Origin of the sequence: Pelagibacterium sp. 26DY04, from assembly GCF_031202305.1 — a bacterium.
In the GTDB taxonomy this organism is placed as follows: domain Bacteria; phylum Pseudomonadota; class Alphaproteobacteria; order Rhizobiales; family Devosiaceae; genus Pelagibacterium.
This window is the reverse complement of sequence record NZ_CP101731.1, coordinates 57,672-113,200: the sequence shown is the minus strand read 5'-3', so window position 1 is coordinate 113,200 and position 55,529 is coordinate 57,672. Positions and strand designations below refer to the sequence as shown.

Genomic DNA, 55,529 nt, shown 5'->3' with positions numbered 1-55,529 from the left:
GGCGACGACGCCGCTGTTGTCCGCGAACAGCCCGCAACGGCCCAAAAGCCACAAGGGCAAGATCCGCGCCGAGATGGAGGCGCGGCTGGAGCGGGCGGCGCCGGAGGTGCCGAGCCTGATCCTTAGGGCGGGCGATTTTTTCGGCCCCGAGGCGCGCTCGAACTGGTTCGGGCAGGCCATGGTGGCGCCGGGCAAGCCGGTCAGCCGCATCGTCAACGTGGCGCGCGGGGCGGGGCATAGCTGGGCGTATCTGCCCGACCTTGCAGAGACGTTCGCGCTGCTGCTCGAGAGCCGCGAAAGGCTAGAGCCCTTCGAGCGGGTCCAGTTCGAGGGATTTTACGACGCCGATGGCCGGGGAATGATCGCAGCGATCGAGCGGGTGGTGGAGCGCGAACTGCCGGTTCGCCGCTTTCCCTGGTGGGCGATGCGGCTGCTCTCCCCGTTCGGCGGCTTTCCCCGTGAAGCGGCCGATATTGCCGCGATCTGGAGCCACCCCATGCGGCTCGACAACCGCCGCCTGGTGGAGCTGCTGGGGGCGGAGCCGCGCACCCCGCTCGATACCGCCATGCGCGACACGCTGGTTGCCATGGGCTGCATCGATCGTAGCGACCCGCGCGCAACCGCGTTGCTCAGCGCCTGACGCTTCAGACCCGCGTCCCAGCGGCCATGAGCAGCGGTTCGAGATGATCCTCGAACAGATCGGGCGGAATGGCACCGGGGCGCGGGGCATAGCTTTGCTCGGCGTCGAGCGAGATGGCGAGGAAACGGTCGATGCCGGCCATGCCGTCCGGGTCGGCGAGGGGATAGAAGCCATCGGCGAGGCGTCGGCGCAACTCGTGCTTGGTGGCCACCATGCGCTCGGTGACGCCGGGACCGTTGGAGACCGAGACGGGCATTTTCACATAGTCATGGAGCGGCGTCCCGACGTGAAAACAGGCCGGGACCGTGACGAAGATCTTCAGGAGAAAATCGAGATCGGTCATGCAGGGCAGGGACGGATCGTAGCGCGGATCGGCGCGGCGGCGGTCATGGACCAGCATCGAATCCATGGAAAAATTGACGAATTTGTACTGCCCGGGGGTCAGAAGCCCATCCTCGCCCCTGGCGATATGGCGCAGGTGAGTGCCGTCGGGGAGCGTCACATCGAGCGCGCAGGACGCCAGCCCGTGCCGGGCGGCGAGTGGGACCATAATGGCCAGCTTTTCGGTCTTAAACGCGTCATCGGCATCGAGAACCGCGGCGATGGGATAGCGCGCCGCATCGAGCCCCATATTGCGGGCCGGGGGCGAACCGCCGCCGATCAACCCCGATTCGAGATGGCGAATGCGCGGATCGGCGATGCCGGCGCGGCCCAGAACGGCCTCATAATCGCAGCCATCGTCGGATATGATGATCAATTCGAAGTGAGAATGGGTCTGGGCGAGCGCGGCGGCCACGGCGCGGGCGATGGTCGCCTGCGCCCTATAGGCGGGCATGATGATCGATACGGGCTCGTTGGGCACTCTCGCTTCCCTTGAACGGTTCGGCCCAAAACCCATATCATAGGCAATCGGCGAAAGGCGCCTATGAGAGGGCCAACGCCGCAATATGTTGCTTGGGTATCAAGGACATGAACGACCGATGACACGGGTATCGCTGTTTTCCGCCCCCTTCCTTTTGGGCTTCGATACGTTTGAAGAGCGTTTCGACCGGCTGCAACGCGCTTCCGAGGGCTATCCTCCCTACAATATCGAGCGGGTGACCGCCGAGAACGGGGACGAGACCTACAGGATCGCCATTGCGGTCGCCGGGTTCGCTCGTAACGATCTGGAAGTGATTGGGGAGGATAATCAGCTCATCGTGCGGGGCCGGCAGACCGAAGATGGTGCGCGCCAATACCTGCATCGCGGCATAGCCGCCAGGCAGTTCCAGCGCACCTTCCTGCTTGCCGAAGGCATGAGGATAGAGGGTGCCGAACTGAAAGACGGCCTCCTCGTTATCACCGTATACCGGCCCGTCACCGAACCGGTGACCCGCCGTATCGACATCAGGTCGGTCGAGTAGAAAGGTATGCGTTATGAACAAACCGATTGAAAAAACAGCGTTCACCGACGCCCATCTCGGCGTCTCGGCCGAACCCTTGCGCGCGCTGACGGCGGCGCAGTTTGCCGCGCTGGGCGCGGGCGACATCGTTTTCTGGAAGCAGATGGATGCCGGCGATCTTGTCGACTTCATTCCCCAGGCGGCCATGGCTCCCGCCGATCAGAGGCTCGAACTCCTGATGAGCGCCGATGGCGCTCCGGTACTTATCGCTGATTCACGTGAAGCGATCATGGACTGGATCGAGGGCCACGAGGTGCGGCTGGCCACTTTGCATTAGTGAAGGGCAGGACGGTCGCGGCGGGCACAAACGCCCGCTTCGGTCCCGGAAGCCTTGCGGGTCCCCGGGTCAAGCCCGAGGACGGGGATGGCCGGCAGCAGTGTTCGTGCGCGCGATTAGTCCTATACCCTCCTCGTCATTGTCGGGCTTGACCCGACAATCCGCGACGTCTCACCAAGCTTCCGAAGATGTAATGCAAAAGGCCGCCAATTGGCGGCCTTTTTTATTCTCAAGCGGCGTGGGTGGCTTCGAGCGGGGTTGTGAGGATATCGCGAAGCTTGTCGATTTCCTTGGTGGTGCGCAGCTTTTCCACCACGCCATCGGCACGCAGCAGGCGCGCCACGCGGCTCAGGGCCTTCAAATGATCGGCGCCCGAGCCCTCGGGCGCGAGCAGCATCACCACGAGGTCCACCGGCTGATCGTCCACCGCATCGAAATCGATGGGCTGGGCGAGCCGCACGAACAGCGCCGTGACGTGAGGCAGGCCCTTGATCTTGCCGTGCGGGATGGCGATGCCATTGCCCAGCCCGGTCGAGCCGAGTTGCTCGCGATTCTGGAGCGTTTCGAAGACCAACTGGGCGTCCAGCCCGGTGAGTTCGGCAGCGCGATCGGCCAAAAGCTGGAGAAGCTGGCGTTTGCTCGCGACCTTAGCGCAGGCGATGATAGAGTCCTGCGACAGAATGTCAGCAAGTTCCATTTAACAAACCTTTGGAGTTGTTTTCGCGTCTATGACGGCCGTGCAATCCGTGCTGCGCCCGCACCATGACCAATTGTCCTTTACAAGAGGTTGGGGGCGTTTTCATTGTTCGTCGCGCTCCATGGCAACAATTGTCGCCTCGAACCGCTTCATCGCGCGTCATGTCTCTGACAGGGCCGGATCAATCCATCCGATGTTCCCGTCGGGCCGGCGGTAAACCACATTCATGCCGCCGTGTCCAGCATGGCGGAACACAATTACGTCGGATTGGGCGAGATCGAGTTCCATCACAGCTTCGCCCACGCTCATGGTGCGAAGGTTCTGCGTGGTCTCGGCAATGACGGGCGGCGCGAAATCCTCGTCGAGTTCGATATCGTCGCTAGGCGCCGCCAACACATAGGCGGCATAGCCGCCATCGCCGCTTCCATTGACCAGGCGCCGGTGATTCTTGAGCTTGCGCTTGTAGCGCCGCAGGCGCTTTTCGATATGGGTCGCCATATCTTCATAGGCGGCCGTGGCATCATTGGCCGAGGCGGAAGCCTGCAGCACGATGCCGGTATCGAGATGGATCATGCAATCGGCGCGGTAGCCGATTCCCTCCGGCTCGAGGGTCAGATGGCCGTCATATCCACCATCGAAATACTTGCCGACCACGGCGTCGAAGCGTTCGGTTGCCGTGCCCCTCAATGCATCGCCGACGTCCATGTTTTTGCCAGATACACGCAAGCTCATGATGGCCTCCTGGTCTGGTTGCGTATGCCCGGCAAGGGACTTGGGCCCAACGGTGCCGGGCAGGGCGAGTCTAGACCCCATCGCGGGCCCTTGGCAATCGCAAGAGAAATCGCATCGGGGATTTTGACCCACCCGGTGGATAACCATGAGAGCAAGCCCGGCGTTCCGCCCCGGCACGCAAAATTTCCCGCCCGGAGCGCTGCTTGTTTCCGGGGCCCTTGACCGGTATAGTCCGGGCCAAGAACTTAAACCAAAAGGCGAAAACAAGCCGATGACTGCACCGATCCGGGCCGAGGCGCATCCCTCACGCGGCCCGTGCCTCATGGCCGTGCTGCGCATGGCCGGGCTGCGGCCCACCCGCCAGCGTCTGGCGCTGGCCGAACTCCTGTTTTCCGGCCCCCACCGGCACGTCAATGCCGAACAGCTCCATTCGGAAGCCGAAACGGCGGGCGTTTCGGTATCGCTGGCCACCATCTACAATTCGCTGCACCAGTTCCGCCAGGCCGGGCTGTTGCGCGAAATCTCCGTCGATGCCTCACGCAGCTATTTCGACACCGACACCACCGATCACCACCACTTCTTTATCGAAGACGAGCAGCGGATCGAGGACATCCCTTCCGATTCCATCCGCATTGCCGGGATTCCCGATGCCCCCGAGGGCATGGCGGTGACCCATGTGGACGTGATCGTGCGGGTCAAGAAGGTGGGCCGGAACGGCTAGGGGCGTCCGCCGACTCGCTCAGTCGAAGACTTCTCCGGCATAGACGCCCCAGAGCGTCTCCTGGGCGACAAAGCCCTGATAGGTCGTGGCACGCCCATCGGCACCCGTGTGGCTGAGCCGGATTTCGCAGGCGCTCGCATCGCAGGAATGGACGGCGACCAGCATGGAGGGCGCGAGCCAGGCGCGGACCGCCGCGTCCTGCTGGGGCCCGACGCGCAACGCAATCGAGCCCTCCGCCTGCCAGGGCGCGACCAGCGCGGTGCGATCGCCCACCACAAGGTTCTGATGCACCCAGCCCTCATCGCCTTCCACATCGCGGATGCGGCGCCAGGTATCGAACTCGGCGGTGATTTCGACGGGCACGCCCGGCCGCACGAACGTGAAAGCGATATCGTAATTGGTGCCCGGGCCGACCCGGACATTGACCGGGGCGTTGCGGATGGAGACGAAGCGCGGCACCGGCAGGCCGCTGGACCGGCCGACCTGGGTGGCCTGCGCCTGAGCGGGGGCTATGGTTCCGGGGCTGGCGAAAAGCACAAGCAGGGCACAAAGGGGTGCAAGAAAACGCAAGGGATAACTCATCAAAAACGATACCGGTGCGCCGGGGCAGAACTTGGGAAGGCTTTGCAGCACGGCGCTTTTTCCCTAACAGTACCGGAGCGAACTTAATGGTCGCTGAAAACCGATAAACGGCACTTCGGGTAGGGCGCAAAAATGGTGAAGGTGTGACCCGGGACCGGGCCAAAATCGTCGTTTCGCGACGCCTGCCCGAAGCCGTCGAGGCCCGCATGGCGGCACTATTCGACGTGAGCTTCAACCAAAGCGACGTCCCGCTCGACGCGCCGGCGCTGCTGACCGCGCTCCATGACGCCGAGGTTCTGGTTTCCTCGATCACCGATCGAATCGATTCAGGCCTGATCGCCCAGCTCCCCGCATCGGTCAAACTCATCGCCCAGTTCGGCAACGGGTTCGACAACGTCAATATCGAGGCTGCCCATGCGGCCGGGATCACCGTCACCAACACGCCTTCGGTGCTGACCGAGGACACAGCGGACATGGCCATGGCGCTGATGCTTTCGGTGCCGCGCCGGCTGACCGAGGGGGCGCAGGTGCTTTTGAACGACGGCACCTGGCCGGGATGGTCGCCCACCTGGATGCTGGGGCGGCGGCTGGGCGGCAAGGCGCTCGGGATCGTGGGGCTGGGGCGGATCGGCACCGCCGTCGCGCGGCGGGCGCGGGCCTTCGGGCTGGCCATCCACTATTGCGGACGCACGCGCAAGCCACCGCAGATCGAGGAGGCGCTGGGGGCGACCTGGTGGGATTCGATCGACGAGATGGTGGAGCATGTCGACATCATCTCGCTGCACACGCCCCACAATCGCGACACCTTCAACATCCTTTCCGCCGACCGGCTGGGCCGCCTGCGCGACGGGGCGTTCGTGGTCAACATTTCGCGCCCCGAGCTTGTCGACGAGGACGCGCTGGCCGACCTCGTGGCGAGCGGACATCTTTCCGGCGCCGCGCTCGACGTTTTCGAGCACAAGAAGGGCGCCAATCCCAAGCTGGTGGAGCTGGCGCGGGCCAACAAGGTGATCTTGACCCCGCATATGGGCTCGGCGACGCTGGAATCGCGGATCGAGATGGGGGAGACGGTGATCGTCAACATTCGCACGTTTCTGGACGGACATACCCCACCACATCGGGTTTTGCCCGACGGGCGATCGCCGATTTAGGAGGCTGGAATGGCCCAATTCGACGCCGAACTGAAGCTGCCGGAGGATTTTGCCGCGGCGCTGGAGGCGCATCCTGAAGCCAGGAAGCGGTTCGCCGCGCTGCCCCATGGCCTCAAACGCCACCATGTGCTCGATATCGAGGCGGCCACGACCGAGGAGACACGCCAGCGCCGGATCGAAAAGGCGATCGCGGCGCTGTTGGCGCTTTAAAGGTATCCCACGAGCGCCGGCGCCTGATCCTGCCTGTCATGCAGCCCGTCCTCATAGATGATCGGGGCGGCATCGAGCTCTTCGGGCGTAGCATCGAGCGTCGAAACGTTGACGGCGTGGAACCAGCCATTGAAGGGCGCGAATTCGAGATAGCCGCGGGAAAAGAGCTGCGTGCCGCAGCTTGTGCAGAACATATGGTCGATATGCCCAGCAGGCCATGAGGAGGGCTCGGCGGCATAGTGGCCGATATGCTCCTCCCCTTGCGTCACCGCAACCGAATCCCCATAGGCGAACGCCTTGCGATAGCCGGTCTTGAAGCAATATGTGCAGTTGCATTTGCGGATCCCCTCATCGAGATCGATGGGGGCGGTGAAGTGGATGGAGCCGCAATGGCAGCTCCCCGTATAGATCCTTTCCATCACGCTGCTCCGATCAGAGGGCGAAGAACTCGGCCAGCACCGGCGCGATGATCTCGGCGGCGGGGTCGTGGCCCTGACCCTGCAGGGTTTTCCGCGTGGCGTTCGGCAACGCGGCAGCGGCGGCATCGGCTCCCGCTTCCATGAAAGCAAAGCTCTTGTCGCCATTGACCACCAGAACCGGCTGGGCGATGCCGCGCCAGCGGGTCTTCATGTCACCCTTGGTGGCTTCGGCCATGACGCGATAATCATGGGCAATGGTGGTGCCCACCGCCGCAAAGCCGGCCCAGGCCGGGCTGGCCTTGAACCCCGCGACGTCATCGTCGGACGCTCCCACCGAGCGCATGAAGGCTTCCATGGCCCCGGCGCCATCTCCATTGGATTTGAACGCCTCCATTTCGGCGAGCTCGGCGAAGGCCTCATCGCGCGATTGCGCTCCGTTGATGGGTGGCTCGTAACAGATGACGCGGGTCACCTTTTGGGGCAGGGCCGCGGCGGCTTCGAGCGCGAGAACGGCGCCCGAGCTCATGCCGTAAAGCATGGCAGTACCACCCTGAGCGTCGATCAAGGCCTCGATATCCTCGATCTCGCGCATGGGAGCATAAGGCTCGGTATTGCCGCTTTCGCCCCGGCCGCGGCGATCATAAATGAGCACGGTGAAGCGGTCGGCCAGAAGATTTGCGAGCCTGGGTGTGTCCTGATCGACGGCGCGATACTGCGTGGCGCCGGCAACGCAGATCACCAGCGGGCCGGTGCCGTGCGTTTCATAGCCGATCCTGGTTCCGTCGGCGGACGTGACGATGGGCATGGTTCAAGCTCCCTTCCGGGCGGCAAGCTGGGCGTCGAGCTTTTTGTGCAGATCGTAGCCTTCATCACCCTCGGCGCCGAAATCTTCGAGCTCATGCATCTGGCGAATCTCGAAACGGTCCTGACCGTGGGCGATGGGGCATTTGGCGACCCAGTCGATGGCCTCCTGGAGCGAGGCGCATTCCCATATCCAGAAGCCGGCGATCACTTCCTTGATCTCGGCGAACGGGCCATCGGTGACCAGCGGTTTGCCGTCGATGACCTGCACCCTGGCCCCCTTGGCGCTCGACATCAGCCCGGCGCCGTCGACCATGATGCCGGCCTTGATCAATTCCTCATTGTAGCGGCCCATCTTCAAGAGCAGGCCTTCCTCGGGCGCGACGTCGGCCTCGCTCTCGGCGGACGCCTTGATCATCACCATGAAGCGCATTTTTCTCTCCCTTGTCGGTCATGCACGTCCATAGGACGTGCCCGGTCTCGGCGATCCGACAGCAGAACACGAAAAAATCACAAGGGCGAGAAAACAAAAAACCCGGCGCTCCTTTCGGGGCGCCGGGCCGATGCATTCCAGATTAGAGAAGCCGCGCGATTACTCGGCGTCTTCTTCTTCCTTGGCGCGTTCCTTGCCCGTCTCCTGGTCGACGACCTTCATGGACAGGCGCACCTTGCCACGCTCGTCAAAGCCCAGGAGCTTGACCCAGACCTTGTCGCCTTCCTTGACCACATCGGTGGTCTTGCCCACGCGCTGGTCGGCAAGCTGGGAGATGTGCACGAGGCCGTCGCGCGAGCCGAAGAAATTGACGAACGCGCCGAAATCGGCGGTCTTGACCACGGTGCCCTGGTAGATCTCGCCCACTTCGGGCTCGTCGGTGATCGACTTGATCCACTTGATGGCCGCATCGATCTGCTTGCCATCCGAGGAGGACACTTTCACCGTGCCGTCGTCCTCGATGTTGATCTTGGCGCCGGTCTTTTCGACGATCTCGCGGATCACCTTGCCGCCGGTGCCGATCACTTCGCGGATCTTGTCGGTCGGGATCTTGATGGTCTCGATGCGCGGAGCGAATTCGCCCACTTCCGAACGGGCCGTGTCGATGGCCTTGGCCATTTCGCCCAGGATGTGGGTGCGGCCGTTCTTGGCCTGGCCGAGGGCGATCTTCATGATCTCCTCGGTGATGCCGGCAATCTTGATGTCCATCTGGAGCGAGGTGACGCCATCGGTCGTACCGGCCACCTTGAAGTCCATGTCGCCGAGGTGATCTTCGTCACCCAGGATGTCGGACAGCACGGCGAACTTGTCACCTTCCAGGATCAGCCCCATGGCGATGCCGGCAACGGCCTTCTTCATGGGAACGCCCGCATCCATCAGCGCCAGCGAGGTGCCGCAGACGGTCGCCATGGAGGACGAACCGTTGGATTCAGTGATCTCGGAAACCACGCGCAGGGTATAGGGGAATTCCTCGGCCGAGGGACGGATCGGGTTGATGGCGCGCCAAGCGAGCTTGCCGTGGCCGATCTCGCGGCGGCCGGGGGAGCCCATGCGGCCGGCTTCACCGACCGAATAGGGCGGGAAGTTGTAGTGCAGCAGGAAGTTCTGCTTATAGGTGCCCTCGAGGGAATCGATGAACTGCTCGTCATCGGCCGTGCCGAGCGTGGCAACCACCAGCGCCTGGGTTTCCCCGCGCGTAAAGAGCGCCGAACCGTGGGTGCGGGGCAGGACGCCGACTTCGGCGACGATGGGGCGCACCGTTTCGAGATCGCGCCCGTCGATGCGGGTCTTGGTGTCGAGGATATTCCAGCGCACCACCTTGGCCTGGAGCGACTTGAACACGGCGCCGACCTGCTCGGGGGTGTATTTGGCTTCCCCCTCCTCGAGGATGAAATGCGCCTTGACCTTGGCCTTGGCGGCATCGACGGCGGCGTAGCGGGTCTGCTTGTCGGTGTTCTTATAGGCTTCGCGCAGATCGGCCTCGATCACCGAGAGCATCTCGGCTTCGAGAGCGGACTGATCTTCGGGTTCGAATTCGCGCGGTTCCTTGGCGGCCAGTTCGGCGAGCTTGATGATCGCGTCGATCACCTTCTGGCTCTCCTTGTGGCCGAACATCACGGCGCCCAGCATCACCTCTTCGGAAAGTTCCTGGGCTTCGGATTCAACCATCAGGACGGCGTCGGCGGTGCCTGCCATGACGAGGTCGAGCTTGGAATCGGACTTCTTGTCGATGGGCGTGTTGAGAACGTATTCGCCATCGATATAGCCGACGCGGGCCGCGCCGATCGGGCCCATGAAGGGGACGCCCGAAATGGTGAGCGCGGCGGAAGCGGCGACCATGGCGAGCACGTCGGGCTCGTTTTCCATGTCGTGCTGGAGCACGGTCACGATCACCTGGGTCTCGTTCTTGTAGCCATAGGGGAACAAGGGACGGATCGGGCGGTCGATCAGGCGCGAGATGAGGGTTTCGGCCTCGGTCGGGCGGCCTTCGCGCTTGAAGTAACCACCGGGGATCTTGCCGGCGGCAAAATACTTTTCCTGATAGTTGACGGTCAGCGGGAAGAAATCGATGCCGGCCTTGGGCTCCTTGGCCGAAACGACGGTGGCCAGAACCACGGTTTCGCCAAGGGTGGCGACGACGGCGCCGTCAGCCTGGCGGGCGACCTTGCCGGTTTCCAGCGTCAGGGGCTGACCGCCCCAGTCGAGTTCGACTTTGTGGTGGTCGAAATTGATTGTCATAGAACGTTCCTTTTTATGCGGAGCGGCCTCGACGCGCTCAGTGAAAGCAGCATCGATGCGGCACTCCGCAAATGGCGCCAGAGGCAGCCCTCAGGACTTTTTCGGAACATGGACAAGATGGCGAGAGGCTCCGCCTGGACTGCGTCAGTCCGAAGCCTCCGGCGATCCTGCCATGCCCCGCCCCTTGAGTTAAGGGCGCTTCCGGCAGTTGTTTGCCCACCGGCCCCATTGCCGATGGACGATACGACACGGGGCCGGCCTTACGGCCGACCCCGCACCAGACTTGGCCTAGCGGCGGATGCCGAGCCGTTCGATCAGGCTCTGGTACCGCGCTTGGTCGCCGCGCTTGACATAGTCGAGAAGCGAACGGCGGGTCGAAACGAGCTTCAAAAGTCCACGGCGGGAGTGGTTGTCCTTGCTGTGGGACTTGAAGTGCTCGGTCAGGTTGTTGATGCGCTCGGTGAGGATGGCGACCTGGACTTCCGGAGAACCGGTGTCGCCGGCCTTGGTCGCGTATTCCGCAATGAGTTCAGCTTTGCGCTCAGCAGTGATCGACATCGAAAAATCCTTTCAAATATAAGGAGTTGAGTGACGCCAAAACCGGGATGCCGTCCAGGAATGGCCGTTTTAAATCCAGAGCGGGAACCGCTCCGATGGCGGTCATATAGGGTATCGGGGGGCAAATGAGAAGTTTTTTCTCATTTGCCGTGTGCCGGGTGGCCGCCTCAACGCTCGGGTTTGAGCTCGTCGGGCGTGGGGGCGTCGCGATCGGGGTCGATCTGATCGAGGGGGATGGAGAACACCCATTCGATGCCGTCGGGATGAACGATGCGCTCGACATCGGCCTTGAGCGCGCTCGCGACCATGGTTTCGAGCACCACCGAGCCAAATCCCTTGCGTTCGGGGGGCGGGGTGAAATCGGGCACGGTTTCGCGCCAGACAAGATGCAGCCGGCCCCCGCCCGCCCTGTTCCAGTTGATGGTGAGCTTGCCGCCCTCGCGCGAGAAGGCGCCATACTTGGCGGCGTTGGTGGCCAATTCGTGCGCCGCCATGCCCAGGACCTGGGCGGCCTGGACGTTGAGATAGACGTTGACCCCGGTTTTGGTCACCCGGCTGGAGTCCTCGGGGCGGAAGGGATCGATCTGGGTGCCGAACAGATCACGCAGGCCGATGCCCTGGGTGCCGTGAGCCAGCAGCAGATCTGTGGAGCGGGCGAGCCCATAGAGGCGATTGTTGAAGCTTTCGACGAATTTTTCCACGCTGTCGGCGCCGCGCGCCGTCTGCTTGGCCATGGCGGCGATGACAGTCAATTGGTTCTTGGAACGGTGCGCCACCTCGCGCATCAGGAACCGCGCCTCGGTTTCGGCCTGGCGGCGCCTGTCGCTGGCGTCCGCCAGGGCCTGGGAGACGACGGCGAGTTCGTGGACGGGATAGGGGATCGGGCCGATCTCCTCGCCGGCGCCCATGGCGCGGGCCTGCCGGGCGAGGCCGCGCACCGAGGATGCGATCTGCCGCGCGACGACGGCGGCGGCGGCCGCCGCCAGCCCCACGATCAGAATGGCACCGAGCAGCAGCCACAGCAGCGTCGTGCGCAGGGGTTCGGTGACCACCGAGGTGGGCGCCCAGGCCACCACATACCAGCCCGTGAGGATCGAATATTGGGTGATCGCCCGGTAATCCTCGCCGGCAATGGAAATATCGCGCCAGCCGGTTCCCGATCCGGAGTTTTCGCTCAAGGGAATGAAGAACGGCTCGCCCATGCGGGCGGAATCCTGGGAGGCTACAAGAACGGTGTTATTGGAATCGACAAGGGCCACATGCCAGCCCTGGGGCAATTCCCGCGTCAACAGCGCATTGGTGAGCGAGGCGGCATCCTGGGTCAGGATGGCGAGCTGAGGCGGGGTGATCTCCGGCCTCTGGCGGACAACGTTGAAAACGTAGTTTTCCGCCGTCTGGCCGTAAAAGACGTTGGAAACCACGGCGTCGGGCGTTTCCAGCGCGCGGCGGGCGGTCTCGATCTCGGAGATCGGGCCCAGGGGCGTGCCGAATTCGACACGCGTGTTGAGGAGCTGATTGAAATTCTCATCGGCCAGAATGAAGAACGATCCGGTGCCCGAAAGCGCAGTGCGCGCATGCTCGTGAAATTGCGCCAGATCGCCATCGGAAAGGGCCTCGATGCTCATCAGCACCCTTTGGGTGGTGATCATGCCCGAGATCTCCCTTTCGACCGCCTGCACCACCGAGCGCGTGGTGGCGACGGTGAAGGTTTCGACGGTTTCCTCCTGGGCCACGTTGTGGCGGGCAAGGAGCACGGCAGTGAAAGCCGTGGCCGGCAGGACGATCACCACCACCAGAAAGGCGAGATAGAAAATGATGGGGACCGAACGGGGCGGACGGATAGGCGCCTGCCCAGGCTCCGATACGGCCTTGTCGGTGTCGTTCTCTAGCGCGGACTGAGACATCGTCGAGTGGCCGAACCCTGTGGACACTCAAACCTTTAGCCAATCGGATGGGGTGGGTAAAGAGCGCCGACGCGCCGTCAGCCCAGGATCACCCGGCGCGGCTTGAACTGGCCGGCTTCGACAACACCAAGGGCTACCGCCTCTCCCTTGAGGCTTGCCCAGGCGTCATCGAGGGCGATCGGAGCCTCGCGGCCGGTGAGCAGCACAGGATTGCCCAGGCGCACCGTGGCGGCCTGGCGGGCGTCGAGCCGGACTTCGGGGAGGCCGGTGAGCCCGGCAGCGACGGGGAGCAGAAGGTCATCCCGGCCGGCCTGGTCCGCCGTTTCGACAGCTTCGAGCGTTACCGCGTCGGCATCGGTGAAAGCCCCGACCTGGGCGCGATGGAGGGCACCGACATGGCCCTTGGTGCCCAGGGCTTCAGCGATGTCGCGGGCAAGGGCGCGCACATAGGTGCCTTTCGAGCAGGTGACCGAAAGGCGCGAGCGATCGTGCCCATGGAACAGGACTTCGAGGGCGTCGATCTCCACCTCGCGGGGCGGCATATCGAGCTTTTCCCCGGCGCGGGCCAGATCATAGGCGCGCTCGCCGCCGATCTTGATGGCGGAAAAAGCGGGCGGGACCTGCGTGATGATGCCGGTAAAGCGCGGAAGCAGCGCGGCAAGCGCTTCGCCGGTGGGGCGGACATCGGAGGTGGCGATCACCTCGCCCTCGATATCGTCGGTGGTGGTGGCCGCCCCCCAGGCGATGTCGAAATGATAGACCTTGACCCCGTCCTGGACGGCGGGGACGGTCTTGGTGGCTTCGCCGAACGCGATGGGGAGAATGCCGGTGGCCAGGGGATCGAGCGTCCCCGCATGGCCGGCCTTTTTGGCCCCATACAGCCAGCGGAGCTTGCCCACCGCCTCGGTGGAGCTCATGTCGTAGGGCTTGTTGAACACAAGCCAGCGGGAAAGGTTGCGCTTGACGCGCTTTTTGGGAGCTTCGCTCACGTCAGCCGTCCTGGTCTATTCTTTGTCGTCTTCGTCGTCGCGGGGCGCGAGGTCGCGCTGCACGCGATCGGAACGCAGCAGCGCGTCGATGCGGCCATATTCGTCGAAGGTCTGGTCGACGAAAAAGCGGAACTGAGGCGCGTATTTGAGATCGAGCGCCGGGGTCACGCGTCCGCGGATGAATTTGGCGTGCGCATTGAGCGCCTCGACAACGTCCTCTGCGTTCTCGCCGCCCAGCGGCATGACATAGACATTGGCGAGTTTGAGATCGGGCGTCATGCGCACTTCGGGGACCGTGACGGTCACGGTTTCGAGCAGCGGATCGATAATCTCGCCGCGCGCGAGAAGTGCGGAAATCTCATGACGCACGCGTTCGCCGACGCGAAGCATGCGCTGGGAGGGTGCCGATGTTGATGCCTTTTTGACCATTGCGGGGAAATAGGGGGTGCGGGGCGGTTCGTCAATCGGAAGAAGCGAGAGTTCGGCGCTTTCGGCAAGCTCAGTGCCCCCCTTCCCCCCGGCCCCTCTCCCATCAGGGGAGAGGGGGACTCTTTGGGCATCGCCAGAGCTCTTGCCGAAACGCTGCCTTTAGCTCCCCTTCTCCCCTGGTGGGAGAAGGTGGCCGCGAAGCGGTCGGATGAGGGGGGCTCTGAGCTTGCGCGACACTTTGGCCTAGCTGTTTTCCGAAGCGCGGATCGCCGCATGGCCCTCGCGATAGGTGGGGTAGCGGAAGGTGTAGCCGAGCGCGGATTTGATCTTGGCGTTCGAGACGCGGCGGTTGCCGGTGTAGAAGGTTTTGGCCATGGGCGAGAGATCGGCGTCCTCGAAGGCGATCGCGGGGGGCGGTTCGGCGCCCATGAGTTCGGCGGCGTGGGCGATCACGTCCTGGGGCGGGGCGGGCTCGTCATCGGCGAGGTTGAAAATGCCCGACAGCCGGGCGCGCGCGGCAGCGGCTGTGATGGCGCCGATATCGTGGACATGGATGCGGTTGAACACCTGATCGGGCTTGACGATCCGGCGGGCGGTGCCGTTGCGCAGCTTATCGAATGCCGAGCGGTCAGGCCCGTAGATGCCGGCGAGGCGCAGGATGGCGAGCGGTACGCCCTTTTGCGCGGCAACATCGCGCCAGGCCGTTTCGGCGTCGAGCCGGTAGCGGTTGCGCGCCGAGAGCGGCTCGGTGGGCGCGGATTCATCGATCCAGGCGCCCTGCGCGTCGCCATAGACGCCGATGGTGGAATAATAGCCGATCCAGCGCAGATGCGGGGCGGCGACAATATCGCGGGCATGGTGGAGAAGCGCCGGATCGCCATTGGCGCCCGGAGCGATCGAGACCAGAAGATGGGTGGCGCGGGCGAGCGCCGCGCCCACCGTCTCGGAGGGCTCGGTGCCTTCGAACAGATGCGGGGTGATGCCCGAGCCGCTAAGGTCCTGCGCCTTTTGCAAGTCCCTCGTGGTGGCCGAGATTTCGAGTTCTCCGCCCGCGCGCAAGGCATCGACGGTGGCGCGGGCCGAATAGCCGGCTCCGAAAATGAAAAGGTTCAGTTGATCCATTCGGCTTTGACGTCCGGGTCTTGTTCGGTGGCAATAAGATCGGCGCGCCGCGCCTCGGCCTCTTCCCCGGCCAATTGGCGCAGCGCCCAAACGGCCATGCCCCGCACCAAAGGACTGGGGTGGCCGAGAAGACGGTTGACGGCCAGGAGATAGGCGGCATCGCCGGAATTTCCGGCGGCGACGAGGCAATTGCGCAAGAACCGCGCCGAGCCCAGGCGCTTGACCGGGGTCTGGGCGAAAAAGGCGCGGAACGCGGCATCGTCGAGCGCCAGCATGTCGGCCAGCGGTGCGCTCTTGACCGTCTCGCGGGCGGCAAGCTTGTCGTCATGGCTCTGGCGGGCGAATTTGTTCCAGGGGCAGACGGCAAGGCAATCATCGCACCCAAAGACGCGATTGCCCATGGGCTTGCGGAATTCGAGCGGGATCTGGCCTTTGTGCTCCACCGAATAATAGGCCAGGCACTTTCGCGCATCGAGCCGGAAGGGGGCGGGGAACGCGTCGGTGGGGCAGACGTCCAGGCAGCGGGTACAGGTGCCGCAGCTTTCCGGGTGCGGCAGGTCGGCAGGCAGATCGGCAGTGGTGAAGATCGCGCCCAGGAACAGCCAGGATCCGGCCTCGCGCGAGACCAGCACCGAGTGCTTGCCCTGCCAGCCCAGCCCAGCCGCTTCGGCTAGGGGCTTTTCCATGACCGGGGCGGTATCGACGAACACCTTGACCTCGGCCCCGGTGCGGCGGGCCAGAAGTCCGGCCAGTTCCTTCAAGCGCCCCTTGATCACCTCATGGTAGTCCCGGCCCTGGGCATAGACGGAAACGTTGGCAAGACCGGGTTCGGCAAGACGAGGAAGCGGATTTTCGGCCGGGCCGTAATTGGTGCCCAGCATAATGATCGATCTGACCTCGGGCCAGAGAGAGGCGGGGGATTTGCGGCGATCCCCTGTCTCTTCCATCCAGTCCATGCCGGCGTGCCAGCCCTGGTCGAGCGCGCCGCGCAGCTTTTGCGCCAGATCGGGGCGCGAATCGGGGCGCGTGACCCCGAAGCTGGAAAAACCCAAGGCCAGGGCACGCTCGCGCAGTTCGGTGACGATGTTTTCGCGCTCAGCGCTCAAAAATCGAGATCCGCGTAAGTTGACGCGGCCGGCATGCCCACGATCCTGTCGGCCAAAAGCGGCCGGAAGGCGGGGCGGGACTTGATGCGAGCGTACCAGTCCTTGATTTCACCGGCCTTTTCCCAGGCGATATCGCCCATATAATCGAGAACCGAGATATGGGCGGCGAGCGCGAAATCGGCAAGGGTCAATGTGTCGCCGGCCAGCCAGCGGCGGGTGGCGAGCACCCAGGAGAAATAGGCCAGATGCTCGGACAGATTGGCCTTGGCGATCCTGATGACCGAAGGCTCGGGCGCGCCCGAGCGCAGGTCGCGTTTAATCAGCTTTTCTTCCAAAAGATAGGCGGTGACCTCGGGGCCGAGCTTTAGCAGCACCCATTCAAGCAGGCGCCAGACCTCGACCTTTTCGGTTGCGTTTTCCGGCAGCAGGGCTTCGATATGCTGCTCGGGGCCGAAATTGGCTTCGATATGGGCGATGCCGGCCAAAACCCCCACCACGGGCGGGAAGGGTTCGTCGAGCATTACCGGCACGGAAGCGGCCGGATTGATCTCGAGGAAGTCGGGATCGCGCCGCCAGGGTGCCACCTCGACCAGTTCGACCTCCACGCCATATTCGGCAAACATCAGGCGGATGAGACGCGAAGCGGGATCGAGCTTATGGTGGAGAAGCTGGGGCATGGACCGATCGTTTAATTGCTGCGCGGCGCCGAAGAGGGACAAGGCTCCTCTCCGACCGAAGGCTCCGGCCTGGCAAGGCGGTGCCGCCGCGCGTGACCTCAACAGATTTCACGAACTTTAATGACGGCGCAAAATGGCCGTCAATCAAGGTCTTTTTGTGCCCGCAGCCCACGGTTTGCGCGCAATTGATCCCATTGGGTCAACGAGCGGTTAACTTAGCCGTTAACCAGCGGGTTGGCGTGACGGTCGAATTCGCCATTGCGGCGGAAGCGCCACATATAGCTGGGCAGCACCGCATCGAGGGTGGTGGGGTTAAGGCCGAAAGCCTCCAGCGTGCGCTTTTCCCGCCGCGCCTTTTCGGAAACCACATTGTCGATGCCGAGCTGGACGACCTGGTCGGGGGTCAGAAGCGGCTTGGGCAACAGCGCCATCAGCCCGGCAAGCGGCTTGGCGATGCCGCTGGCCAAAGGCAGCACCAGGCGCTTGCGCTGGGTTTCCTCGAGCACGCGCTCGATCACCTGTTCCATGGTGAGGATCTCGGCCCCGCCAAGCTCATAGACCTTGCCGGTCCTGACCATGCCATCGGCGGCCCGGGCGATTGCTTCGGCCACATCGCCGACATAGACCGGCTGGATGGATGTGTTGCGGCCGATCAGCGGCATCACCGGAAAGGTGCGGGCGAGAAAGCCGAAAAGGTTGAAGAATCCATCGCCCTGGCCAAACACCAGCGAGGGGCGGATGACGATGGCCTGGGGAAAGGCTTTGAAGACCTCCGCCTCGCCGCGCGCCTTGGCACGTTGATAGGCGGAGGGGGAATCGGTTGCGGCGCCGAGCGCCGACATGTGGATCAGGGTCTTGACCCCGGCTGCGCGGGAGAGTTCGGCCACCGTCTTTGCGCCCTGGACCTGGACGGCGGAAAAGCGCTGGGCGCCCTTTTCGAACAGGATGCCCACAAGGTTGATCACGATATCGGCGCCGCGCACGGCGGCGGCAACCGAATCGGGGAAGCGCAGATTGGCCTGGATGGGCTGGACCTGACCGGGAAAGCCGAACATGCGCACATGGCCGGCCAGGTCGGGGCGGCGCACCGCCACTCGCACCGCATAACCGCGCCGCGCCAGATCCTGGGTGAGCTGAGTGCCGATGAACCCCGATCCGCCAAAAATCGTAACGAGCTTTCTTCCCTGTTCGACCATCGCTCAAGATCCCTGTGAAAGTCGATCCGTTCTAGCCTTGCGAGCCGCCGCTTTGCAATCGGTTTGCGCCATGGCGGGCGATCGGCGTGCCGAGGCAGAGAATCCGCTTGACTCCGCCGGCACCATGTTCTTTGTTTGTTCTATTCGCATAAGGAAGGATATGGATATGAGCCCGGACGCCGAAACCCCGACTTATCAGGGAAGCTGCCAGTGCGGGGCCGTCACGTTCACGGCAAGAACGCGGCTCGAAGCACCCTTCCAATGCAATTGCTCGCGCTGCCGGCGATTGAACGCGGTGATGCATTCGGTTCCCGACAGCGATTTCGTGCTTGAAAGCGGCGGCGAAGCGCTCAAGACCTTCCGCTTCAACTCCCACACCATCGCGCATCAGTTCTGCACGGTCTGCGGCATCCAGCCCTTTGCTTCGGGGACGGACAGGGATGGGCGGGCGTTGCATGTCGTCAACGTCAATTGCTTGGACAATCCCGTCTATGACCCCGGCGCGATCACCCGGTTCAATGGCGCCGATTTTTGACAGCCGCTTTGTGAAGCTGCGGTGACGGAGTGCATTGACAAAGGGTTTGGCGCGCTCTAAAGCGTGCCCCCGTTGCCCAGATGGCGGAATTGGTAGACGCGCTAGCTTCAGGTGCTAGTTCCCGAAAGGGAGTGGAAGTTCGAGTCTTCTTCTGGGCACCAATCCTTTCGGCTCAGTGCCGCTGTTCCCCGATTGCCTGACCTACGATGCGCGATTTTTCGCGCGGCTTTGTTGCCGGATTAAGGTGACAGAAGCGATCACATTATCTACAAGCCCGTTATCGTTTCAGCATTGTTCGGGTTTGACATGATCGATCTGCGCTCCGGCCTTGTGGCCGCTTGCCTGGTTGCCACCGGCGGCCCTGCCGCTCTCGCCCAGGAGTTTCCGCTCACCATTGACCATGCCTATGGGCAGACCACCATCGAGGCCCAGCCCCAACGGGTTTTGACCTGGGGATGGGTGGCCCATGACGTGGTGCTCGATCTGGGCGTGGTGCCGGTGGGGCTGCCCAGGGTGAGCTATGGCGGGGATGCCGAGGGCGTTTCGCCCTGGACGCGGGAGGCGCTCGAGGAACTGGGGGCCGAATTGCCGCCGATACTGGGCGAGGCAGCGGGGGAGGTTTCCCTCGAAGCCATGCTGGCGCTCGAGCCCGACGTGATCCTTGCGCCCTATTCGGGGATGACCGAGGAAGAATATACGGCTCTCAGCCAGTTCGCCGACGTGATCCCGTTCAAAACCCAGGCCTGGCGCGGCGCCTGGCAGGATACCGTTGCGGTGATCGGGCAGGCGCTGGGGCTGGAAACCGAAGCCCAGGCGCTCATTGCCGAAACCGAAGCGATGATCGCCGCAACGGCCGAAAACCACCCCCAGATTGCCGGCAAGACGGTGCTCAATTTCGTCAACCGCGACGACGGAACGGTTTCGGTGCGCACCAGCGCCGATCCGCGCTCACTGCTTTTGACCGATGCGGGACTGGTGTCGGTGGCGCGCGAGGCGGCCGATGCCAATGGCTACACCTATTTCGTGAGCCATGAGAATTTCGCCGACCTTGATGCCGATATCCTCGTGGCGTTCCTCGATTCGCCCGAGGCCGCCGAGGCGTTCTTCGCCCTGCCCTATATCGCCAGCGCGCCCCAGGTCGCCGAAGGCCGGGTGGCCGTCATCGACGATGAGGCGGTGACCATGGCGGTGGGCGGCGCGATTTCACCGCTTTCGCTGCGCTGGGGGTGGGACGCGTTTATCGGCCCCATCGCCGAGGCGGCCGAAAACGCCCATTAGGACGGACGCGAAACGGCTCGGAGCACAAAGCGCTCTAGGCAAGACATTGCCGGGTGTGGCACTAAGGCAAACAAACGTGCCCACCCGGAGTTCAAAAAACCGACATGAGCGTCAGACTGCACAAGGGCGATCTGCCCGACCTTTCCCGCTACACCGGGCGTCAGGTCGCCATCGACACCGAAACGATGGGGCTCAACCCGGCGCGTGACCGGTTGTGCGTCGTCCAGCTCTCGCCTGGCGACGGTACCGCCGATGTGGTCCAGATCCTGCCCGGACAGACCGAGGCGCCCAACATCGCGACCCTGCTCGGCGATGAATCGGTCACCAAGCTTTTCCATTTCGCCCGCTTCGACATCGCCGCGCTCTATGCGGCATTCGGGGTGATGCCGGCGCCGGTCTATTGCACCAAGATCGCCTCGAAACTGGTGCGCACCTATACCGACCGGCACGGGCTCAAGGACCTGGCGCGCGAGCTTTTGAACATCGACATGAGCAAGCAGCAGCAGTCGTCGGACTGGGGCGCCGAGACGCTGACCCAGGCCCAGCTCGACTATGCCGCTTCTGACGTTCTCTATCTCCACGATCTGCGCCGGCACCTCGACCGCATGCTTTCGCGCGAGGGCCGCAACGAAATGGCGCGGGCGTGCTTTGATTTCCTGCCCATGCGCGCCAGGCTCGACCTCGCCGGATGGGCCGAGACCGACATCTTCGCCCATAGCTGAAGAGCATTTCCATGACGGTGCCCACCGCGGCAATACGATTGGAGACCTATAACCGGTTCGCCCGGCACAACCGGCTGATTGCCGTGCTGCGCTGGGCCGTGCCGGTTCTGGGTGTCATCATATTGTCAGTGCCGGTGGTCCAGCTTGCCGTCTCGATGATGGCGGACGTCATCCCGGTCGAGGGCGTGCGGCTCGAAAACGACACGCTTGTGGTCGACGGGCCGCGCTTTGAGGGACGCACGGCGACGGGATCGAACTACACCATGGAAGCGGCACGGGCCGAAACGCCGGTGGGCAATCTCGACACAATCGACCTTTATGACCTTTCCGTCGACATCGTCGACGACAGCGGCTACTGGGCCGAGGTGGAATTCAGCTCGGCCGAATGGACGATGAGCACCGAATATCTGCGTTCCAACGAAGACGTTTTCGTCACCGATTCCACCGGCGCCCGCGGCACGTTGGCCGGGGTCGACGTCGATTGGCCCGCTCAGATGATCATGAGCGAGGGCCCGGTGCGTTTCACCTTCGAAAGCGGCGCGCAACTTGTTTCCGATACGATGATTTATGACATGAACGCGGCGCGCTGGCGGTTTTCGGGCGTCGATCTCGACATGGTGCCCCAGGCCGATGCCGGGGAAAGCCGCGACCCCTTTGCTCCGGAGAACTGACATGGTGCGCCTTGGCCTTTCCTTGACGCTTGTTGCCCTGCTGGCCGGCCCGGTTCTGGCCCAGACCACTCAGACCGACCCGGCAGGGTTCGGCGGGCTGGCCGATGAGGCGGACGAGGAGGTGAACGTCACCGCCGACGATCTGCAGATCAATGAGAACGAGAGCACGGCGCTGTTTTCGGGCAATGTGGTGATCACCCAGGGAACCATGGAACTGGCCGCGCCCGAGGTTCTGGCGACCTATGGGGAAGCCGGTCCCTCTGACCTTGAGAACTTCACCGCCTCGGGCGGGGTGACGATGAATTTCGACGATCAGACGGTGGATGCCGATCAGGCGTTCTACGACTTCGCCCAGCGCATCCTGACCTTCACCGGCTCGGTGGTGGTGGTCAACCAGACCGGCACCGTCAATGCCGACCGGCTTGTGGTCGATACGCGGGCCGGCACTTCCTCCTTCTCCTCGGAGGGTGAAGATGGCGGGCGGGTGACCTCGACCTTCACCCCGGAGGGCTGATGTCGAGCATCGACCAGACCGGCTGGCTCGTCGCCCACGGTCTTGCCAAGAGCTTTAAGAAGCGCGCCGTGGTGCGCGACGTGTCGCTGGCCGTGCGGCGCGGGGAGGCCGTGGGCCTGCTCGGGCCCAACGGGGCGGGCAAGACCACGGTTTTCACAATGATCATGGGGCTTGTGCGGCCCGATGCGGGGCAAGTGCTGCTCGACGGCCTGCCGATCACGCAATTGCCGCTCTACCAGCGCGGACGCCTGGGCATCGGCTATCTGCCGCAGGAGGCCTCGATCTTTCGCGGGCTTTCGGTCAAGGACAATGTGCTGGCCGTGCTCGAAGGGCACATCAAGGACAGAAAAGAGCGCAATGCGCGGCTCGACGAATTGCTCGACGAATTCTCGGTCTCGCACCTGCGCGATGCCGATGCGCTGGCCCTTTCGGGCGGCGAGCGGCGGCGGGTGGAAATTGCCCGCGCGCTGGCGGCCGACCCCAAATTCATGCTGCTTGACGAGCCCTTTGCGGGGGTCGATCCGATCGCGGTGGCCGATATCCAGGCGCTGGTGCGGCAATTGACCCAGCGCGGCATCGGCGTTCTGATCACCGACCACCAGGTGCGCGAAACCTTTTCGCTGGTCGATCGGGCCTATCTCATCCATGGCGGCAAGGTGATGATCCAGGGACGGCCCGAAACCATCATGGCCGATCCGGACGCCCGGCGGGTCTATCTGGGCGAGAGCTTTTCGCTTTAGGCCGGCAACTGGCACGAAAATTGTATAGCGCGAACTTGCGGGGCCCGGCGAATGCCGCTAGGGTCGGCTTCGGCGCGCGTGGGGCGTGCCGTTTGGGGGAAATTTCGAGTGGGAGCCAGATAGTCCATGGCGCTTTCGCCACGGCTGGATGTGCGTCAGAGCCAGACCCTGACGCTGACGCCGCAATTGATGGCGTCGATCCGGCTTTTGCAGCTCAGCCATCTTGAGCTTTCGGCCTTTGTCGACGCCGAACTGATGCGCAACCCGCTGCTCGAGCGCGAGGATGGCGCCGAGGGCGACACCCCGCTCGAGCGCGAGCAGCCCGAGGACATCGATCCCTATCGCGACGTGGTCGACCATTCCGACCATTTGGGCAGCGCCGTAACCATTGCCGACAGTTTCGACACCGACGTCGCCAATGTCTTTCCCGAGCAGTCGGGATCCGATTCGCTTTCCCAGGCCAGCTCCTGGCCCGAGGGTAAGGGCATGGCGGGCAGCGAGGCGCCCGATCTCGACCAGTATGTCTCCGCGCAGATCTCACTGGCCGAGCATCTGTCCGAGCAGGTCAACCTGATCCTCAAGGATCCCGCCGAGCGGCTGATCGCACGCAGCCTCATCGACAATCTCGACGAGCGCGGTTACCTCGCCGCCGATATCGAGGGCATCGCCGACCAGCTCGGAGCGGCGCCCGAAACCGTGGAAGCCGTGCTCGCGCGCGTGCAGGGCTGCGACCCCGTCGGGGTTTTTGCCCGCTCGCTCCCGGAATGCCTCGCCATCCAGCTTGCTGAAAAAAACCGGCTCGACCCGATGATGGCCAACCTGCTCGCCAATCTCGATCTGGTCGCCAGCCATGATCTTTTGACGCTGGGGCGGAAAATCGGCGCCGATCGCGAGGATATCGCCGACATGCTGGCCGAATTGCGCGAGCTCGACCCGCGCCCCGGCCGGGCGTTCGATGCCGCCCCGGTGCAGGCGGTGGTGCCCGACGTTTATGTGCGGCGCGGCAATGACGGGGGCTGGCAGATCGAGCTCAACGCCGATGTGCTGCCGCGCGTCCTGGTCAACCGCACCTATTACGCCACCGTCACTAAGAAGACCCGCGATGCCGAGGAAAAGAGCTTTCTCGTCGATTGCCTGGCGACGGCCAACTGGCTGACCAAGAGCCTCGACCAGAGGGCGCAAACCATCCTCAAGGTGGCGACCGAGATCGTTACGCAGCAGGACGGCTTTCTCCGGCACGGCATTTCGCATCTGCGGCCGATGACCCTCAAGACCGTGGCCACCGAGATCGAAATGCACGAATCGACCGTTTCCCGCGTCACCGCCAACAAATATATCGCCACCCCGCGCGGGCTGTTCGAGATGAAATATTTCTTCACCACCGCGCTCAATTCCGCCTCGGGCGGCGAGGACCATTCGGCCGAAGCTGTGCGGCACAGGATCCGGCAATTGATCGAAGCCGAAAAGCCCGACGCCATCCTTTCGGACGACACCATCGCCGAGATCCTGAAGCGCGAGCAGGGGATCGACGTGGCGCGCCGCACCGTCGCCAAATACCGCGAGGGGATGGGAATTGCCTCTTCGGTAATCCGGCGCCGGCAGAAGAAGGCGCAGATGGCCTAGCGGCGCCGACGAGGGGGAAAAACGGCTGGCCGGCGTTTCGTTTCACTCTGCAGTTAATCACAAGCCACCGAATGCCGAAGAGGTGGGCAAAAGGTGTATTGACCCTGCCATCGGTTGCCCTCTACACAGATTCTCTCAAGTTTGTGGGGAGTCCATGACAGAACGCGCCCATTCTTATGATTACGACCAGTTGCTGGCCTGTGGGCGCGGTGAGCTATTCGGACCGGGGAACGCGCAATTGCCGCTTCCCCCCATGCTCATGTTCGACCGGATCACGCGCATCGACGACGATGGCGGCGCCTTCGGCAAGGGCCAGGTGCGCGCCGAGCTCGATGTCGACCCGGACCTGTGGTTCTTCCAGTGCCATTTCCATGGCGATCCGGTGATGCCGGGCTGCCTGGGGCTCGATGCGCTCTGGCAGATGACGGGGTTCTTCCTCGGCTGGGGCGGTTCGCCCGGACGCGGCCGGGCGCTGGCCGGCGAGATCAAGTTCACCGGCCAGGTGACCAATGACGTCAAGCATGTAGAATACGGGATCGACATCAAGCGCGTCATGCGCTCGAAACTGACCCTGGGGATTGCCGACGGCTATGTTAAGGCCGACGGCAAGACCATTTACGAGGCCAAGGATTTGCGGGTCGGCCTTTTTACGGACATGGGCGCCCTGTAACCTGAACAGTTCGCATCCGCTGGACAGACCAAGCAAGAGGCATAAATGAAGCGCGTAGTCGTCACCGGCATGGGGATCGTGTCTTCGATCGGGAACAATCTCGACGAAGTGCTCGATAGCCTTAAGGCCGCACGTCCCGGCATCACCCGGGCCCAGGACTATGTGGACCTGGGCTTCCGCTGCCAGGTGCATGGCGAGCCCATGCTCGACCCGTTCGAAGTGCTCGACCGGCGCACCACCCGCTTCATGGGCAAGGGCGCGGCCTGGAACTATATCGCCATGCAGGAGGCGATCGCCCAGGCCGGGCTTGAGGAAGCCGATTATCGCCGCAATGCGCGCACCGGCATCGTCATGGGCTCGGGCGGCCCCTCCACCCGGGCGGTGGTGGAAGCCGCCGATATCACGCGCGAGAAAAAGAGCCCCAAGCGCATCGGGCCCCTGGCCGTCCCCAAGGCGATGAGCTCGACCGCTTCGGCGACGCTGGCCACCGCTTTCGAAATCCACGGCGTCAACTATTCGATCTCCTCGGCCTGCGCGACGTCCAAGCATTGCATCGGCAATGCGTACGAGCAGATCCAGCTCGGCAAGCAGGACATCGTCTTTGCCGGCGGGCATGAGGATCTCGACTGGTCGATGTCGAACCTTTTCGACGCCATGGGCGCCATGAGCTCGAACTTCAACGATACCCCGGAAAAGGCCTCGCGCGCCTATGACCGGGATCGCGACGGGTTCGTGATCGCCGGCGGCGCTGGCGTTCTGGTGCTCGAGGAATATGAACACGCCAAGGCGCGCGGCGCGACCATCCTGGCCGAAGTCGTGGGCTATGGCGCGACCTCGGACGGCTACGACATGGTGGCTCCCTCGGGCGAGGGCGCGGAGCGCTGCATGAGAATGGCGCTCGAAACCGTCAAGGCGCCGGTCGATTACATCAATCCGCACGCGACCTCCACCCCCGTGGGGGACCGGGCCGAAATCGGCGCGCTGCGCGAAGTGTTCGGCACCGGCGACAACTGCCCGCCCATTTCGGCGACCAAGTCGCTGACCGGCCATTCGCTGGGGGCGACGGGCGTGCAGGAATCGATCTATTCGATCCTGATGATGCGCAACCGCTTCATCTGCGAGAGCGCCAATATCGAGAACCTCGATCCCGAATTCGAGGACATGCCGATCCTGCGCCAGCGCCGCGACAATGTGGATCTGGGCGTGGTGCTCTCGAACAGTTTCGGGTTCGGCGGCACCAACGCAACGCTCGTGTTCCAGCACCCGGACGTTTGACCGCCCAAGCCCGGCGCTTCCCCAATTTCCAGCCCGTCACCCCGGCCTCGAGCCGGGGTTCAATAGGTTTGCGCGGGAGAACGATCACCGGCGCTGCCGGTGACCGGGTCCGGTCGGGCCCGGGACTACAGGATGGTTATCTATAGCGCATGATGCGGCTTTCGCCGGTCCGAGCCGAATAGATCAGCAATTTCCCCAGGAGCGGTTCGCCAAAGCCAGCCAGCCATTTGATGGCTTCGGTGGCCATCATGGTGCCGATGACGCCGGGAAGGACGCTGAGGACGCCGACCAGTTCGCAGGGCGGGCTGTCCTCGGGCGTCGGATCGACCGGGTAGAGGGCTTCGAAAGCGGGCCAGGCCGTGCCGTCATCCCGCGAAAGGAAGGGCGCAAGCGTTGTGACAGATCCGTCGAACGGACCCAAGGCGCCTGTTACCAAGGGAATCCGCCGCGCGGCGCAGACCGATGCGATGACACGCTTGGCAGCAAAGCTATCGGTGCCCTCGATCACCAGATCGGCATTGGAGAGAAACGCTTCGGCGTTTTCGGCGTCGAGACGCGTCACGACGGAATCGACGGTGATTTCCGGATTGAGGGTCGAGGCGAACCGGGCGGCCGCAACCGCCTTGGCATGGCCGATATCGGCGTCGGTATAGATCACCTGCCGGGAAAGGTTCGACAACGACACCGTATCGGGGTCGATGATGGTGAGCGTTCCGACCCCGGCGCCGGCGAGATAGGCGATGACCGGCGCGCCCAGTCCGCCCGCCCCCACGATCGCCACATGGGCGGCGCCCAGCTTTTGCTGGCCGGCCCCGCCCATGTCCTTCAAAACGATATGGCGCGCATAGCGGGCCGATTGGCTCGGCGTCAACCCCAAGTTCAGCGCGCTCCCGCCGGCAGGGCGATGAAGCGCCGATCCGGGCCCTCGAAACCGTGCGACCACACCGAAAGCACGGCGACGGCCGAGGCGTCGTCGTAAGCGTTGAACGGATTGAACACGCCATGGAATTTATAGGTGATCACGCAATTGCGCGATGCGGGAACACGGGCGTCCCGGTGCAGCTCATCGCTTTGCCCCTTGGTCCGGCGCGTAAGCGCAAAGCCCATCGGGTCGCCCTCGAACAGGTCGCAATCCTGCGAGGAGGGCGCCTTGAAGATATCGAGGCCGAGTTCGTATTCGCCTTCGGTTGCCGCCAGACCGTAGCTGGGGATGCCGTAGGCGATCGAAAGCCCCTCATCGTTCAGTTCGCCATCGCCGCGCAGGACGATGGGCAGGGCGGGACGGGAAATGCCGTGTTCGGCCAGCGCGTCCTGGGCCATTTCGATAGCCTCCGACCGCGCGTCGCCCAGATCGGCCCCATCGGCATCGATGCGAGCGCGGAACGGGGCACCGCCGACGAAATCGTCGGTGTCGAGATCGATCAGGAAGATTTCGGAATAAGGAAACCCCGAGCCGTCCTGGATGCCGAATTGCTCGAAGGCGAAATAGCGTCCGTCTTCGGAATAGCCGATGGCGTCGAACTGGGCGCTGTCGCCCGCGACGGCGGGCGCCGCGCACAGGCCCAGGGCCAAAAGGCTAACCGACGCCTGTCGAACCAAATCCACCAGTGCCACGATGGGTCTCCTCGAGTTCCTCGACTTCTTCAAGCGCCAGATCGGGCACGGCGGCGATCACCATCTGGGCGATCCTGTCGCCGCGCCGGATTTCGAACGCGGCCTTGCCGTGATTGATGAGGATGGCTTTGACCTCACCGCGATAATCGGCATCGACCGTTCCGGGCGCATTGAGCACTGTAACGCCGAATTTGGCCGCAAGGCCAGAGCGGGGGCGGACCTGCGCCTCGAAGCCGACCGGAATGGCCAGGGCAAAGCCGCACGGGACGAGCGCGGTTTCCCCCGGCGCGATGGCCAGCACATCCCCTGGGGCGAGAGCCGCCGCCAAATCGAAGCCTGCCGCGCCGGCGCTCTGGCGGGCGGGAAGGACCAGCCCCCGCCCGTGCGGGAGCCATTTGAGTTGAACCGACATCGAACTCTCTATTTCTGGACCACAGCGTAGATTTCGCCTGGCAGGTCGAGTTCGGGGGAGAACAGATCGGTAAACGGAATTTCGAATGTCGCCGATTGGCCATCGGCAGCCAATTCCATATTGGTGTCGGTGATGGCACCGCCCGAAACCGTCATGGTTATGGTGTGGCCCTCAAAGATCGAGGCGATCATCGCCTGCATCTGGGCGTCCTGGGCCGGGTCGATTTCCTCGGAAAGCGATTCGGTGAGATCGGAGGTTGGGAACGCCACCCGCACCTGGCCGCCGCCGATCTCCTCGATGATCGGGTCCTCGCCTTCCTCGCCGTCGAATTCGAGATCGGCGAAGGGGCCTGAACGGACCAGGGTGCATTCGACGGTGTCGGCGCTTTCGACAAGCTCGCCCTCGGCGCAGAACTCCTCGTCCTGTTCGGTGGCCTGGGCCATCATCAGATCGTACATGTCGCGTTCCATGGTGGTCACCATGGTGGCTTCGGCCTCGGTCTGGCTGGTGACGTCCACGGTCATGGCAACGTCCATGCAGGCGGCTAGCATCAGGGTGAGGCTGGAGGCGCCCGCGATACGGGCCAGTGTCGGAATGGTCATGTCGCTTTTGTCCCTGGAATGATCGCGGGCACTGTGGTCGCAAACGGGCAGGATTTGCAAGGCGTGCGGATCAGGATTCGGTGGCGAAATGGTTTGCGATCCGATCCGCGAGCCGTTCAGCCACCGCAATCTTGGAGAGCTCGCCCCAATCCTCGGCCTCTGGGCCATCGAGGAACAGGATGCGCGTATCGGTGCCCCCGAATACGCCGGTGCCCGGGCTCACATCATTGGCCAAAAGCCAGTCGCAACCCTTGCGCGCCAGCTTGTTGCGGGCGTGTGTTTCGAGATTCCCCGTCTCGGCGGCAAAGCCGATCACCAGGGACGGGCGCTCGCCACCCGGCAGGCGGGACACCGAGGCCAGAATGTCGGGATTGGCGGTAAATTCGATTTCGGGCGGTGTGCCGGAGGCATCCTTTTTGAGCTTGAGGCCGGCCGGCTCGACAACGCGCCAATCGGCGACGGCGGCGGTAAAGATCGCGGCATCGGCGGGGAGCGCCGCGCTGACCGCCGCTTCCATTTCGATAGCGGTTTCAACCGCGATGATCTCGCAGCCTTTGGGCCTGGCAAATTCGGCCGGGCCGGTCACGAATTTGACGATGGCGCCGCGCGCGGCCAGCGCTTCGGCAATCGCCGAACCCTGACGGCCCGAGGAAGCGTTGGAGATGTAACGCACCGGATCGATCGGCTCGCGGGTCGGGCCGGAGGTGACGACCACCCTCTTGCCCTCAAGCGGGAGCGGGCCGCCCGAGCGGGCGAAATGGGCCTCGATCGCCTCGAAGATCTCCTCGGGCTCGGCCATGCGGCCCAGGCCGAATTCACCACAGGCCATGTCCCCTTCATTGGGCCCGACAAAGGCGATGCCATCGCGGCGCAGGGTTTCCATGTTGCGGCGTGTCGCGGGCGCTTCCCACATGCGCACATTCATGGCCGGGGCGGCGAGAACCGGGGTGATGGTGGCCAGAAGACAGGTTGTGGCCAGATCGTCGGCCAGCCCATTGGCCATGCGCGCCAGGATATGGGCGGTGGCGGGGGCGACGACGATCAGATCGGCGGAGCGGGAGAGCTCGATATGACCGATCTCGGTTTCGCGGGTGAGGTCGAAGAGTTCGCTGAGCGCCGGGCGGCCAGTGAGGGTGGCAATAGTTAAGGGCGAGACGAACTGCTTGGCGCCTTCGGTCAGAATGGCCTGCACGGTGCCGCCGACCTTCTGGATCAGGCGGATGAGGGTGATCGATTTATAGGCAGCGATGCCGCCCGAAACGATCAAGAGAATATGCTTGCCGGCAAGGGTCACAGCAGAGCTCCCAGATGGACGACGAGCGAGACGATCGCCAAAGCGATCGCCGCAAGGCTCCCCCATTTCAGCGTCTCGATCAACGGGTCGCGGCGCTCGCGCCGCATCTGGTCGGTTTCCAGCCGGGCAAGGACACGCTCGGCCCGGCGGCCGATATCGGGAAGGCGGCGGGCCAGGTCGACGGCCTCGTCCAGCGCTTCGCGGGCGATTTCGATCCGCCCTTGCGGTCCCAGGGTTCGCCGCACCCAGCTCGAAACCACCGGCTCGGCGGCGGTCCACATGTTGAAATCGGGGTCGAGCAGGCGGGCGGTGCCTTCGACCAGCACCATGTTCTTTTGCAGCAGCACCAGTTCGGGCCGGGCACTCATGTCGAACAGCTCGGTCACCTCGATCAATTGCGCCAGAACCCGCGCCATGGAAATCTCCCCGGCGCTGCGCCCCACCAGCGGCTCGCCGATCGCCCTTATGGCCTGGGCGAAATCGTCGATGGTGTGGGAATCGGGGACATAGCCGATATCGATATGAAGCTCGGCGACCCGGCGATAATCGCGGGTGATGAAGCCATGCAGGATTTCGGCCAGGAACCGCTGTTCCTTCTTGCCGATCCGGCCCATGATGCCGAAATCGACGGCAATGATGCCGCCGGTTCCGGGGTCGGCGAAAAGATTGCCCGGATGCATGTCCGCATGGAAAAAGCCGTCGCGGATCGCCTGGCGCAAAAAGCTCTGGATCAGGGATGCCGCAAGTTTTTTCCTGTCGATCCCCGCCGCGTCGATCCGGGCGAGATCGCGCACCGGAATGGCCTCGATCCAGCTCGTGGTGAGCACCGAGCGGCCGGTTTGTTCCCAGAAGACTTCGGGGGCGGCGAAATCGCCATCTTCCCTGAGATTGTCGGCAAGCTCGGAAATGGCCGCCGCTTCCATGCGCAGATCCATCTCCAGCGCCGCCGAGCGCGCCAAGGCATCGACGACCTGGCGGCCATTGAAGCGCTTTGTGGAGGGCAGGAAGCGTTCCGCCACACCGGCCAGGGCATAAAGCCCGTCAAGATCGCGGGCGAAGCGCTCGCGGATTTTCGGGCGCAGGAGCTTGATCGCCACCGTACGCTCGCCATCGCGGGTCACCAGCCGCGCCTTGTGCACCTGTGCGATGGAAGCAGCGGCCAGCGGAGCGGAAATATCCTTGAGCGCGGCGGCCTTCTCCCCCAGCGCTTCATCGAGAAGGCCGGGCACCAGTTTCTCGTCGAATGGCGGCAGGGCATCCTGCAGGGCAGCCAGATCGTCGGCGACCTCGAATCCCACGATGTCGCGCCTTGTGGCCAGCACCTGGCCGAGCTTGACATAGACCGGGCCAAGGCGGGTCAGCGCGTTGGCGAGCCGGGTGACGCGGCCGGTTCGCCGCACGTCGCGCTTTTCGATGAGCCGGGCCAGCCCCACCATCATCTTGGCCGAAGGCGGGATGGGCTGGCCCTCGGCAAGCGAGAATGCCCCCTCGCGGGCCAGAACGAAGCCGGCCCGGGCGAGCCTTAGATAGGTCCCCAAGCCCATGGTCAGAGCTTCCAGCCCCCATGTAGCGCGGCGATGTTGCCCGAAAGCGGCGTATGGGTCACGCGCCTGAAGCCCGCCGTCTCCAGCATGGCCGAGAACGCCTCGGGCGCGGGGAAATTGCGGATCGATTCCACGAGATATTGGTAAGGCTGGGCATCGCCGGTGACCATCTTGCCGATCGGGGGGATCACATGGTCGGAAAAGAGGTCATAGACCTTGTCGAGCACCGGCACGTCGACCTTGGAGAATTCGAGGACGAGGATGCGCCCGCCGCGCTTTAGGACCCGATGGGCTTCGGCCAGCGCCTTTTCGATGCGCGGCACGTTCCGGATGCCGAAGGCGATTGTATAGGCGTCAAAGCTCTTGTCGGGGAAGGGCAGCTCCTCGGCATTGGCCTGGACGAATTCGACATTGTTGCGGTAGCGCCAGCTTTCGGCGCGCTGGGCGCCCACACCGAGCATATCGGCGTTGATGTCGGAAACCGTGACGCGGGCAAAGCCGTGGCTGGCATCGAGAATGCGCATGGCGATATCGCCGGTGCCGCCGGCCATGTCGAGGACCCTGTATTCGCGCGCGCCCTGGCGCGGCGGCGCGAGGCGGGCGACCATCTGGTCCTTCCAGAGCCGGTGGATGCCCCCGCTCATGAGATCGTTCATCAGATCGTAGCGGGCGGCGACCTTGTGGAAGACATCGTCGACCAGCCCCTGCTTTTCGCCCAGGGGCACCGTGCGGGCGCCGAAATGGGTCTCTTGGGTGCTTTGAGTCATCAACGCCTCTCTTGTTTAAGGCCAGCCGATGCGGTTATGGGCTTGGCCAGATGAGAACGCAAGCCTTTAGCCCCCAGAGCGAACCCTGCCATGCCCGAACTCCCCGAAGTCGAGACCGTGAGGCGCGGGCTCGCCCCCTATATCGAAGGGGCCCGCATCGAAAGGGTGACGCTCCATCGGCCCGATCTGCGCTTTCCGTTCCCGCAAGGGTTTGCCACTGCCCTTGAGGGACGGACGATCGCGCATCTGGGGCGGCGGGCCAAATACCTCGTCGCGACGCTCTCGGATGGGGCCACCTGGCTTTCCCATCTGGGCATGACAGGCGCGTTCCTCGTCGGCGATCGGCCCGTGGACGAGCCGAGCCGGATCGGGGCGGCCGATGCGAGCGGCAAGCACATCCATTTCGAGGCGCTCCTGACCCACCCCGCGCGCGGGCCGGTCAGCCTCTCCTATTCGGATCCGCGCCGGTTCGGCTTCATGGATCTTTTTGCGCCCGGCGCTCCCAACCCCTTCACCGATCCGCTCGGCCCCGAGCCCTTGGGCAATGGGCTCGACGCGCTTTATCTGGGCGCAAGGCTCGAGGGCAAGAAGGGGCCGATCAAGACGGTGCTGCTCGACCAGCGGGTGATCGCGGGGCTGGGCAATATCTATGTATGCGAGGCGCTCCATGCGAGCAGGATCGATCCGCGCCGGGCAGCCGGTACGCTGGGCGAGGCCGAGATCGAGCGGCTGGTGGCCGCCATCCGGCAGGTGCTCGAGGCGGCGATCGCCGCGGGTGGCTCGACCCTGCGCGACTTTGCCAGGGCCGACGGGCAGCCGGGCTATTTCCAGCACAGCTTTGCCGTTTACGGGCATGAGGGAGACCCTTGCCCCCGGCCGGGCTGCGGTGGAGAGATCGAGCGGATCGTCCAGGCGGGGCGCTCGACCTTCTTTTGCCCGGTCTGCCAGGATTAGAGCATTTCAGCTCTTCTTCGAATTCGCTTTAATTGCTCTCAGTCTTTGTTCGGGCCGGATCAGGCCCGAAAGCCGATTGACTCCGGGGAGTGCGCTCCTTATAGAGCGGCCTTCATCGGGGCAGGTGCAGCCTGCCCTTTCCGGTTGTGCTCGCCGCCAGGGGCGGAGTTGAGCACGCAAGGCAAACATTGAACTGGTCGCTGTCGCAGCGCTCCAGATACGCCACGAGGAAAGTTCAAATGGCAAATACACCTTCGGCCAAGAAGGCCACCCGCAAGATCGAAACCAAGACCGCGATCAACACCGCGCGCCGCTCGCGCGTGCGCACCTATCTGCGCAAGGTCGAAGAGGCCATCGCCGCCGGAAAGCAGGACGATGCAGCCGCCGCGCTCAAGATCGCAGAATCCGAGCTGCAGCGCGCCGCCGGCAAGGGTGTGTTTCACAAGAACATGGCCGACCGCAAGGTTTCGCGCCTGGCCAAGCGGGTCAAGGCGCTGGGCGCCTGATCTGCCCGCCATCTCCGCGCCATTGCGCGGGCGGCACAACAAAGGTTAGAGCCGAGGATTTGATCCCATCAAATCCTGAACGGCTCCAAGAGAACAAGTTTCCAAAGGCCCCTCCCAGGGGCCTTTGGCATTTCAGGGATGGGCGAAAATTCGCGTGACATTTCCGTCACGCATTCGTCACGCACATCAGTCGTGCACAGGCCGGGGAAAAATTAATTCATTAGGTCGCAAAGCGGACCGAACGGGAATCTCCAAGGAGTCACATACCCTTAATTTGTCACGTTCGGGCAGGCCTTTTTTCCGCTCCACCGTCAGGCGCGAGTCAAGCGCAAATTTGACGAAAACGGCGGTTGTGCGCAAAAATTTGGCTGTCTAAAATGGCCTGGTTGGATCAAAAAGAGGGCGGCGCTGGACAAGTCCAAAGCCAATCTCATACGGGCAAACCGGGGGTATAGGATGCACAATTCGGTTCATTTTCTGCGCCTTTCTGGCCGCAGCGGCGAAATGATCCGTTGTTCGCATTTCCTGGTTCACTTGTAGACTGACAAAGGCGGCACGCCGTCTTTTCCTTTGGCGCTTCGGCGCCACTTTCAATTCGTAAACAATAGGGTACCGCACCGAGTAATACTTGTGCGGCTGCGTAATTTATTGTCCCGAGCAACGGGATAGACGGGGAAACAAGGGGTGGTCGTCTGGGCAGACGGCACGTCGAAACAAGAGGCTAATTGAAATGGATTCGATCGCGGCTGCGGATCGCGGGAACTGGGAGAAAACCGGACCACAAGCGGGCACAAACTCGCGGGGCAAAGGAGAGGGCGCTGACGGAGGTAAGGTGATGGATATGGATGCCGAGCAGGTGTGGCTGCGCGTGCGCGCCCGGTTGCGTGCGGCAGTGGGCGAGGATGTCTTTACGTCATGGTTCGCGCGTCTCGAACTCGAAGAGGTCGTCGGCGATCTGGCCCATTTGTCCGTGCCCACGCGGTTTCTGTGTTCGTGGATTCAATCCAACTATACCGAAAAGCTGCTCGAAGCCTTCGCGGCCGAAAACGATTCCATCGGCCGGCTGCATCTGACCGTCCGCGTCAACGGCCAGGCCCGGCCGCGGCTGGTGAGTTCGAACGAGCCGGCCGTTGAAGCCGAGGCAGCGGCGCCCGTCGCGGATGCGCGCCCGGTTCCGGCCCTGGTGTCCAGCCAGCCCGCCGCCGCTCCGCGCACCGATGCGCTCTCGGGCTCGGCGCTCGACCGCAAATTGACCTTCGACACCTTCGTTGTCGGCGGCGCCAACGAGATGGCGCTGGGCGTGGCCAAGCAGGTCGCTTCTGCCGCCGCCAACAATGTGGTGACCTTCAACCCGGTCTATATCCATTCCTCGGTGGGGCTGGGCAAGACGCACCTGCTCAACGCCATCGCCTGGGCGGCCGGAGCGTCGGACACCTCGCGCAACATCGTCTATCTCACCGCCGACCATTTCATGTACCACTTCATCACGGCGGTGAAGCACCAGTCGGCCCTGGCGTTCAAGGAATGGCTGCGCCGCATCGACCTGCTTTTGATCGATGATATGCAGTTCCTGCAGGGCAAGTCGGCGACCGAATTCGGCCACACGCTGTCCACGCTGATTTCGGGCACCAAACAGGTGGTGGTGGCGGGCGATGCGCCCCCGCGCGATCTCGAAATGCTCGACGATCGGGTGCGCTCGCGTCTCTCGGGCGGACTGGTGATCCCGATCTCGCCCTTCGATCCCGAACTGCGCCGCGCCATTGTCCAGAAGCGCGCCGACCAGGCGGCGAGCCGGTTTGCCGGCCTTTCCTTCCCCGCCCCGGTTATCGATTTCATCGCGCGCTCGATCATTTCCCATGGCCGCGACCTCGACGGGGCCGTCAACCGGCTGGTGGCCGCCAATCAGTTGACGGGCGAGCCGATCACCGTGCCGCTGGCGGAAAAAACCCTGCAGGACCTCATCCGTTCGCGCGAAACCCCTCGGGTTCGGATCGAGGATATTTTGAAGATCGTCGCCCGCCATTACAAAGTGCCGCGCAACGAGCTTTTGAGCTCGCGCCGCTCGCGCGACGTGGTGCGGCCGCGCCAGATCGCCATGTATCTGGCCAAGGCGCTCACCTCGCGCTCGCTCCCCGAAATCGGCCGCCGCTTCGGCGGGCGCGATCACACCACAGTGCTCCATTCGGTGCGCAAGGTGGAGCAGTTGATGAGCCAGGACGGGGAGCTGACCCAGGAAATCGAACTCCTGCGGCGCATGCTCGAAGAGTAGTCCGTTCGCCACGCAGCCCCCAAAGGCCCGGCCGGCCTTTTGGGGCGATGCCTTGCAAGCCTCAGCGACTCTCCCGATCCCCTCGACAACAGGCAGCCATGACGGTTCGCATCCGCCCCGCCGCCCAGGCCGACACGCCCGCAATTGTTGCGATCGTCGCTTCCGTGCTGGCGGCGGGCGAAACCTATGCCATGGCCCGCGACCTCGATGAGGCTGGCGTTGCCGCCTATTGGTTCGATCCGCGCCATGAAGTCTTTGTCGCCGAAGACGAGGGCGCGATCCTCGGAACCTATTACCTGATGGCCAATCAGGGCGGCGGGGGCGCCCATGTGGCCAATTGCGGCTATATCACCGCCGGGCAGGCGCAAGGGAAGGGTGTCGCGCGCGCCATGTGCCGGCATTCGCTCGAGAGGGCCGCCGAGCGCGGCTTTCGCGCCATGCAGTTCAATCACGTGGTTTCGACCAACACCCGCGCCGTCGCGCTGTGGCAGTCGCTGGGGTTCGAGATCGTCGGCGTGCTGCCGGAAGCCTTCGATCACCCTGCACATGGATATGTCGACAGCTATGTGATGTTCAGGGCGCTGTAGGGCCGGGACGCCGTCGGCTCATGGACGCGGGCTATCCAAGGTTTTCTTGGCCCCGGGCGCCGCTGCGACAGGCTGGGGCCTTGCGTTTTTTCCCCCGCCGATGCAGGGTCTGTGCCCGGCTTTATGCCGGGAACCGCCCGTTCTGGGCGGGGCGAACCAGACAATAAAGATCAGGGATGAAAGACAAGCGATGAAGGTCACGCTCGAGCGCAACCATCTTCTGAAATCGCTGGGGCACGTGCACCGGGTCGTCGAGCGACGCAACACCTATCCCATCCTCGCCAACGTGCTCATGAGCGCGACTGGCGACGGGCTGGACCTGCGGGCCACCGACCTCGACATCGAAGTGACCGAAACCGTTCCGGCCATGACCGGAACGCCGGGAACCACCACGGTGCCGGCCCATACGCTCTATGAAATCGTGCGCAAGCTCTCCGATGGCGCCGACGTGGTGCTCGAGACCGACGGCAACGATCAGATGCTGATCTCGTCGGGCCGGTCGCGCTTTCATCTGGCCTGCCTCAATCCCGACGGCTTCCCTGATCTCAAATCCGGGGCCTTCACCCACACATTCTCCATTCCCGTCGAAACGCTCAAGGACCTGATCGAGCGGACCCAGTTCGCGATCTCCAACGAAGAGACGCGCTACTATCTCAACGGCATTTTCGTTCACACCGTCGATGGCCCCGATGGGGTGGTGATGCGGGCGGTGGCGACCGACGGCCACCGGCTGGCGCGCGTCGAAGCGGCCGCGCCCCAGGGCGCTGCCGGCATGCCGGGCATCATCATCCCGCGCAAGACGGTGGCCGAGGTGCTCAAGCTCCTCGACGGGGTCGAAGAAACGGTCGCGGTCGAGCTGTCCGACACCAAGATCCGCTTTACCCTGGGCGGGGTGGTGCTGCTCTCCAAGCTCATCGAAGGCAGCTTCCCCGATTACGAGCGGGTGACGCCCAAGAACAACGACAAGGCGCTGCTGGTCGACCGCGATTCCCTGGCCCGCGCCGTCGATCGCGTCTCGACCATCGCGTCCGAACGCGGCGGCAAGGCGGTGAAACTTTCCCTCACCCCCGGCCAGCTCGAGCTTTCGGTCACCAATCCCGATCACGGCACGGCCAATGAAGAGCTGCCCGTCGATTTCGAGATCGAGAGTTTCGAGATCGGCTTCAACGCCCGCTATCTGCTTGAAATCATCTCCCAGATCCGCTCGGAAAACGCGATGTTCCTGTTCAACGACGCGGGGTCCCCGACCCTGGTCAAGGAAGAGGGCGACACCCAGGCCCTGTTCGTCCTGATGCCGATGCGGGTGTGACGGCACGGGCCTCGGTGACCACGGCGCACCGCTCACCCCCTCATGGGTGGAAGAGGGCCTTTTTTGGCAAATGTTTCAATTCTTGCGGCTACGCTGCCAGGGGCTGCCCTTCTCCCCTTGAGGGAGAAGGTGGGCCGGCGAAGCCGGTTCGGATGAGGGGTGGCGGCGCTTGCAAGGAGCGCAACCGGATCAGGTCGATCTCCGATGGCTGACACAGAGCGCTACATCTCCCGCCTGCGCCTCACCGGCTTTCGCAACTATGCCTCGGCCGCGCTCGATCTCGATCATCGCCATGTGGTGCTCACGGGCGAAAACGGGGCGGGGAAAACCAATCTCATCGAAGCCATTTCGCTCCTGGCGCCTGGACGCGGGTTGCGGCGGGCAGCGTTCGACGCCCTGGGAACCGTGGGCGGAGACGGCCCCTGGGCCGTGGCGGCGAGCGTCGAGACCCCGTTCGGGCCGGTCGATATCGGCACGGGCACCAGCCAGGATGCGAGCGCCCGGCGCGTGCGGATCAATGGCGCCAATGCCAGAAGCGTCGAGGAGATGAGCGAACACCTGCGCGTGCTCTGGCTCACCCCGTCGATGGATGGACTGTTCACCGGCCCGGCCGGCGAGCGGCGGCGCTTTCTCGACCGGCTGGTGACGACGCTCCATCCAGGTCATTCGAGCGCTGTCAACGATTTCGAAAAGGCCATGCGCCAGCGCAACCGGCTGCTCGAGGACAATGGCGATCCCGCCTGGCTCTCGGCCATCGAGGCGCAGATGGCCGAACTGGCCAGCGCCATTCATTTCGCGCGCGCCGATTCGCTCGATCATCTGCAGGCATTGATGGCGACCAGCGTCGCCGATACCGGGTTTCCCGAGGCGCTGCTCGCCATCACCCCGTTGATCGAGAGCGAAATTCCCCAGACCGCGAGCGGGCTGGAAGCGGCGCTGGCCGGGCTCTGGCGCGACAGCCGCGCCCTTGATCGGGCGGCCGGACGCACTACATCTGGACCACACCGCATCGATCTCGATGTCACCCATGCGCCCAAGGCCATGCCGGCGGGGCTGTGCTCGACCGGCGAACAAAAGGCGCTGCTGATCGGGCTGATCCTGGTTCATGCCCGGCTGGTGGCGCAACGGACCGGAATTGCCCCTATCCTGCTGCTCGACGAAATCGCCGCCCATCTCGACCCGGTGAGACGCCGCGCCCTGTTCGACGCGCTCGATCGGCTGGGCACCCAGTGCTGGATGACCGGAACCGATCCGGTGCTGTTTGCCGATCTGGGCGCGCGGGCCCAGCATTTCACCGTCGCGGGCGGCGCCGTGCGGTCCGCCTCTTGAACAGCAGCCCTCAATACCGGCAACACGGGCTGTAAATACGGCAAACTGCTTGGGAATATGCCCCCAATCAGATACAACAAATTAACCTCCAACAAGGCTGATTCTGTCTTCATGAGCGATACGCCCCCGACCCCCTCCAACGCAGACTATGGCGCGGATTCGATCAAGGTTCTCAAGGGCCTGGACGCAGTCCGGAAACGCCCGGGCATGTATATCGGGGACACCGACGACGGCACCGGCCTGCACCACATGGTCTACGAGGTGGTCGACAACGCCATCGACGAGGCCCTGGCCGGCCACGCCGATCTCGTCACGGTGACGCTCAATGCCGACGGGTCGGTGACCGTCATCGACAACGGGCGCGGCATTCCCACGGGAATCCATAAGGAAGAGGGGATCTCGGCAGCCGAAGTGATCATGACCCAGCTCCATGCGGGCGGCAAATTCGACCAGAATTCCTATAAGGTTTCCGGCGGTTTGCACGGCGTGGGCGTCTCGGTGGTGAACGCGCTTTCGGTGTGGTTGAAAATGAAGATCCGCCGCGACGGCGGCATCTTCACCATGAGCTTCACCCATGGGGTGGCCGACGCACCGCTCGAGAAGGTGGGCGACTATGTCGAGGACAAGCAGCCCGGCGTCTATGACGGTCGCTCGGGCACCGAAATCACCTTCATGCCCTCGAGCGAGACCTTCACCATGGTCGAGTTCGACTACAAGACGCTCGAGCACCGCCTGCGCGAGCTGGCGTTCTTGAATTCCGGCGTTCACATCATCCTGCGCGACAACCGGCATCCGGAAGTCGTCGAGACCGACATGATGTATGAAGGCGGGCTGGAAGCCTTCGTCAAATATCTCGACAAGAACAAATCCGCCCTGCTCGACAACCCTATTTCCCTCTCTTCGGAAAAGGACGGGATCACCGTGGAAGTGGCGCTGTGGTGGAACGACAGCTACCACGAAAACGTCCTGTGCTTTACCAACAACATCCCCCAGCGCGACGGCGGCACCCACCTTGCGGGCCTGCGCGGCGCGCTGACGCGGCAGGTGACCTCCTATGCCGACCAGTCAGGGGTTTTGAAGCGCGAAAAAGTGGCGCTGACCGGCGACGACACTCGTGAGGGGCTGACCTGCGTGCTGTCGGTCAAGGTCCCCGACCCCAAATTCTCGTCCCAGACCAAGGACAAGCTGGTGTCCTCGGAAGTCCGGCCCGTGGTTGAAAACGTCGTCAACGACAAGCTCAACCAATGGTTCGAGGAACATCCGTCCGAAGCCAAAGCCATCGTCACCAAGGTTGCCGAGGCCGCCGCGGCACGCGAGGCGGCGCGCAAGGCGCGGGAATTGACCCGTCGCAAATCGGCGCTGGAAATCTCCTCGCTGCCTGGAAAACTCGCCGACTGCCAGGAGCGCGATCCGGCCAAGGCGGAAATCTTTATCGTCGAGGGCGATTCGGCCGGCGGTTCGGCCAAGCAGGGCCGCGATCGTGCGACCCAGGCGGTGCTGCCGCTGCGCGGCAAGATCCTGAACGTCGAGCGCGCCCGGTTCGACCGGATGATCTCGTCCGATCAGGTGGGGACGCTGATCACGGCATTGGGCACCGGCATCGGGCGCGAGGAATTCAATCCCGACAAGCTCCGCTACCACAAGATCATCATCATGACCGACGCCGACGTCGACGGCGCCCACATCCGTACGCTGCTCTTGACGTTCTTTTACCGCCAGACGCCCGAATTGATCGAGCGCGGGCACATCTACATCGCCCAGCCCCCGCTCTATAAGGTGACTCGAGGGCGTTCGGAGCAATATCTCAAGGACGAGCGGGCTCGGGAGGACTATCTGCTTTCCGGCGGCAGCGAGGACGCGGTACTGACAACGCGCGCCGGATCGACCCATGCCGGCGGCGATCTGCTCGGAATCGTCGAGCAGGCGCGCGATCTTCACCATCTGATCGAGAACCAGAACGCGCGCTACAATCGCCAGATGATTGAACAGGCCGCCGTGGTGGGCGCGCTCGACCCGCAGGCCATGGAAAATCCCGAAGCCGCGCAATCGCTGGCCGACCGGGTCGCCAACCGGCTCAACCGCATGTCGGACGAGACCGAGCGCACCTGGGAAGGCCGGCTGGACGGGGAAGGCGGCTATGTCTTCTCGCGCGTCGTGCGCGGGGTGACCGAGACCCACATCCTTGATGCCGCGCTGCTCGGCTCGGCCGATGCGCGCAAATTGCGCAATCTGGCTGGCAAGCTCGACGAGATCTATGGCGGCGTGCCGGTGCTCACGCGCAAGGAGCAAACCCACGAGGTTTACGGTCCGCGGTCGCTGTTTTCCATCGTCATGGCCGCGGGCGGCAAGGGCGTCTCAATGCAGCGCTATAAAGGGCTGGGCGAAATGAACGCCGAGCAACTCTGGGAGACCACCATGGATCCCAATGCGCGCACCCTGCTGCAGGTCCAGATCAAGGAAACCGACGACGCAGATTCGATCTTCACCCAATTGATGGGCGATCTGGTCGAGCCGCGGCGCGATTTCATCCAGGACAATGCGCTGGCGGTTTCCAACCTCGACATTTGATCGAGGACGTTAACCGCCGGCTCTAGACACAATTGCTTGAGGCGCCCGGCAGGGGCAAAATAGGTGTTGTAGCGCGGCCACAACCGCCGGTAAGAGTGGGCAAACCCACATAAACCGGCCACAATTGGCCGCGATAGCGTTAGGCCGAGACGGACGAAGGCCTGTTCCGCCCGTCTCCAGCTTTTCCTCGATGGCCGAAAGTGACCGCTGATGGATCTTCGCCTTTCCCCCGATGATCGCGTCGACACCGGCGCGCAGCGCAAGCCCAGGGCGAGCGCACGCGCCGCGTCCGGAGCGGCAAAGCCGCCCAGAGGTTCGGGACCACGGCGCCCCAAGTCGCGCAAGGTGAAAAAGAAGCGCTCGGGCGGGATGAAGTTCATCGTCGGGCTCGCTTATTTCTGCTTCACCATGCTGCTGATCGGCGGCATCGCGGTTGCCGGCATCGTCGTCTATTACGGACGGGATCTGGGTTCGTCGGCGACCTGGGAGGTTCCCCAGCGTCCTCCCAACATCCGCGTTCTCGCTTCCAACGGGCAGCTCCTCACCAATCGCGGCCAGACCGGCGGCGAGGCGGTTTCGATCAGCGAGCTTCCTGCCTATGTGGGCCAGGCGGTGATCGCCAGCGAAGACCGGCGCTTCTACAGCCATTTCGGCGTCGATCCGATCGGGCTCACCTCGGTTCTCATCGAATCCGCGCGGGCCGGGGAATTCACGCGCGGCGCCTCCACCATCACCCAGCAGGTGGCCAAGAACCTGTTTTTGACTCCCGACCAGACGCTCGGGCGCAAGGTGCAGGAGGCGTTGCTGGCGGTGTGGCTCGAACAGAACTACACCAAGGATCAGATTCTCGAACTTTATCTCAATCGGGTGCATTTCGGCTCGGGCGCGACCGGTATCGAAGCGGCGGCGCAGACCTATTTCGGCATTTCGGCGCGCAACCTCTCGCTTGGCCAGGCCGCCATGCTGGCCGGTATTCTGCCCGCGCCGAGCTATTACAATCCCAAGACGCACCCGGACCGGGCCCGGGAGCGCCAGCAATTGGCGCTCGCCAATATGGTGCGCTCGGGCTTCATCACCCAGGAACAGGCCGAAGCGGCCGCGGCCAACATGGACGCCCAGATCACCACGCAGCGTGTGGCCGGCACCGAATATTACGTTGCCGACTGGGTGGAATCGCTCATGAACGACTATCTGGGCGAGGTGAACGAGGACGTGGTGGTTTCCACCACGCTTGACTGGGAGCTGCAAAAGCACGCCGAATTCGTGATCAAGGAAGCAGTGGCCGAGCAGGGCGAGAGTCTCGACTTCTCCCAGGCGGCGTTCGTGGCCATGGACACCGAAGGGCGTGTCAGGGCCCTGGTGGGCGGGGTCGATTACAGCGCCAGTTCCTACAACCGCGCCGTCACCGCGCGCCGGCAACCGGGCTCCGCCTTCAAGCCCGTGGTCTATCTCGCGGCCCTGCAGCAGGGGTATACGCCCGACACGCTGATGGTTGACGAGCCGCTCGACTATAATGGCTGGTCACCGGAAAACTCGAATGGCCGCTATATCGGGCCCGTGCTACTGCGCGATGCGCTCGCCTATTCGATCAATACGGTCGCGGCACGCCTGGCGATCGCCATCGGTCCGGAAAACGTCGTCGAAACCGCTTATCGGCTCGGTTTTTCTTCCAATTTCCAAGCCGTGCCGGCAATTGCCTTGGGCACCCAGGAGGTTTCGCTTCTCGAGCTGACCAACGCCTACGTGCCCTTCGCTAATGGCGGCTACGGAGCTATTCCCAACGTCATCACCCGCATCACCACCACCGACGGCGAGGTTCTCTATGAGGAAACCCCGTCCGGACCGGGCCGGATTCTGACCGACGAGCAGGTGGGGATGATGAACGATATGCTCCGCACTGGCATCCAGGCGGGAACGGGAACCCGGGCAGCGCTCGGTAATTGGCCGATGGCAGGTAAGACAGGCACCTCGCAGCGCAATCGCGACGCGCTGTTCGTGGGGTACACGGCCAATTTCGTTGGCGGCGTCTGGCTCGGCAATGACGATGATTCCGCGACAAGCGTTTATGGCGGTCAGGTTCCGGCCCAGATCTGGCGCGATATCATGACCCAGGCTCATGAGGGCCTTCCGGTTGCAGACCTTCCGGGCAATTACGTGCGGCTGCAGGATCGGGTCGCCGCCCCGGTGCAGGATGGCGTTCCGGCGACGGGCCAGCCGGTGACCCTCGATCAGATCCAGCCTCCGCTGGACGGACAGCCGGCCCAGCAGCCGGGCCAGATGCCCGCGCAAATGCCGAGCGGTCAGGTGCCGTTGCAGGTGCAGCAGCAGCCCGTCCAGCCGGCGCCCCAACCGGTGCCGGTCCAGCCCGACGACGGCATCGGAACCCTGCTCGACGGTCTCTTCGGCTGACGAGATCTTTCCCAAAGCAAAGGCCGCACTCTTTTGAGTGCGGCCTTTTTGTTTCGCGATCAGACAACCCTAAAGCGCCATCAATGCCGATCCATTGGCCTTGAGCCAGGCCTGGCCGCGGGCGTAGTCGGGAAGGGTACGCGCGACGGTGCGCCAGAAGGCCGGGCTGTGGTTCATCTCAACGATATGAGCCACTTCGTGGGCCGCCACATAGTCGAGCACGAAATCGGGCGCCAGGATCAGCCGCCAATTGAAATTGAGCGTTCTTGCCGATGAGCACGAGCCCCAGCGGGTGGATTGATCGCGCATGGTAATGCCGGCCACCGCAACCCCGAGGGTTGCGGCGTGTCGGGCGCAAGCGGCTTCGAGATCACCCCGAGCCTGGGATTTGAGCCAATCGACGAGCCGCCGGCGCATATGATCCGCTCCGCCGGGGACGTGCAATTCGGGGCCGGCCGCGCCATCGACGACCTCTACCAATCCCCTGAGCGCGGCAAGGCTCACGAGCCTGTGCGGCGTACCGCGCAAGGGCACACTGCCACCGGGCAGGATGGCATAGGGGGTGGCGCATTTTGCCAGCCGGTTGGCCAGCCAACCGCGATTGCGTTCCAAAAAAGCCTGCGCCTCACCCCAGCGCCCGGCGCGCGGCACCGTGAGGACCGGTTCGCCACGCGGGCTGACCGAGAGCCGGTACGCGCGGGCGCGGGCATTGACCCTGACGCTTACCGTCACCGGGTCGGCGTCGATCATGATCTGGGTGGATGGGGGAATGGAGCGGCCGAGCAGGCCTTTGAGCACCATCGATGACTCGTCTTTTCGGCGATTCGGCAATCGCCCTATTATGGGGCCGAAGGAAGCAAAAAAGAAGCGGCGCGGCGGAAAGCCGCCGGCCGCTTCAGGAGAGGTGCCTTGGGCGGAGGGGACCCAAGGCGCGGCTACGGGATCAAGGGAGGGGAACACATCCCGAAGCCGAGGGGGAAGAACTCTGTGCCGCCGGCCTTAAGCCGGCGGCTGGAGGCTTTAGTAGCCCTGGCGCTCGTCGCCTTCACCGCCTTCGCTGGGACGGTTGGCGTTGCGGTCGCGCATGAAGCGGTCGAACTCTTCGCGGTCGCGGGCCTTGTGCAGGTTGGCTAGGTATTCCTCGAAGGCAGCCCGATCCTCATCGAGCTTGCGGCGTTCTTCTTCAAGGCGCTTGAGCTGCTCGTCGCGGTACTCGTCGAACGCGGCGTTGCCGGTCGCCGAGCGGTGATAGCCACGATGGCCGCAGCCGCCGCGCGACTTGAAGCTGTGCTTCTGGTTGGCGATCCAGCTCTCGGCCTTTTCGCGGCTGCCGCCGAAATATTCGCCCCAAAGAATGTAGGCGAGGACAGCCATGCCCAAGGGCCAGAAGATGATGAAGCCAAGCACCATCAGGGCGATGGTGAGCGGCGACCATGCAGGTTTGATCATTGCGGTGTTCATGTTGCGGTCTCTCCAGTCTCGAACGACTTCGAATCTGGGGTTCCATCGGGGCGCATCAAGACCGGCGACAAAAATTTCTGTGTCTTGAAATCTGCTATAGAGTCCCCATGGATCGCGACCACAAGCAGCAAAATTATATGACCGACGCCATAGAAACCGCCGCCACCCCGCCCCGCAGCGCCAATCCCATGCGGCTCGAAACCCTGGTTCTGCTGCGTTGGCTGGCCATTTCCGGACAGTTGATCTCGGTGGTTTTCGCCCGATACGGGCTCGGCTATCAGCTTCCTCTGGGCGCCTGCCTGGTTCTTATCGGGCTGTCGGTTCTGCTCAACGCTGGGCTTTTGATCCGCTACGGGCCGGGGCACAGGCCGTCGACCCGGCTGGCCTTCCTGCAATTGGCCTATGATAGCCTGCAGCTTGGCGGGCTGCTCTATCTGACCGGCGGGCTGGGTAATCCCTTCGCCATTCTGCTTCTTGCCCCCGTTTCCGTTTCCGCTTCGACGCTGGCGACGCGCGAAACCATCTGGCTCGGCTGCCTGGTCGCCGCCATTGCCAGTGCGCTGGCGCTGTTTCACCTGCCCCTGCCCTGGGAGGCGGGGAGCGCTTTTCAGCCGCCGCGCATCTATCTGACCGGCGTTTGGGTGGCGATCCTATGCGCTGTGGCGTTCGTTGCCGGTTATACCAACAAGGTAGCCCATGAAGCGCGCCAGCTCGTCGACGCGCTCACCATCACCGAGCTTGCCCTTTCCCGTCAGCAGCAACTTTCAGCCCTCGACGGGCTGGCGGCGGCGACGGCGCACGAATTGGGAACGCCGCTGGCAACGATCGCGCTGGCCGCCAAGGAAATCCGCCGTGACCATGGCGAGGGGGAACTGGCCGAAGACCTCGACCTCATCATGGACCAGGTGGCGCGCTGCCGAGCCATCCTGGGAAAATTGCGCAATCTGCGCCCGTCGGGCTCGGACCTTTTCGATACCGCCACGCTCTCGGATATCGTCGCCGAACTTGCCAAGGTGCACGAGGCTCCGGCCGCCATGGAAGGCAAGGGGATAACGCTTGCCCAGTCCCTCGCCCAGGAGGACGAGCCGGTGATCGCCCGCAATGTGGCGCTGCTTTACGGGCTCGGAAACCTCATCGAGAACGCCGTGCAATTTGCCAGGGTCGAGGTGACCATCCGCGCCGTGTGGGACGGACGACGGGTGATGATCGCCATCACCGATGACGGGCCGGGCTTTCCGCCCGACCTTTTAAGCCGGCTCGGGGAACCCTATCTAACCACAAGGACCCGCGACCGCGACGATCCACGCAATCCCGACGGTGCCGGAGGGCTGGGACTGGGCGTATTCATCGCCAAGACCCTGCTGGAGCGAACCGGAGCCACGCTGCGGTTTTACAACGCCAAGGCGAGCGGGCACGCCTGTGTCGAGATCAGTTGGCCTCGCGATGCGCTGGCGCGGAGCGTTTAAGTCCCCGTTTGCTTTGACGAAACCGACACAATTGTTCATAACCGGGAGGCGAGAGGATCAAGGCCATGACCGACATTGCAGACCTTCCCGAAACCGAGCGCACGCTGCTTCTGGTCGATGACGACAAGCCGTTTCTGACCCGGCTCGAGCGCGCCATGGAAAAACGCGGCTTTACCGTCACCATCGCCGATACGGTGGCCGGCGGACTTGCCGCCGTCAAAGCGCATCCTCCGGCCTTTGCTGTGGTGGATCTAAGGCTCGAGGACGGCAACGGGCTCGAAGTGGTCAAGGCCCTGCATGAAAGCCGGGTCGATGCCCGCGCCGTCGTGCTGACCGGCTATGGCAACATCGCCACCGCGGTCACCGCGGTCAAGCTCGGGGCCGTCGACTATCTTGCCAAGCCCGCCGATGCCGACGATATCGTCAAGGCTTTGCTGGCCAATGAGGAAACCAAGCCCGAGCCCCCCGACAATCCCATGTCCGCCGATCGGGTGCGCTGGGAGCATATCCAGCGCGTTTACGAGCTTTGCGACCGCAATGTCTCGGAAACCGCCCGCCGGCTCAACATGCACCGGCGCACGCTGCAGCGCATCCTCGCCAAGCGCGCCCCGCGATAATCCCATCCAAAAGAAAGGCGGCCTATTCGGCCGCCTGATGGTTGTTGCTTGTTTCGGTGGTGGGCAGTGCCACCGTTTCCGGGCCGGTGATCATCAGCGGCTGTTTGCGGCGCTTGCGCGAAATGCGCACCTGCTTGACCCTTCGGACATCGGAGCGGGTGATCTCGAAATCGAAGCCCTTGAGCTTGGAAACGATCTCGCCGCGCGCCGGCACCCGGCCGGCCAAGGCAAAGATCAGCCCGCCCACGGTATCGACCTCGTCGCCGTAATGGCCGGGATCGAAATCCTCGATCGCCGCGATCAGGTCGTCGAGTTCGGCGCGGGCGTCGACGATGAACACGTCCTCGTTCAAGGCCCGGATCATCTGGCCTTCCTCCTCGTCGTGCTCGTCCTCGATATCGCCGACGACGGCCTCGAGCAGATCCTCGATGGTCGCCAGCCCGTCGGTGCCGCCATATTCGTCGATCACCACCGCCATGTGGATGTGGGTCGCCTGCATGGAGGTCAAAAGATCGATCACTGGCATGGACGGGGGAACGAACAGCACCTTTCGGACAAGGTCCTCGACCTTGCCAATCCGATGCTTTAGGGCGGGCGAAACGAACCGCACCGGGCTGGACGATCCGCTGCCGTTCGTCCCGCTGCCGGTGGCGGGCTTGGCCGGTTCGGTTACCTTTTCGACCACGTCCTTGATGTGGATCATGCCCACGACCTTGTCGAGGCTGTCCTCATAAACGGGCATGCGGGAATGCCCCACCTGCCGGAACCGTTCGATGACATAGCCGACATTGACGTCGATCTCGACGGCCTCGATGTCGGAGCGGGGGACCATCACGTCCTCGACCCGCATGTCCCCCAGCTTGAGGACGTTCTGCAGGATCGTCCGCTCGGACGCGGAGAACCCTTCCTCATCCTGATAGGGAGCCTCCAGCGCTTCCTGGAGATCGCTGCGCAGGGATACCGAACGAATCGGCATGAAGGCGAGGATCTTCTCCCAGAAGGAGGGCTTCTTTTCGCTTGACTGTGAATTGTCGCCCTGTGGGCGATGCGGCCGGCGCGCCGCGGCGCTAGATTGATCGCTGTCGGTCATCTGGGGTGCGGTGGCCAATCCTATGGGGCCAACCGTCGGCACTCCGTATCTTGTTGCGCAAGTGGAGCCTTCGGCTCCCGGTCAATCGTCCACGAGGACCTGACCGTCATAAGGGTCGGGATAGCCCAACAGCCCCATAATATCGGTTTCTCTTGCCTCCATGGCAAGGGCCTCTTCCTCGGAAAGATGGTCATAGCCCAAAACGTGAAGCATCCCGTGCACCAGAAGGTGGGCGAAATGATGCTCGAAAGGCTTTTCGAGCTCCGCAGCTTCCCGAACCAGCGTTTCATAGGCCAGGGATATGTCACCCAGAAGACCTTCGAGCGGATCGTCAGCATCGAGGGCGGGGAAAGACAGCACGTTTGTCGGCTTGTCCTTGCCGCGCCACTCGCGGTTGAGCATGCGCTGGCTGGCATCGTCGGTCAAAAGCACGCTGATTTCGCACGGCCCGTCCACCGCATAGCCGGAGTGTTCGAGCGCCGCTACAAGGGCCCTCTCGGCGATCGGTTGCAGACCCTCTGGCCAATCGCCGTTCTCGATGGCGATCTCGACGGTGAGCTGGGCGGTCAAACGTCGAGCTTTCCGTCAGCCGAAGGGTCCTTGCCGGTGGCCCCTTCATAGGCGCGCACGATGCGGGCAACCAGCGCGTGCCGGACCACGTCCTTGTCGGAAAACCGCGTGACATGGATGCCTTCGACGTCCGAAAGCAGATGCAGCGCCTCGACCAGTCCCGATTTTTCCCCGCGCGGCAGGTCGACCTGGGTGGGGTCGCCCGTCACGATCATTTTTGAATTTTCACCCAGGCGGGTCAGGAACATCTTCATCTGCATCGATGTGGTGTTCTGCGCTTCATCGAGGATCACCGCGGCGTTCGAGAGCGTGCGCCCGCGCATGAAGGCGAGCGGGGCCACCTCGATGGTGCCGGCGGCAAGGCAGCGTTCGACCACTTCGGGCTGCATCATGTCGTAAAGCGCGTCATAGAGTGGGCGCAGATAGGGATCGACCTTTTCTTTAAGGTCGCCGGGCAGAAAGCCCAGCCGCTCGCCGGCTTCCACGGCGGGACGCGAAAGGATGATGCGCGAAATCTCGCCGCGTTCGAGCAGCGTTGCCGCGTGGGCGACAGCCAGATAGGTCTTGCCGGTGCCCGCCGGGCCAACGCCGAACACCAGCTCGAACCGGTCCATGGCGCGGATATAGCCGTCCTGAGCCGGATTGCGGGCCACGATGGTCGCCTTGCGCGTGGCGATCTGCGCCATGCGCACCTTGCCCTTTTTCTCGAGCGTGGGCAGGGAAAGCTGGTTGTCCTCGGACTGGACCATGCGGATGACGCCATCTACGTCACCCACCCCCACATGCTTGCCCTCTTCGAGCATGTCGTAGAGCGACTCCAGCGCCCGGCGTGCCTGATCGATGGCGTTGGCGCCGCCGCGCAGCATCACGTGATTGCCGCGCGAATTGGCTTCGACACCCAGACGCTGCTCGATCAACGCCAGGTTCTGGTCGAATTCGCCGTAAAGTTGAGAGACGAGCCGATTGTCTTCGAACGCCAGTTCGAGATGGGCGGCGGCGGACTGGTCGGATTGCGACCGCAAATTCCGTGTCAAACGCGATGGCTCCAAGGCATCATGCGATTCTTACCGGCATCAACGTATCAGACCGCCATCGCGTTCGCTGTGACAATTCTGCCTTCGAGCGAATTTTTCGCCTGTCCGACGATCTCGACCGGCAGGATTTGCCCGATCAGGCCCTTGTCGGCGGCGATGTGGACGGCCTGCAGATAAGGCGAGCGGCCTGCGACCTGGCCGGGGTTGCGGCCCGGCTTTTCGATCAGCACTGGCAGGGTCAGCCCCACGCAGCCGGCGTTGAAAGCCTGGGACTGGCGGGTGATCTCGGCCTGAAGGATTTCCAGCCGCTCGGCTTTGACGTGTTCTTCGATCTGGTTGTCCATTTCGGCGCCCGGCGTGCCGGGGCGGGTGGAATATTTGAACGAAAAAGCAGAGGCATAGCCGGCCTTTTGGACGATCTCTACAGTCGCCTGGAAATCGGCATCGGTTTCGCCGGGGAAGCCAACGATGAAATCGCCCGAAAGCGCCATATCGGGGCGCGCCTCGCGGATGCGGTCGATGAGCTCGAGATATTCGGCAGCCGTATGCCGGCGGTTCATGGCCTTGAGAATGGCGTCGGACCCCGACTGCACCGGCAGGTGCAGATAGGGCATGAGCTTATCGAGATCGCGATGGGCGGCGATCAGTTCGTCATCCATGTCGCGCGGATGGGAAGTGGTGTAGCGGATACGCTCCAGCCCATCGATCTCGGCCAACATATGACAGAGCGCGCCAAGGCTCACCGGGCGGCCATTGCCGTCCAGCCCGTGATAGGCGTTGACGTTCTGCCCCAGAAGCGTCACCTCGCGCACGCCCGCCTCGGCCAGCGCGCGTGCCTCGGCGAGCACCTGCGCCACGGGGCGCGAAACCTCGGCGCCGCGCGTATAGGGCACGACGCAGAACGAGCAGAACTTGTCGCACCCTTCCTGCACCGTCAGGAAGGCGGTGAGCCCGCGCGAAATGGTCACTTCCTTTTTGGGCGCCGGCAGGTGAGCAAACTTGTCTTCTTGGGGGAACTCGGTATCGACCACGCGGGCGGTCTGCGCCTTGGCCACCAGTTCGGGCAGGCGATGGTAGGATTGAGGGCCGAACACCAGATCCACCGCCGGTGCGCGCGCCATGATCTCCTCGCCTTCGGCCTGCGCCACGCAGCCGGCCACGCCGATCAGCATCTTCTTGGCGTCGGGTCCGCGTTCATTGCGGAAATCGCGGATGCGGCCGAGTTCGGAATAAACCTTTTCGGCCGCCTTTTCGCGGATGTGGCAGGTGTTCAAGAGCACCAGATCGGCCTCGCCCATGTCGCTCGTCGGCGTATAGCCGTGCGGCGCCAGCGCGTCGGTCATCCGGTCGCTGTCATAGACGTTCATCTGGCAGCCATAGGTCTTGATGAAGACCTTCTTGGCGTTGGGCAGGTGCTGGTTTTCGCTCATGGGCGCCGGTTTACACCAAAGTCCGGGCGCTTGGCAAAGGTTGACCGCGATTGAGCGCGTTGAGCATTTGCCGCACCTCCATTTCTGCCGCCTTGGCCATTGCTTTGCGGTCCCCATTGGCGGGAAGGGGAGCACCCAGGGCAAGGGTCACATCCTTGGGGCCCGAGGACAGGATCGCGCCCAAATTGTCGGCGATATCCATGTCCCCGATCCAGGCGACCTGGCGCCGTTCGTTGCGCGAGAGCGGAAGGCCGGAGATAGCGGTATAGGCAATAGCGAGAGGCTGGATCATCACCGGCTTGTCCGCTCCCTCGGCCATGGCGGCGCTCGCCGCGCCCATCAGGGCCGAACGGAAGGGGAGAACGTGGGTGCCGATATCGGAGGTGCCCTCGGCAAAAAGCAGGACCGAGGTTCCCTCGACAATGCGTCCGCTCATCTCGCGCGCCGTGCGGCCGGTATCGGTGCGGCGCTTGCGGTCAACAAAGATGGTTTTTTGCAATCTAGCCATGAACCCAACGATCGGCCAGCGGGCGATTTCGGATTTGGCGACGAAGCTCACCGGGAATTTCGACGCCACCGCTACGATATCGAGCCAGCCGATGTGATTGGCGACCAGCAGCACGGGGCCGTTTCGGACCGGCATGCCGGCGACCTGAACCCGCAAGCCGAGCCCAAACGCCAAAAGCTTGAAGAAAACCAGCGGCAGAACCCGCCAGCCGGGCAGATTGGCCCAGAGGATCAGAAACTGAACCGGCAGCCCGATCAGGATGAAGGGCAGAACAACCAACCCCAAAAACAGCAGGCGCTGGACCATGAAGGGCGACTCAGGACGTCTTGTCCTCGAGCGGGATGGCATAAAGCTCCAGCCGATGGTCGACGAGCTTATAGCCGAGCTTTTTGGCGATCACTTCCTGAATGGCCTCGATTTCCTCGTTGCGGAACTCGATGACCTTGCCCGAGCGGATATCGATCAGATGGTCGTGATGTTCGTCGGGAATCTGCTCGAAGCGGGCGCGGCCGTCCTTGAAATCGTGCTTGGTGACAAGCCCGGCTTCCTCGAAAAGATTGACGGTGCGGTAGACCGTCGAGAGTGAAATCCTGGGATCGATCGCGGCGGCGCGGCGGTAGAGTTCTTCCACATCGGGGTGGTCGGATGCCGCTTCGAGCACGCGGGCGATGACGCGGCGCTGCTCGGTCATGCGCATGTTGCGCGCCACGCATTGCTCTTCAAGCGTCGCTTCGGGCTGGGTCCCCATTGGCGCACCTTTGCGCATCTGTTCTTGCTGTGAGGTCGGGGTTAGCCGATCGGCGCGCGCATGACAAGGGCGGTAGCGGCGCTGCCGTCGGGCTTGGGATAATAGCCCTTGCGCTTGCCGATCTCGGCAAAGCCGAAGCGGCGATAAAGCGCGATGGCCGAAGCATTGGTTTCGTCGACTTCGAGAAATATGGTTCTGACCGGGCTCATGGCAAGGTCGGCAAAGGCCGCCGAAAGCAGCGCCCGGCCCAGCCCCTTGCCGCGTTTCTTGGGATCGACGGCGATGGTCAAAAGCTCGCTTTCGTCCTCGGCGAGCCGCAGTATGGCAAAGCCGAAAACGGTGCGTTTGGCATCGACCGCGACATAGGCCGGCGTGGTCGCGGGATCGGCGAGGTAGGCTTCGAAATCGGTGGTGGGCCAGCCGCGATAGAAGCCCCCCGCATGCAATCTGGCAAGGGCAGGGGCATCGCGGACCTCGCCTCGGGCGATGTGGAGGCCGGAGGGGGCGAGCCAGAGATTCATTGCCGCGCCACCTGGGCCCTGGTCTGCGGCTTGGCATCGGCGGGCCGGATATAGGTGGGATCGGGTGGAAACGCGGCAGGATCGGCGCTCGCGGCGAACCGGGCCAAAAGAACGATGTTTATGGTCGGATCGTCCGGCGCGGTGCGGGCGGCGACTTCCAGGCTTTGAGCGAGATCGGTAAGTTCGGGCGCCCCCAAAGGCCTGCCGGGCCCCGAGAAGCGCTGGCGATAGGCCTGGTCGCGCCTGGCATCGACGATCAACTCGCTCGGCCCCGGCCGCGAGAGCGAGAGGGCGACAAGCGAGGGAATACCGATGACGGCAATATCGAGCGCAACGCCCAAGCCGCGAGCGGCCGAGAGCCCGATCCGAAGGCCGGTGAACGAGCCAGGTCCCGTGGAAACCCCGATGCGCTGGAGATCCTTGTAAGCTAGGCCATGGCGCGCCAGAAGAGCATCGATGGCCGGAAAGATGATTTCAGCGTGCCCCTTGGCGATGTCGCGAATCTCGGTGTCGGCGGTGCCATCGGCCAGGATCAGCGCGAGCTGCAGGCGCTCGCGGGCGGTATCGATGGCAAGGGTAACCGGCGTTGTCATGGATCAAGTCGATAGGCTGAAATACAAAGCCCCGCAAGCGGTTCGCGCTTGCGGGGCTTTCAAGGCGTGAGGCCTAACTGGTTGGAACGCCTATATCTGCTGGACTTGTTCCACGCCGGGAACGAAGTGGCGCAGGAGGTTTTCGATGCCCGATTTGAGCGTTGCGGTCGAGGAAGGACAGCCCGAGCAGGCGCCCTGCATGTGCAGGAATACCGTGCCTTCCTTGTAGCCCTTGAAGGTGATGTCGCCGCCATCCATGGCGACAGCGGGGCGGACGCGGGTGGCGAGGAGTTCCTTGATGACCTCGACGGTTTCGGTGTCTTCCTCGTCGAAGAATTCATCGCCATCAACGACCGGTTCGAACGCGGCGCTCTCGGCGAGGACGGGTTTTCCGGCCATGAAATGCTCCATGACCACGCCGAGGATGGCGGGCTTTATGTGAGCCCAGTCAATGGCTTCGTCCTTGGTGACCGAAACGAAATCGGATCCCAGGAAAACGCCGGCAACGCCGTCGACCGAGAACAGGGCCGAGGCGAGCGGGGAGATGCGGGCGGTGTCCACGTCGCGGAAATCGCGCGGCTCGCCGGGCAGAACCTCGCGGCCGGGAAGGAATTTGAGCGTCGCCGGATTGGGGGTCGCTTCGGTCTGAATGAACATGTTGTCGCCTCTCAAGGCTTTTTAGAACCATTCCAAGTTGGCTCTAAAATAGGCGGAGCAGAGGGGTTCTGCAAGGGGAATATGCGCGTGATCGACGGGTCTATCCGGCTCTTGCCGACACTCTTGCCGACACTCTTGTGCGAAATTTAGCACAAAGCGGCCAGATCGGCGTCCGAAATGGTGCCCGGAACCACCGTCACCGGCACGCGGAAGGCGTTGGCGCCGCGCGCGGCGATCGATGCGACGAGGGGGCCGGGA

General features: G+C 63.6%; 60 protein-coding genes and 1 tRNA gene (2 of these 61 cut by a window edge). 26 read left to right on the top strand and 35 right to left on the bottom strand.

Features of this window, described 5'->3' with window-relative positions; translation table 11 throughout:
- Positions 1-640: the 3' portion of an NAD(P)H-binding protein gene (locus NO932_RS00585; protein ID WP_309209096.1), read on the top strand. 353 nt of this gene lie to the left of the window's left edge; 640 of the gene's 993 nt are visible here — the last part of the coding sequence; its start codon lies off the left edge, out of view; the stop codon is at positions 638-640.
- A gap of 4 nt (positions 641-644) precedes the next feature.
- Here the strand turns inward: NO932_RS00585 and NO932_RS00580 are convergent, their stop codons facing one another.
- The gene (locus tag NO932_RS00580) at positions 645-1,502 is read right to left on the bottom strand and encodes a glycosyltransferase (RefSeq protein WP_309209095.1); all 858 of its coding nucleotides are present in this window, start codon (positions 1,500-1,502) and stop codon (positions 645-647) included.
- A gap of 118 nt (positions 1,503-1,620) precedes the next feature.
- On the opposite strand from NO932_RS00580, the gene NO932_RS00575 reads away from it, so the two are divergent.
- A complete protein-coding gene (locus NO932_RS00575; protein ID WP_309163343.1) occupies positions 1,621-2,043 on the top strand; it encodes an Hsp20 family protein in 423 nt (140 codons plus the stop codon).
- 13 nt (positions 2,044-2,056) lie between these two features.
- Positions 2,057-2,359: a DUF1150 family protein gene (locus NO932_RS00570; RefSeq protein WP_309163345.1), complete on the top strand. Its 303-nt coding sequence runs from the start codon at positions 2,057-2,059 to the stop codon at positions 2,357-2,359.
- Positions 2,360-2,588: 229 nt separating this feature from the next.
- Here NO932_RS00570 and ptsN read toward each other — a convergent pair whose 3' ends face one another.
- Together ptsN and hpf are read right to left on the bottom strand one after the other, a co-directional pair.
- Complete coding sequence (ptsN, locus tag NO932_RS00565; RefSeq protein WP_309209094.1) at positions 2,589-3,056, bottom strand: PTS IIA-like nitrogen regulatory protein PtsN; 468 nt, start codon at positions 3,054-3,056, stop codon at positions 2,589-2,591.
- 159 nt (positions 3,057-3,215) lie between these two features.
- Complete coding sequence (gene hpf / locus NO932_RS00560) at positions 3,216-3,788, bottom strand: ribosome hibernation-promoting factor, HPF/YfiA family (protein WP_309163347.1); 573 nt, start codon at positions 3,786-3,788, stop codon at positions 3,216-3,218.
- A 271-nt stretch (positions 3,789-4,059) separates the two neighbouring features.
- Between hpf and irrA the strand changes: the two genes are divergently transcribed.
- The gene (gene irrA, locus NO932_RS00555; protein ID WP_309209093.1) at positions 4,060-4,509 is read left to right on the top strand and encodes an iron response transcriptional regulator IrrA; all 450 of its coding nucleotides are present in this window, start codon (positions 4,060-4,062) and stop codon (positions 4,507-4,509) included.
- Positions 4,510-4,527: 18 nt separating this feature from the next.
- Here irrA and NO932_RS00550 read toward each other — a convergent pair whose 3' ends face one another.
- Positions 4,528-5,079 (bottom strand): SH3 domain-containing protein, encoded by a 552-nt coding sequence (locus tag NO932_RS00550; RefSeq protein ID WP_309209092.1) that lies wholly within the window; start codon positions 5,077-5,079, stop codon positions 4,528-4,530.
- 155 nt (positions 5,080-5,234) lie between these two features.
- Between NO932_RS00550 and NO932_RS00545 the strand changes: the two genes are divergently transcribed.
- Complete coding sequence (locus tag NO932_RS00545) at positions 5,235-6,242, top strand: D-glycerate dehydrogenase (protein WP_309209091.1); 1,008 nt, start codon at positions 5,235-5,237, stop codon at positions 6,240-6,242.
- 9 nt (positions 6,243-6,251) lie between these two features.
- Positions 6,252-6,452 (top strand): YdeI/OmpD-associated family protein, encoded by a 201-nt coding sequence (locus NO932_RS00540; RefSeq protein WP_309209090.1) that lies wholly within the window; start codon positions 6,252-6,254, stop codon positions 6,450-6,452.
- On the opposite strand, the gene NO932_RS00535 is transcribed toward NO932_RS00540, so the two are convergent.
- The 12 genes from NO932_RS00535 to NO932_RS00480 all read right to left on the bottom strand — a co-directional run bounded on the left by NO932_RS00535 (position 6,449) and on the right by NO932_RS00480 (position 18,384).
- Positions 6,449-6,871 carry a GFA family protein gene (locus tag NO932_RS00535; RefSeq protein ID WP_309209089.1) on the bottom strand — a complete coding sequence of 141 codons (423 nt, stop codon included), beginning with the start codon at positions 6,869-6,871 and terminating at the stop codon, positions 6,449-6,451. The two genes, NO932_RS00540 and NO932_RS00535, sit on opposite strands and share 4 nt — an antisense overlap.
- Positions 6,872-6,884: 13 nt before the next feature.
- The gene (locus tag NO932_RS00530; protein ID WP_309209088.1) at positions 6,885-7,676 is read right to left on the bottom strand and encodes an alpha/beta fold hydrolase; all 792 of its coding nucleotides are present in this window, start codon (positions 7,674-7,676) and stop codon (positions 6,885-6,887) included.
- A gap of 3 nt (positions 7,677-7,679) precedes the next feature.
- Positions 7,680-8,105: a YciI family protein gene (locus NO932_RS00525; RefSeq protein WP_309209087.1), complete on the bottom strand. Its 426-nt coding sequence runs from the start codon at positions 8,103-8,105 to the stop codon at positions 7,680-7,682.
- Positions 8,106-8,264: 159 nt separating this feature from the next.
- The gene (gene pnp / locus NO932_RS00520; RefSeq protein ID WP_309209086.1) at positions 8,265-10,403 is read right to left on the bottom strand and encodes a polyribonucleotide nucleotidyltransferase; all 2,139 of its coding nucleotides are present in this window, start codon (positions 10,401-10,403) and stop codon (positions 8,265-8,267) included.
- A gap of 288 nt (positions 10,404-10,691) precedes the next feature.
- The gene (gene rpsO / locus NO932_RS00515; protein ID WP_309209085.1) at positions 10,692-10,961 is read right to left on the bottom strand and encodes a 30S ribosomal protein S15; all 270 of its coding nucleotides are present in this window, start codon (positions 10,959-10,961) and stop codon (positions 10,692-10,694) included.
- Between the two features lie 167 nt (positions 10,962-11,128).
- Positions 11,129-12,865 carry a sensor histidine kinase gene (locus NO932_RS00510; RefSeq protein WP_309209084.1) on the bottom strand — a complete coding sequence of 579 codons (1,737 nt, stop codon included), beginning with the start codon at positions 12,863-12,865 and terminating at the stop codon, positions 11,129-11,131.
- A 77-nt stretch (positions 12,866-12,942) separates the two neighbouring features.
- Positions 12,943-13,854, bottom strand: a complete 912-nt coding sequence (truB, locus tag NO932_RS00505; protein ID WP_309209083.1) for a tRNA pseudouridine(55) synthase TruB — start codon at positions 13,852-13,854, stop codon at positions 12,943-12,945.
- Positions 13,855-13,869: 15 nt separating this feature from the next.
- Positions 13,870-14,244 (bottom strand): 30S ribosome-binding factor RbfA, encoded by a 375-nt coding sequence (gene rbfA, locus NO932_RS00500; protein ID WP_309209082.1) that lies wholly within the window; start codon positions 14,242-14,244, stop codon positions 13,870-13,872.
- Positions 14,245-14,526: 282 nt separating this feature from the next.
- The gene (locus NO932_RS00495; RefSeq protein ID WP_309209081.1) at positions 14,527-15,405 is read right to left on the bottom strand and encodes an SDR family oxidoreductase; all 879 of its coding nucleotides are present in this window, start codon (positions 15,403-15,405) and stop codon (positions 14,527-14,529) included.
- Positions 15,393-16,511: a tRNA epoxyqueuosine(34) reductase QueG gene (gene queG, locus NO932_RS00490; RefSeq protein WP_309209080.1), complete on the bottom strand. Its 1,119-nt coding sequence runs from the start codon at positions 16,509-16,511 to the stop codon at positions 15,393-15,395. Before queG ends, NO932_RS00495 begins: the two co-directional genes overlap by 13 nt.
- Positions 16,508-17,188: a glutathione S-transferase family protein gene (locus NO932_RS00485; RefSeq protein ID WP_309209079.1), complete on the bottom strand. Its 681-nt coding sequence runs from the start codon at positions 17,186-17,188 to the stop codon at positions 16,508-16,510. The genes queG and NO932_RS00485 overlap by 4 nt, the downstream gene beginning before the upstream one ends.
- A 215-nt stretch (positions 17,189-17,403) precedes the next feature.
- The gene (locus NO932_RS00480) at positions 17,404-18,384 is read right to left on the bottom strand and encodes a complex I NDUFA9 subunit family protein (protein ID WP_309209078.1); all 981 of its coding nucleotides are present in this window, start codon (positions 18,382-18,384) and stop codon (positions 17,404-17,406) included.
- 166 nt (positions 18,385-18,550) lie between these two features.
- Between NO932_RS00480 and NO932_RS00475 the strand changes: the two genes are divergently transcribed.
- The 10 genes from NO932_RS00475 (at position 18,551) to fabB (ending at position 26,412) form a co-directional block, all read left to right on the top strand.
- Positions 18,551-18,919, top strand: coding sequence for a GFA family protein (locus NO932_RS00475; RefSeq protein ID WP_309209077.1), 369 nt, complete (start codon positions 18,551-18,553; stop codon positions 18,917-18,919).
- Positions 18,920-18,993: 74 nt separating this feature from the next.
- Positions 18,994-19,080 (top strand) — tRNA-Leu (locus tag NO932_RS00470).
- A 145-nt stretch (positions 19,081-19,225) separates the two neighbouring features.
- The gene (locus tag NO932_RS00465; RefSeq protein WP_309209076.1) at positions 19,226-20,197 is read left to right on the top strand and encodes an iron-siderophore ABC transporter substrate-binding protein; all 972 of its coding nucleotides are present in this window, start codon (positions 19,226-19,228) and stop codon (positions 20,195-20,197) included.
- A 104-nt stretch (positions 20,198-20,301) separates the two neighbouring features.
- Entirely contained in the window at positions 20,302-20,919 is a 618-nt protein-coding gene (locus NO932_RS00460) for a ribonuclease H-like domain-containing protein (protein WP_309209075.1), read from the top strand.
- A gap of 11 nt (positions 20,920-20,930) precedes the next feature.
- Entirely contained in the window at positions 20,931-21,590 is a 660-nt protein-coding gene (locus tag NO932_RS00455; RefSeq protein WP_309209074.1) for a hypothetical protein, read from the top strand.
- Between the two features lies 1 nt (position 21,591).
- Positions 21,592-22,104, top strand: a complete 513-nt coding sequence (locus NO932_RS00450; protein ID WP_309209073.1) for an LptA/OstA family protein — start codon at positions 21,592-21,594, stop codon at positions 22,102-22,104.
- A complete protein-coding gene (gene lptB, locus NO932_RS00445; protein WP_309209072.1) occupies positions 22,104-22,844 on the top strand; it encodes an LPS export ABC transporter ATP-binding protein in 741 nt (246 codons plus the stop codon). Before NO932_RS00450 ends, lptB begins: the two co-directional genes overlap by 1 nt.
- A 126-nt stretch (positions 22,845-22,970) precedes the next feature.
- Complete coding sequence (gene rpoN, locus NO932_RS00440) at positions 22,971-24,467, top strand: RNA polymerase factor sigma-54 (protein WP_309209071.1); 1,497 nt, start codon at positions 22,971-22,973, stop codon at positions 24,465-24,467.
- Positions 24,468-24,621: 154 nt separating this feature from the next.
- A complete protein-coding gene (gene fabA, locus NO932_RS00435; RefSeq protein WP_309209070.1) occupies positions 24,622-25,137 on the top strand; it encodes a 3-hydroxyacyl-[acyl-carrier-protein] dehydratase FabA in 516 nt (171 codons plus the stop codon).
- Between the two features lie 45 nt (positions 25,138-25,182).
- Complete coding sequence (fabB, locus tag NO932_RS00430; RefSeq protein WP_309209069.1) at positions 25,183-26,412, top strand: beta-ketoacyl-ACP synthase I; 1,230 nt, start codon at positions 25,183-25,185, stop codon at positions 26,410-26,412.
- Positions 26,413-26,548: 136 nt separating this feature from the next.
- Here fabB and NO932_RS00425 read toward each other — a convergent pair whose 3' ends face one another.
- From NO932_RS00425 to ubiE, 7 genes are all read right to left on the bottom strand, one after another.
- Entirely contained in the window at positions 26,549-27,289 is a 741-nt protein-coding gene (locus NO932_RS00425; RefSeq protein WP_375142801.1) for a ThiF family adenylyltransferase, read from the bottom strand.
- Positions 27,290-27,291: 2 nt separating this feature from the next.
- Positions 27,292-28,026, bottom strand: a complete 735-nt coding sequence (locus NO932_RS00420) for a DUF2259 domain-containing protein (protein WP_309209068.1) — start codon at positions 28,024-28,026, stop codon at positions 27,292-27,294.
- Positions 27,989-28,438 carry a dUTP diphosphatase gene (gene dut / locus NO932_RS00415; protein WP_375142800.1) on the bottom strand — a complete coding sequence of 150 codons (450 nt, stop codon included), beginning with the start codon at positions 28,436-28,438 and terminating at the stop codon, positions 27,989-27,991. Before dut ends, NO932_RS00420 begins: the two co-directional genes overlap by 38 nt.
- A gap of 8 nt (positions 28,439-28,446) precedes the next feature.
- A complete protein-coding gene (locus tag NO932_RS00410) occupies positions 28,447-29,040 on the bottom strand; it encodes a hypothetical protein (RefSeq protein ID WP_309209067.1) in 594 nt (197 codons plus the stop codon).
- A gap of 70 nt (positions 29,041-29,110) precedes the next feature.
- Positions 29,111-30,334 carry a bifunctional phosphopantothenoylcysteine decarboxylase/phosphopantothenate--cysteine ligase CoaBC gene (coaBC, locus tag NO932_RS00405; protein ID WP_309209066.1) on the bottom strand — a complete coding sequence of 408 codons (1,224 nt, stop codon included), beginning with the start codon at positions 30,332-30,334 and terminating at the stop codon, positions 29,111-29,113.
- Complete coding sequence (gene ubiB / locus NO932_RS00400) at positions 30,331-31,878, bottom strand: 2-polyprenylphenol 6-hydroxylase (RefSeq protein WP_309209065.1); 1,548 nt, start codon at positions 31,876-31,878, stop codon at positions 30,331-30,333. Before ubiB ends, coaBC begins: the two co-directional genes overlap by 4 nt.
- A gap of 2 nt (positions 31,879-31,880) precedes the next feature.
- On the bottom strand, positions 31,881-32,645 hold the full coding sequence (gene ubiE / locus NO932_RS00395) for a bifunctional demethylmenaquinone methyltransferase/2-methoxy-6-polyprenyl-1,4-benzoquinol methylase UbiE (protein WP_309209064.1): 765 nt from the start codon (positions 32,643-32,645) through the stop codon (positions 31,881-31,883).
- 90 nt (positions 32,646-32,735) lie between these two features.
- Here ubiE and mutM point away from each other — a divergent pair, with 90 nt between their 5' ends.
- The 8 genes from mutM to NO932_RS00355 all read left to right on the top strand — a co-directional run bounded on the left by mutM (position 32,736) and on the right by NO932_RS00355 (position 44,576).
- Positions 32,736-33,599: a bifunctional DNA-formamidopyrimidine glycosylase/DNA-(apurinic or apyrimidinic site) lyase gene (gene mutM, locus NO932_RS00390; protein ID WP_309209063.1), complete on the top strand. Its 864-nt coding sequence runs from the start codon at positions 32,736-32,738 to the stop codon at positions 33,597-33,599.
- A gap of 239 nt (positions 33,600-33,838) precedes the next feature.
- Positions 33,839-34,105: a 30S ribosomal protein S20 gene (gene rpsT, locus NO932_RS00385; protein WP_309163387.1), complete on the top strand. Its 267-nt coding sequence runs from the start codon at positions 33,839-33,841 to the stop codon at positions 34,103-34,105.
- A gap of 835 nt (positions 34,106-34,940) precedes the next feature.
- Positions 34,941-36,374 (top strand): chromosomal replication initiator protein DnaA, encoded by a 1,434-nt coding sequence (gene dnaA / locus NO932_RS00380; RefSeq protein ID WP_375142799.1) that lies wholly within the window; start codon positions 34,941-34,943, stop codon positions 36,372-36,374.
- 98 nt (positions 36,375-36,472) lie between these two features.
- Positions 36,473-36,961, top strand: coding sequence for an N-acetyltransferase (locus tag NO932_RS00375; RefSeq protein WP_309209061.1), 489 nt, complete (start codon positions 36,473-36,475; stop codon positions 36,959-36,961).
- A 190-nt stretch (positions 36,962-37,151) separates the two neighbouring features.
- The gene (dnaN, locus tag NO932_RS00370) at positions 37,152-38,270 is read left to right on the top strand and encodes a DNA polymerase III subunit beta (RefSeq protein ID WP_309209060.1); all 1,119 of its coding nucleotides are present in this window, start codon (positions 37,152-37,154) and stop codon (positions 38,268-38,270) included.
- Positions 38,271-38,474: 204 nt separating this feature from the next.
- Positions 38,475-39,599 carry a DNA replication/repair protein RecF gene (gene recF, locus NO932_RS00365; protein WP_309209059.1) on the top strand — a complete coding sequence of 375 codons (1,125 nt, stop codon included), beginning with the start codon at positions 38,475-38,477 and terminating at the stop codon, positions 39,597-39,599.
- A 111-nt stretch (positions 39,600-39,710) separates the two neighbouring features.
- The gene (gene gyrB / locus NO932_RS00360) at positions 39,711-42,167 is read left to right on the top strand and encodes a DNA topoisomerase (ATP-hydrolyzing) subunit B (protein ID WP_309209058.1); all 2,457 of its coding nucleotides are present in this window, start codon (positions 39,711-39,713) and stop codon (positions 42,165-42,167) included.
- A gap of 210 nt (positions 42,168-42,377) precedes the next feature.
- Positions 42,378-44,576 (top strand): transglycosylase domain-containing protein, encoded by a 2,199-nt coding sequence (locus NO932_RS00355; protein WP_309209057.1) that lies wholly within the window; start codon positions 42,378-42,380, stop codon positions 44,574-44,576.
- 69 nt (positions 44,577-44,645) lie between these two features.
- Here NO932_RS00355 and NO932_RS00350 read toward each other — a convergent pair whose 3' ends face one another.
- Entirely contained in the window at positions 44,646-45,377 is a 732-nt protein-coding gene (locus NO932_RS00350) for a SprT family zinc-dependent metalloprotease (RefSeq protein ID WP_309209056.1), read from the bottom strand.
- A 219-nt stretch (positions 45,378-45,596) separates the two neighbouring features.
- Complete coding sequence (locus NO932_RS00345) at positions 45,597-46,037, bottom strand: DUF2852 domain-containing protein (protein WP_309209055.1); 441 nt, start codon at positions 46,035-46,037, stop codon at positions 45,597-45,599.
- A 107-nt stretch (positions 46,038-46,144) separates the two neighbouring features.
- On the opposite strand from NO932_RS00345, the gene NO932_RS00340 reads away from it, so the two are divergent.
- Both NO932_RS00340 and NO932_RS00335 read left to right on the top strand, forming a co-directional pair.
- Entirely contained in the window at positions 46,145-47,503 is a 1,359-nt protein-coding gene (locus tag NO932_RS00340) for an ActS/PrrB/RegB family redox-sensitive histidine kinase (RefSeq protein ID WP_309209054.1), read from the top strand.
- A 65-nt stretch (positions 47,504-47,568) separates the two neighbouring features.
- Positions 47,569-48,120, top strand: a complete 552-nt coding sequence (locus NO932_RS00335) for an ActR/PrrA/RegA family redox response regulator transcription factor (RefSeq protein ID WP_309163397.1) — start codon at positions 47,569-47,571, stop codon at positions 48,118-48,120.
- 22 nt (positions 48,121-48,142) lie between these two features.
- Here the strand turns inward: NO932_RS00335 and NO932_RS00330 are convergent, their stop codons facing one another.
- The 10 genes from NO932_RS00330 to NO932_RS00285 all read right to left on the bottom strand — a co-directional run.
- Positions 48,143-49,210, bottom strand: a complete 1,068-nt coding sequence (locus tag NO932_RS00330; protein ID WP_309209053.1) for a hemolysin family protein — start codon at positions 49,208-49,210, stop codon at positions 48,143-48,145.
- Between the two features lie 81 nt (positions 49,211-49,291).
- Positions 49,292-49,780 carry an rRNA maturation RNase YbeY gene (ybeY, locus tag NO932_RS00325; protein ID WP_375142798.1) on the bottom strand — a complete coding sequence of 163 codons (489 nt, stop codon included), beginning with the start codon at positions 49,778-49,780 and terminating at the stop codon, positions 49,292-49,294.
- On the bottom strand, positions 49,777-50,814 hold the full coding sequence (locus tag NO932_RS00320; RefSeq protein ID WP_309209052.1) for a PhoH family protein: 1,038 nt from the start codon (positions 50,812-50,814) through the stop codon (positions 49,777-49,779). Before NO932_RS00320 ends, ybeY begins: the two co-directional genes overlap by 4 nt.
- 47 nt (positions 50,815-50,861) lie before the next feature.
- On the bottom strand, positions 50,862-52,244 hold the full coding sequence (gene miaB / locus NO932_RS00315) for a tRNA (N6-isopentenyl adenosine(37)-C2)-methylthiotransferase MiaB (RefSeq protein ID WP_309209051.1): 1,383 nt from the start codon (positions 52,242-52,244) through the stop codon (positions 50,862-50,864).
- A gap of 10 nt (positions 52,245-52,254) precedes the next feature.
- Positions 52,255-53,058: a 1-acyl-sn-glycerol-3-phosphate acyltransferase gene (locus NO932_RS00310; protein ID WP_309209049.1), complete on the bottom strand. Its 804-nt coding sequence runs from the start codon at positions 53,056-53,058 to the stop codon at positions 52,255-52,257.
- 10 nt (positions 53,059-53,068) lie between these two features.
- Complete coding sequence (locus tag NO932_RS00305) at positions 53,069-53,500, bottom strand: Fur family transcriptional regulator (RefSeq protein ID WP_309163404.1); 432 nt, start codon at positions 53,498-53,500, stop codon at positions 53,069-53,071.
- 41 nt (positions 53,501-53,541) lie between these two features.
- On the bottom strand, positions 53,542-54,021 hold the full coding sequence (gene rimI, locus NO932_RS00300; protein WP_309209048.1) for a ribosomal protein S18-alanine N-acetyltransferase: 480 nt from the start codon (positions 54,019-54,021) through the stop codon (positions 53,542-53,544).
- Positions 54,018-54,614: a tRNA (adenosine(37)-N6)-threonylcarbamoyltransferase complex dimerization subunit type 1 TsaB gene (gene tsaB, locus NO932_RS00295; RefSeq protein WP_309209047.1), complete on the bottom strand. Its 597-nt coding sequence runs from the start codon at positions 54,612-54,614 to the stop codon at positions 54,018-54,020. The genes rimI and tsaB overlap by 4 nt, the downstream gene beginning before the upstream one ends.
- A 90-nt stretch (positions 54,615-54,704) precedes the next feature.
- Positions 54,705-55,271 carry a NifU family protein gene (locus tag NO932_RS00290; protein WP_309209046.1) on the bottom strand — a complete coding sequence of 189 codons (567 nt, stop codon included), beginning with the start codon at positions 55,269-55,271 and terminating at the stop codon, positions 54,705-54,707.
- 146 nt (positions 55,272-55,417) lie between these two features.
- A protein-coding gene (locus NO932_RS00285; RefSeq protein ID WP_309163408.1) for a universal stress protein crosses the window boundary here: on the bottom strand, positions 55,418-55,529 show its end. It continues 383 nt past the right edge of the window; only the last 112 of its 495 coding nucleotides appear in the window; its start codon lies off the right edge, out of view — the gene reads right to left on this strand; its stop codon occupies positions 55,418-55,420.

Bases quoted from the DNA above. Each gene is read 5' to 3' on its own strand.
- NO932_RS00575 (WP_309163343.1), top strand. From the start codon at position 1,621: ATGACACGGGTATCGCTGTTTTCCGCCCCCTTCCTTTTGGGCTTCGAT.
- NO932_RS00570 (WP_309163345.1), top strand. From the start codon at position 2,057: ATGAACAAACCGATTGAAAAAACAGCGTTCACCGACGCCCATCTCGGC.
- ptsN (WP_309209094.1), bottom strand. From the start codon at position 3,056: ATGGAACTTGCTGACATTCTGTCGCAGGACTCTATCATCGCCTGCGCT.
- hpf (WP_309163347.1), bottom strand. From the start codon at position 3,788: ATGAGCTTGCGTGTATCTGGCAAAAACATGGACGTCGGCGATGCATTG.
- irrA (WP_309209093.1), top strand. From the start codon at position 4,060: ATGACTGCACCGATCCGGGCCGAGGCGCATCCCTCACGCGGCCCGTGC.
- NO932_RS00540 (WP_309209090.1), top strand. From the start codon at position 6,252: ATGGCCCAATTCGACGCCGAACTGAAGCTGCCGGAGGATTTTGCCGCG.
- NO932_RS00535 (WP_309209089.1), bottom strand. From the start codon at position 6,871: ATGGAAAGGATCTATACGGGGAGCTGCCATTGCGGCTCCATCCACTTC.
- NO932_RS00530 (WP_309209088.1), bottom strand. From the start codon at position 7,676: ATGCCCATCGTCACGTCCGCCGACGGAACCAGGATCGGCTATGAAACG.
- NO932_RS00525 (WP_309209087.1), bottom strand. From the start codon at position 8,105: ATGCGCTTCATGGTGATGATCAAGGCGTCCGCCGAGAGCGAGGCCGAC.
- pnp (WP_309209086.1), bottom strand. From the start codon at position 10,403: ATGACAATCAATTTCGACCACCACAAAGTCGAACTCGACTGGGGCGGT.
- rpsO (WP_309209085.1), bottom strand. From the start codon at position 10,961: ATGTCGATCACTGCTGAGCGCAAAGCTGAACTCATTGCGGAATACGCG.
- NO932_RS00510 (WP_309209084.1), bottom strand. From the start codon at position 12,865: ATGTCTCAGTCCGCGCTAGAGAACGACACCGACAAGGCCGTATCGGAG.
- rbfA (WP_309209082.1), bottom strand. From the start codon at position 14,244: ATGCTTCGCGTCGGCGAACGCGTGCGTCATGAGATTTCCGCACTTCTC.
- NO932_RS00495 (WP_309209081.1), bottom strand. From the start codon at position 15,405: ATGGATCAACTGAACCTTTTCATTTTCGGAGCCGGCTATTCGGCCCGC.
- NO932_RS00485 (WP_309209079.1), bottom strand. From the start codon at position 17,188: ATGCCCCAGCTTCTCCACCATAAGCTCGATCCCGCTTCGCGTCTCATC.
- NO932_RS00480 (WP_309209078.1), bottom strand. From the start codon at position 18,384: ATGGTCGAACAGGGAAGAAAGCTCGTTACGATTTTTGGCGGATCGGGG.
- NO932_RS00475 (WP_309209077.1), top strand. From the start codon at position 18,551: ATGAGCCCGGACGCCGAAACCCCGACTTATCAGGGAAGCTGCCAGTGC.
- NO932_RS00465 (WP_309209076.1), top strand. From the start codon at position 19,226: ATGATCGATCTGCGCTCCGGCCTTGTGGCCGCTTGCCTGGTTGCCACC.
- NO932_RS00460 (WP_309209075.1), top strand. From the start codon at position 20,302: ATGAGCGTCAGACTGCACAAGGGCGATCTGCCCGACCTTTCCCGCTAC.
- NO932_RS00455 (WP_309209074.1), top strand. From the start codon at position 20,931: ATGACGGTGCCCACCGCGGCAATACGATTGGAGACCTATAACCGGTTC.
- NO932_RS00450 (WP_309209073.1), top strand. From the start codon at position 21,592: ATGGTGCGCCTTGGCCTTTCCTTGACGCTTGTTGCCCTGCTGGCCGGC.
- lptB (WP_309209072.1), top strand. From the start codon at position 22,104: ATGTCGAGCATCGACCAGACCGGCTGGCTCGTCGCCCACGGTCTTGCC.
- rpoN (WP_309209071.1), top strand. From the start codon at position 22,971: ATGGCGCTTTCGCCACGGCTGGATGTGCGTCAGAGCCAGACCCTGACG.
- fabA (WP_309209070.1), top strand. From the start codon at position 24,622: ATGACAGAACGCGCCCATTCTTATGATTACGACCAGTTGCTGGCCTGT.
- fabB (WP_309209069.1), top strand. From the start codon at position 25,183: ATGAAGCGCGTAGTCGTCACCGGCATGGGGATCGTGTCTTCGATCGGG.
- dut (WP_375142800.1), bottom strand. From the start codon at position 28,438: ATGTCGGTTCAACTCAAATGGCTCCCGCACGGGCGGGGGCTGGTCCTT.
- NO932_RS00410 (WP_309209067.1), bottom strand. From the start codon at position 29,040: ATGACCATTCCGACACTGGCCCGTATCGCGGGCGCCTCCAGCCTCACC.
- ubiB (WP_309209065.1), bottom strand. From the start codon at position 31,878: ATGGGCTTGGGGACCTATCTAAGGCTCGCCCGGGCCGGCTTCGTTCTG.
- ubiE (WP_309209064.1), bottom strand. From the start codon at position 32,645: ATGACTCAAAGCACCCAAGAGACCCATTTCGGCGCCCGCACGGTGCCC.
- mutM (WP_309209063.1), top strand. From the start codon at position 32,736: ATGCCCGAACTCCCCGAAGTCGAGACCGTGAGGCGCGGGCTCGCCCCC.
- rpsT (WP_309163387.1), top strand. From the start codon at position 33,839: ATGGCAAATACACCTTCGGCCAAGAAGGCCACCCGCAAGATCGAAACC.
- dnaA (WP_375142799.1), top strand. From the start codon at position 34,941: ATGGATATGGATGCCGAGCAGGTGTGGCTGCGCGTGCGCGCCCGGTTG.
- NO932_RS00375 (WP_309209061.1), top strand. From the start codon at position 36,473: ATGACGGTTCGCATCCGCCCCGCCGCCCAGGCCGACACGCCCGCAATT.
- dnaN (WP_309209060.1), top strand. From the start codon at position 37,152: ATGAAGGTCACGCTCGAGCGCAACCATCTTCTGAAATCGCTGGGGCAC.
- recF (WP_309209059.1), top strand. From the start codon at position 38,475: ATGGCTGACACAGAGCGCTACATCTCCCGCCTGCGCCTCACCGGCTTT.
- gyrB (WP_309209058.1), top strand. From the start codon at position 39,711: ATGAGCGATACGCCCCCGACCCCCTCCAACGCAGACTATGGCGCGGAT.
- NO932_RS00355 (WP_309209057.1), top strand. From the start codon at position 42,378: ATGGATCTTCGCCTTTCCCCCGATGATCGCGTCGACACCGGCGCGCAG.
- NO932_RS00350 (WP_309209056.1), bottom strand. From the start codon at position 45,377: ATGGTGCTCAAAGGCCTGCTCGGCCGCTCCATTCCCCCATCCACCCAG.
- NO932_RS00345 (WP_309209055.1), bottom strand. From the start codon at position 46,037: ATGAACACCGCAATGATCAAACCTGCATGGTCGCCGCTCACCATCGCC.
- NO932_RS00340 (WP_309209054.1), top strand. From the start codon at position 46,145: ATGGATCGCGACCACAAGCAGCAAAATTATATGACCGACGCCATAGAA.
- NO932_RS00335 (WP_309163397.1), top strand. From the start codon at position 47,569: ATGACCGACATTGCAGACCTTCCCGAAACCGAGCGCACGCTGCTTCTG.
- NO932_RS00330 (WP_309209053.1), bottom strand. From the start codon at position 49,210: ATGACCGACAGCGATCAATCTAGCGCCGCGGCGCGCCGGCCGCATCGC.
- miaB (WP_309209051.1), bottom strand. From the start codon at position 52,244: ATGAGCGAAAACCAGCACCTGCCCAACGCCAAGAAGGTCTTCATCAAG.
- NO932_RS00310 (WP_309209049.1), bottom strand. From the start codon at position 53,058: ATGGTCCAGCGCCTGCTGTTTTTGGGGTTGGTTGTTCTGCCCTTCATC.
- NO932_RS00305 (WP_309163404.1), bottom strand. From the start codon at position 53,500: ATGGGGACCCAGCCCGAAGCGACGCTTGAAGAGCAATGCGTGGCGCGC.
- rimI (WP_309209048.1), bottom strand. From the start codon at position 54,021: ATGAATCTCTGGCTCGCCCCCTCCGGCCTCCACATCGCCCGAGGCGAG.
- tsaB (WP_309209047.1), bottom strand. From the start codon at position 54,614: ATGACAACGCCGGTTACCCTTGCCATCGATACCGCCCGCGAGCGCCTG.
- NO932_RS00290 (WP_309209046.1), bottom strand. From the start codon at position 55,271: ATGTTCATTCAGACCGAAGCGACCCCCAATCCGGCGACGCTCAAATTC.